Origin of the sequence: Arsukibacterium sp. (assembly GCF_033721375.1) — a bacterium.
Lineage (GTDB): Bacteria > Pseudomonadota > Gammaproteobacteria > Enterobacterales > Alteromonadaceae > Alishewanella.
Genome location: NZ_JAWWAP010000004.1, coordinates 57672 through 115342, shown reverse-complemented (window position 1 = coordinate 115342; position 57671 = coordinate 57672). Strand labels below are relative to the sequence as shown.

The window sequence follows — 57671 nt, the reverse complement described above, 5'->3', positions numbered from 1 at the left end:
TCGGTTACCACATCCGGCGTTATGCCGCGTTTAACCAAGTCGCTGAATACATCTGCGGCATTTGCCAGCAGACCAATTGACGTTGGCTTGCCTTCAGCTTTTGCCTGCTCCAGCATGGTTAAGGCTTCATCCAGCGAGTAGGCCTTCTTATCCAGGTAGCGGGTTTTCAGCCGGAAATCAATGCGGCTTTCATCCACCTCACAGGCAAGCATATGAAAGCCTGCCATAGTGGCAGCCAGCGGCTGCGCCCCGCCCATACCCCCTAAACCACCGGTCAGGATCCATTTATTAGTTGCATCACCATTAAAGTGTTGCTTCGCCATCGCGACAAAGGTTTCATAAGTTCCCTGGACAATGCCCTGGGTACCAATATAAATCCAGGAGCCAGCGGTCATCTGGCCGTACATCATCAGGCCCTTGCGGTCCAGCTCATTAAAATGCTGCCAGTTGGCCCAGGCCGGCACCAGATTAGAATTAGCAATTAGGACCCGCGGCGCGTCGGGGTGGGTCGGGAATACGCCCACCGGCTTGCCACTTTGCACCAGCAAAGTCTGGTTATCTTCCAGCCGGTCTAATACCTCAACAATTTTATCAAAGCACTGCCAGTTGCGGGCAGCCCGGCCGATACCCCCGTAAACCACCAGGGCTTGCGGGTGCTCGGCAACCTCCGGGTCGAGGTTGTTCATTAGCATCCGCTTGGCGGCTTCGGTTTGCCAGCTTTTGGCGCTGATGGTGGCACCGCGTGCTGCGCGCACGACCCGGCTGTTATCAATACGTGAGTCTGTCATCAGTTAGTCTCTATGCTATCGGTAATGAAAAATTCAGATGGCCGCCTAAGCGATAGCGGCTACCCGGTGATGTTAAATAAGCCAGGCTGACTGCGCCTTCCCGGCTGAATGTGCGGCGGGTCAGACGCAGACAGGGTTCGGCTTTTTTCAGCATTAAATGCCTGCAGGTAAAATCATCCGGCCAGATGGCCTCTACGGTGTGCTCGGCTTCCGTCAACGGTGCTATCAGGCTCAGGTACTGATGCGGTGTCTGGTAACTGAAATCCTGAGCGGTATAGTCGGGCACCTGTAACGGGCTGACGTAGCGCGCTTCCAGTTGCAGCGGCAGATTGTTTTCCAGATGAACAATTAATGAGAAAAAAACCGGATCGTTGCGTCTGAGGCCGAGTGCACTGGCAATAATGGTCGGGCAGGGCAATTCAGTCAGTTGCAACAAGCGGGCGCTGTAAGCATGCCCCCGGGCTTGTACTTCATCGGCAATATTACGGATTTCCAGCAGTGATGATTGCGATTTCAGCGCGGCAACAAAGCTGCCCACACCCTGGGTACGGTACAATATGCCCTGCTCAGTCAGTTCCTGTAATGCCCGGCGCGCGGTCATCCGGCTGACACTGAATTGCTCGGCCAGCTCATTTTCTGACGGTACCCGGCTATGCTCGGGCCAGGCGCCAATTTCAATCTGGCTTAGCATAAACTCTTTTATTTCGGCAAATTTGGCAACCGCCATAACCACTCCCATTCCCACTGCTGCTTAATAAAAAATACTGCAATTTGGTTGTATATACAAGTTGTTGGTGTAAAATTATTAAATAGTCGCCAACAGGAGAGCCCTATGCAGCAGTTTGATGCCATCTGGATTAATGCCAATATTGCCACCATGGCCGACAACGGTGAGCCTTATGGCGCCATTAAAAATGGCGTGTTGGCCATAAAAGATGGCCTGATAGCCTTTATTGGCAAGCGCGACGAGTTGCCCGGGTTTGACGCAATGGCCACCCCGTTACATGATATGCAGGGCCAGTGGATCCTGCCTGGTTTTATTGATTGTCATACTCATCTTATCTATGCCGGCAACCGGGCCAACGAGTTCGAAATGCGCTTAAACGGTGCCAGTTATCAGCAGATTGCTGCCAGTGGCGGCGGGATTAAAGCAACTGTAGCGGCAACCCGGGCAGCCAGTCATCAGCAACTGTTTGAACTGGCAAAAGACCGGCTCAATACCTTACTGGCCCAGGGGGTCAGTACCGTTGAAATTAAGTCTGGCTATGGTCTTGATTTAGCTACTGAGCAAAAAATACTGGAAGTTGCCGCCGAGCTTGATAAATATCATCCGGCAACAATAGTTAAAACGTTTCTGGGCGCTCATGCCCTGCCGGCTGAATATGCTGAGAATGCTGATGGTTACATTGATGCGGTCTGTCAGATGTTGCCCGGTTTGCATGCTGACAAACTGGTTGATGCGGTGGATGCATTCTGCGAGGGGCTGGGCTTCAGTGTCAGCCAGTGCCGTAAAGTTTTTGCCACTGCCCGGGCGTTAGGACTGCCGGTTAAGGCCCATGCTGAGCAGTTGTCGAATCTTGGCGGCAGCACTCTGGTTGCTGAATTTGCCGGCTTGTCGGCAGATCATATCGAGTTTCTGGATGAACCGGGCGTGGCGGCGATGGCCAAAGCCGGCACCGTTGCTGTGCTGTTGCCGGGCGCATACTATTTTCTGCGGGAAACCCAGTTGCCTCCTGTGGACCTGTTACGTCAGTACCGGGTACCTATGGCAGTGGCGACCGATTTAAATCCCGGTACTTCACCGCTGTGTTCATTGCCGCTAATGCTGAATATGGCCTGCACTCTGTTTCGGCTAACGCCGGAAGAAGCACTGCTGGGTGTAACCCGGCACGGTGCGGCGGCGCTGGGGCTGGCCGACCGTGGGGTGCTCAGGGAGGGAATGCGGGCAGATTTTGCCAGTTATGCCATCAGCCAGCCTGCTGAACTGTGCTATCAGTTTGGTGTTAATCAGCTTAAGCAGCTGATTATTAAAGGTAAACTTGTAAGGCTATAAAGTGTGCGACTTTACAACTGCTGAATTTGGGGTAAGCTGTCAGCAGAAAACATCATGGCAGTAACAAGGTGTGGTAGCGGTATGATTACTGGATTCAATCGTTTGCTGGCATTGGGGCTGCTCGCGGGTAGTGCGCCGGTCATGGCTGAACAGAGCGGCCCGGCGTTGCCGGCAACTTTGCTGTTGCTGCTGCTATTACTGCTGGCATTTATTTATATTGTTGCCTTAAAGCTACGGCTCAGAAAGGCGTTGCAACCTAAACCCGATATGCAGGGTTTTTATTCCTTACACGATGATATCAGCGGCTTTCCAAATAAATTTGCGTTGCAGCGTAAACTTGATGAGCTGCTGAAAAGTGCGCCTGATCAGCAATTTGCACTTATTCTGCTAAAAGTAGAGCAGTTCGACCAGATAAATCAGTTGCTGGGACACAGTAACAGTAATCTGATCCTGGCGCAGATTGCGCAGCGGATTAACGACAAACTTGCCGATGAAACTAAAATTCTGACATACGAATACCGTCAGCAACAGCCTGTGCGGGTATGTCATCTGGGCAGCGTTGATTTTGCAATCTGGCTGGATATTGGTAATCAGCCGGCACGGGCAGAATTTTTAGCCCGGCAATTACAGCAATCGGTACCACAGCCCATGCTGGTGCATGGTTGCGCTATTGATTATCGGTTAGGGGTGGGCATCTCACTTTATCCTGAGCACAGTTCTCAGTTTAACGAACTGCTGGAGCGGGCTTATCTGGCATTGCAGCATTTTCAGTGGCAACGTGGTGCCAGTCTGCTGTTTAGCCCGGAGATGATTAACTACACCACAGAAAAGCTGGCCCTGATGGCGGAATTACGCCAGGCGATTGATGACAATCAGCTGGTGTTGTTTGTGCAGCCGCAAATGGCGATGCGAAACCGTCAGGTGCTGGCGGGCGAAGTGCTTATCCGGTGGCGGCACCCCAAAAAAGGTTTACTGGCACCAGAGCAATTTCTGGCGCTGGCTGAAGAAATGGGTGTTATATATCCGCTTACATTGTGGGTGTTAGAGCAGGCAATCAAAACCATCGCCAGTTTAACAGAGCAGCAGTTAGTCAGCCGGATCGCCGTTAATATTTCCAGTAAGGATTTACTGCAGGATGAGCTGATCGAGGCACTGGAGCAGTTGTTTGCAAAATATCAGGTTAAACCAGAGTTACTAATGCTGGAAGTCAGTGAGAATGCGCTGATAGCTGAGCCGGAACGCACTATGGCAATGATGCAACGGTTGCACCGGCTTGGGGTTGAACTGGCGCTGGATGATTTTGGCACCGGCTTTTCCTCGCTGGCGTACTTGCGCCAGCTACCGGTGCAGCATGTCAAAGTAGACTGCAGTTTTATCAGCGAATTGCACAAAACTGAGGCACATATGGCGATTACCGGCGCTATAATTGATATGGCAAGAAACCTGGGACTCGGGGTTATTGCCGAAGGTGTGGAAGGCGCTGAAGTTGAAGATAAGCTGCTACGAATGGGTTGTTCCCGTGGCCAGGGTTTCTGGTACTCGCAGCCGTTTGAGCTCAGTGGCTTTCCTTCCTGGCTGCGGCAGTGGCAACAGCGCCATCCGGGCTAAATTTCCGGTGGTTGTTGTGTTTTACCGTCAATAAAAGCCAGCACCAGTGCTGCCAGCACCTGACCGCATTGACTGATACCGGCAGTCAGACCGGCCGGGTGACACGCCGGAGCGGCTTCAGCCAGATGCAGATAGCGGGCGCGGGGCAGCCGGGCCAGTTGAAACACAAACTGAGCCGCCTGTCCGGTACTGAATCCGCTGTAATTAATGGCACTGGCAGGCATCGCCTGAATACTGTCAGTATCAAGCTCTATCGCAATATCAGCCAAGCCATGACAACTTTGCTCAATGACCTGATCCAACGCCTGCTGATAGCTTAGTTGCTGGCGCACAACAATTTGCTGATAGCTGATGTAATCGGCTGCCGCTTGTTGCAGCATGGTTAAACTGGCCGCGGAATTTTTCTGCAGATCAAGCCCGAGCACCGTGTAATGGCCAAGACAACCTGCTGCACTGGCATAACTGAAACCATTGCCACTATGCCGTCCTTCCAACGGCCGGAAGTCAGCATGCGGGTCGAGGTTAGCGCAATTTACCGGCTGCCCGCTGACCTCAGCCAAAGCCTGCAGCAACGGATACGCATTATTATGGCCCCCACCGATGACGATCGGATATAAGCCTGCTGCAAAAATCGGAATTAACTGCTGCTTAACCCGCAGATCGAGCTCAGCACACAGCTGGCGTAACTGAGTAAGCTGCTCCGGGTTCTGATTGTCTAATGTTGATGCTTGCTGCTGGAGTTCAGCACAGTCAATTTGTCCGAGCAACAAAATGCGGCTTGTTGCCAGGTTATCGTTGTGTTGCAGATTCAAAAAACGCTGCAAAAACGCCTGCCAACCGAGTTCGGCGCCACCATGGCCCATATTTGCCCGTGGACCAATAGATTCTGCTATTCCAAGCAAAACAAATTGGCCACCGGCAGCTTTATGAGCAGCCAGCAGCTCAGGATAAGGCATGTTTGGATCCGGCAACCGCAACTGCTGGCCAATGCGGGTTTCGCCGCTCCGCCGGATACAATAATCTGTTAGTTCACTACTGCTAAAACGCTGTAACATAAAATAAGCTCAGTACGGCTATTCAATATCAAGCGGATCCGGTGACAGAATAATGCCGGTACTGTCAGCGTACAAATGGTCACCCGGTAAAAACGTTACTCCGCCAAAATTAACCGGTACTTCAGTCTCACCGAAGCCGTTGTCATCCGCTCCGATAGGAATTGCATTGACAGCCTGAATGCCAATTTCAAAATCTTCCAGTGCATCCAGATCGCGTACACTGCCATAGCAAACAATGCCTTCCCAGCCGTTGCTGGCTGCCAGACTGGCCAGTTCAGCATCAATCAGCGCCCGTCGGGCAGAACCGCCACCATCTACTAATAATACCTTGCCGACGCCGCTGTCAGCCAGAACCTGGCGCAGCAGGCCATTGTCCTCAAAGCATTTAACAGTATGAATTTGGCCGCCGAATGAACGTCTGCCACCGTAATTTGCAAAGATCGGTTCAACCACATCAACCTGATCCGCATAAAGATCGCACAGTTCTGAAGTATTGTATTCCATATAAGGCTCCGTAGGCAGCAACAGCTTTTGCACAGTATAGCGCTATGCCTTACAAGCTCAAGGGAATAATGTTGGCTGCCACTGCTTTTACGTTAAACAAAGTATTGCTGCAAAAGCATTTTGTTTGCTAAGGTGTAGTGGCCAAGCATAAAGAGAGAGCAATGTGCCAGCAGACTTATTCGCCAGAAATGCCCTTTATGTAACCCAAACCGGGTTGGCGTTGCTTATGGCGTTTTTACTGTGGTATTACCTGCGGGTTTACCGGCAAACCTATCTGAAAGTCTGGTTACTGGCTTTTCTGGCCTTTGCCGTTTATCAGCTTACTATTTTGTTGCTTTATGCCACCGATGCTGGCCAAAGCTGGGCGAATTTACCGCTGGCTGTTATTGTTCATTTTACCTGCTACAGCTTTGCTTTACTGATTTTAATGGGAAATCGGTTACAATTCCCCCATATTGCCAGCCAGACGTTAAGCTGGCCAGCCAGCCGCTACTTTGTCATTGTTTTAATATTGTCCTGCACTGGTGTTTTGCTGCCGTTAGTGTCGCCTGCGTTGCTAGCCTGGCAGTCATTACTGGAGACACATATTCGCCTTATACTCGCTGGCGTCTTGTTACTGATGGCGGGTACCGGATTATGGCAAAGCAATAGCAAGGGTCTCGGTCCAAAGCTGGCATCTGTTGTCCTTATTTTCTGGGGCATTCTGTATCTGGGAAATACCCTTAGCGCTATGCTGCAGTTAAGCAGTATGGCCAACTATAATCATATGTTTCTCTACAAAAGTATTGAACTGGCTTTACTGGTAACGCTGGGGTTTTCACTGGTAATCTGGCTGCAGGAAAATGAGCGTAGCACTAACCTGAAATTAACTGAAAAAACCCGCTATCTGGATCAGCATGATCAACTGACCGGTGCCCTGAACCGCGATGCTTTATTAGTTAAGCTGGACCAGTTAATCGCGAGCGCCGTTGTAAATAATTTACACCTGGTGATGCTGGGACTGGATAAATTTAAAAACGTTAATGAATCAGTGGGCCTGAAGCAGGGCGATCGGATTTTGCGCGAAGTTATCCGACGGTTTGAACAAAGTATTGTTAAACCAGTATTGATTGCCCGTACCGGTGGCGATATTTTTGCGTTGGTGCTGGCCGATGTCGTTAATGACAAGCAACTGCAGTATAGCCTGCAGCATGTGCAACAGCTGATAGAGAAACCGTTTTTACTCGATAGCGGGCCGGTAAAACTGACCACCAGTATAGGCCTTTCACACTATCCGGTGCATGCCCAAAGTGCTGAACAGTTATTACAGCAGGCAAATATTGCCTTTCATCAGGCCAAACGCCTGCAGGCCAGCTGGCTCAGTTATCAAACCGGTATGGAAGAAGAAACTGCCCGTTTGCTGGCCTGGGAAAGTGAATTACTACAAGCGATCAGTGAAAATCAATTTGTATTGTATTACCAGCCACAGCTTAGTTTGCGCAGTAACCAGCTTGAGGGTTTTGAAGTGTTGGTGCGCTGGCAGCATCCGCAACGTGGCCTGTTAATGCCGGGAGAATTTCTACCACTCTGCGAACAGCTTGGCCTGAGTCAGGTGCTGGATTTAGTGATATTGCGCAGTGCCATTGCCAGTATTCAGCGTTGGCAGCAACGGGGGGTGCATATTCCGCTGGCGATTAATATGTCACCGGTCCATTTCGAACAGGAAGGCTTAAAGCAGGAACTGAAGGGATTGTTGCAGCAATATGCGGTTTCACCGGAAATGGTTGAATTGGAAGTCACTGAAAATACTGCAATGCAGGACATGGAAAAGGGCTCAAATTTTGCGCTGGAGTTGCAGCAAATGGGCATTAAAGTATCAATTGACGATTTTGGTACCGGTTATTCCTCATTGGCTTATTTGCGTAAAATGCCGATTGAAAAAATTAAAATAGATCGCAGTTTTGTGATGGATATGACGTCAAATGACTCCGATATGATGATCGTCAAAACGATGATAAAGCTGGCGCATGGCCTGGGTAAACGTATTCTGGCCGAGGGCGTGGAAACGGTTGAGCAGCTTGACCTGCTTCGCACTTTATCCTGTGATGCCGTGCAGGGTTACTATATTGCCAAACCTTTACCAGAAACCGAAGCGCTGGCATTTTTTAAAAGCTATCCCCGCTAAATACTCTGTTGTTACTGTTAACATTTACTAAAGTAAACTAATCTTAAATTCAGTCTGAAATTGTGAGTATTATTTATGACGCTGTTACGTCGTTTAACCATTAAACAACGGCTGTTAGCCAATGCTCTGGCGCTTATTGTTGCCATGTTGCTGATGCTGGCCATTCTGTTTTTCCAAAGCAACCAATTAACCAGTTTAGCCAGTACCCAGCAGTTAGTGGAACAGCTTAACACCACGGTACTGATGCTGCGTCGACATGAAAAAGACTTCATGATGCGTAGCGATTTAAAATATCAGCAACGGTTAAACGATCGAATCGAGCAGTTAACTGACAAAGTCGTGACACTGCGACAGTACGCCCAAAGCCATGACATACCCACCGCGCCGCTGGACAGGTTCAGCCAGCTTACTGCTGAGTATCAGCAAGTATTTAATAAACTGGTCGCGCAGCAGCAGCAGTTAGGCTTAACACCAGCCGAAGGTTTGCAGGGGCGGCTGCGGGATAGTGCTCAAACCCTGGAGCAGCAACTCAACCAGACTGATGAAACCCAGTTACTTATGATGTTATTGCAGTTACGACGGCATGAAAAAGATTTCTTATTACGACTTGAACCACGGTATGCCGAAACCTTTAACAGTGAGTTTGCGACCTTTATCAGTTCATTGCAGCGTAGTTTTCCTGCTGGTACTGCGGCCGCAAACGCTTACCGTGATGGCTTTAACGGCTTGGTTGACGGCATGAAACAACTGGGGTTAGATGAAACGCAGGGCCTGACAGGGCAGATGCGCTCCGCTATTCAACAAACCGAGACCAGTCTGGAAACTTTATCGGCAGAAACCAGCGACGCTATTGCGGCTGCAGTGACCAGTACCAAGCAGCTGGCCGTTATTATTTTTGTGGTGGTTCTGCTGCTGATGCTGGCGCTGGTAGGCCTGACCAGCCGCAGTATTATCGGCCCGGTACTGGCAGTATGCCAAACCATTGGCCTTATCCGTAATGAGCACGATTTTCGCAAACGGGTAGATGAAAGTGGTCAGGACGAAATGAGCCAGTTAGCGCAGGACTTTAATGCCATGCTGGCCGATATTCAGCATTTAATCCGTACCGTCAATGAAGCCCTTGGCATGCTGGACCAGGCTACAGCTGAACTTGCGCAGTCAACGTCGGACACCAGTGAAGGGATGCAACGCCAGCAAGCAGAAACAGATATGGTTGCAACCGCTGTAACCGAGATGGGGGCAACTATCAATGAAATTGCCAGTAATACCGAAATGACCGCTGCCAAAGCCGACAGTACTAACCAAAATGCGGCCAGCGGCCGGCATGAAGTGGAGCAAACGGTTTCGCAGATCCAGCAGCTGTCAGGACGCTTACAGCAGGCTACCAGCATTGTTACCGAGCTGGAGCAGGATAGCCAGACTATCGGTTCAGTATTGGATGTGATTCGTGGTATTGCCGAACAGACCAACTTGCTGGCGCTGAATGCGGCTATTGAGGCGGCCAGGGCGGGTGATCAGGGTCGTGGTTTTGCGGTGGTTGCCGATGAAGTGCGGCATCTGGCACAACGTACCGCCCAGTCGACCGGACAAATTGAAGAAATTATTGCCGCTTTGCAAGGCCGTACCCGCCATATCGTTGAGGCAATGCAGCAATGCCGGCAGCAAGGTACCGACAGCGCAGAGCAGGCCAGCATTGCGATGACGTTGCTGGGGGAGATCACTGAAGATGTGACCAATATCATGGATATGACCACCCAGATAGCAGCTGCAATTGAACAGCAAAGCCACGTCGCGGCAGAAGTTAACAAAAACGTGGTGAAAATTCGTGATTTGTCGGATGATACCTTTGGCTATGCCCGGCAAAATGCCGCGATTAGTGAGGAAGTGGCGCAACAGGCTGCCAGTTTACGGCAAAGCGTTGAAATATTTAAAGCCTGAGCTGAAGTTAACTGACCGGCTAAATGGCTAGCTGAGCTGACGGGTACTGATCAGGCTTTCGCGACTGGCATTAGCGGCTTTAAGCTGTGCCAGGTAGCGCTGCCATAGTGTGTGCTGATCGTCGGCCAACTGACACAAATAGCGAAAGTGATACAAGCCGGTATCATGGCCATCATCAAAGGTCAGTTTAACCCCGTAGTGGCCTACGGGGCTAATCGTCTTTATTGCGACATCACGTTTATGGGCTACAAGCCTGGGTTTGCCATGACCACGCACCTCGGCTGATGGTGAATGGACGCGCAAAAATTCTGCTGACAGCACCTGTACCGTGCCGTCAGCAAATATCAGATCCAGCAGGCGCCGTTGCCGGTGATAGTGCAGGGTGCGTAATGTCATTGCTTGCAGACCCCCTTTGTTAAAGAATAAACCGACTTAAATCTTCATCCTGTACTAATGCGCCCAGATGCTGTTCGACATAATCGGCAGTAATCTCGATATGCTCACCAGCATGGTCGGCCGCATCATAAGATATTTCTTCCAGTAAGCGCTCCATCACCGTATAGAGGCGCCGGGCACCGATGTTCTCAGTGGTTTCATTTACCTGAAAGGCTGCTGCAGCAATTCGTTTAATACCCTCGTCGCTGAAACTGATTTTTACCCCTTCGGTGGCCAGCATCGCAATAGACTGTTCGGTCAGCGACGCTTTGGGTTCAGTTAAAATACGCTCAAAATCGGCAGCGGTCAGCGCTTCCAGCTCTACCCGGATAGGCAGACGTCCCTGCAGCTCGGGGACTAAGTCAGACGGCTTACTCATCTGAAAAGCACCAGAGGCAATAAACAGGATATGATCAGTTTTTACCATCCCATGCTTGGTATTAACGGTACAGCCTTCAATCAGTGGCAGTAAATCGCGTTGCACACCTTCGCGTGATACATCAGGACCACTGGTTTCGCCACGCTTACAAATTTTGTCAATTTCATCCAGAAAGACAATGCCATTTTGCTCGACCGCTTCCAGTGCCTCAGCTTTTAATTCTTCCGGATTAACCAGCCGGGCGGCTTCTTCGTCAATCAGTTGTTTAAAAGCGTCTTTAATTTTCAGTTTACGCTTTTTCTTTTTATCACTGCCCAGGCTCTGGAACATGCTTTGTAACTGCGAGGTCATTTCTTCCATGCCAGGCGGTGCCATAATTTCCACACCTACCGGGGTTTGCGCCAGTTCCAGTTCAATTTCCTTATCATCGAGCTGGCCTTCGCGTAACTTTTTGCGGAAAATCTGCCGGGTATTGTTATCGGTTGCTGGTTGATTATCAGCGTCGGCCCAGTTGTCGCGGGCTTTGGGTAATAAGGCATCTAAAATCCGCTCTTCAGCGGCTTCTTCAGCCCGAAAGCGATTTTTGGCAATCGCCTGTTCCCGCAGCATTTTCACGGCACTGTCGGTCAGGTCACGGATAATGCTCTCAACTTCTTTGCCCACATAACCTACCTCGGTAAATTTTGTGGCTTCAACCTTGATAAAAGGCGCATTGGCGAGTTTTGCCAAGCGCCGGGCAATTTCGGTTTTACCAACTCCGGTCGGGCCAATCATCAGAATGTTTTTCGGGGTAACTTCAGCGCGCAGGCCTGTTTCCAGCTGCATCCGGCGCCAGCGGTTGCGAAGGGCGATGGCCACAGCACGTTTGGCTTTACTCTGGCCAATAATATGCCGGTCCAGTTCGTGGACAATTTCTCTGGGTGTCATATCAGACATAATTAACCTGCTTAAAGTTGTTCAATAGTGTGTTGCTGATTGGTGTAAACACAAATATCACCAGCAATCGTTAAGCTTTTTTCAACAATATCCTGGGCACTCAGCTCGGTATTCTGCAACAAAGCGGTGGCAGCTGCCTGAGCGAAAGGGCCGCCACTACCGATAGCAATTAAATCATTCTCGGGCTGAATAACATCACCATTACCGGTAATAATCAGCGAGCAGTTTGCATCAGCAACCGCCAGCAGTGCTTCAAGCTTGCGTAGCATCCGATCGGTGCGCCAGTCTTTGGCAAGCTCTACCGCTGCGCGCATTAAATGGCCCTGATGCAGCTCCAGTTTAGCTTCAAAACGTTCAAATAAAGTAAAAGCATCGGCGGTACCGCCGGCAAAACCGGCCAGCACTTTGTTGTTATAAAGCCGGCGTACCTTGCGGGCATTACCTTTCATTACGGTATTACCCAGTGACACCTGGCCATCGCCGCCAATAGCAACGTGGCCATTACGGCGAACAGAAACGATAGTTGTCATGAATTTTTGCCCTATGGCGAATAAACCTAGGGCTTAAGTGTGGCTGGCAGCGCTGCTTTTCAAGTCCAGTTCCAGATCTGGCAGCCATTGATGTTCTGTTGTTGCAGCCGGTTGCGATCCGCTGTCGCCTGACGCTTGGAATCATAAGGACCCAGCACCACCCGGTACCAGATGCCGTTACTACCTTCAGTACGGCGCACGGCGGAGGCAAAGCCGGCAAAGGCGATCTGCGCCCGCATGGCTTCGGCTTGCTCAGCTTGCCGGAACGAGCCACATTGCATCTGAAACGGGCCCTTTGATTCCCTTTCGCTGGTGTCGACTTCTACCTGAACTTCTTTATTTTCCAGCTCTTTTATATATTGATAAGGCTCTGCAACCGGCTTGGCAGGGAGCTCATCAACCACTGGCTTGTTCTGACGTACTTCCGGCGGGTTGGCTGCAGAGTCGGATGGCTGCTGCTTTAAATACCACAGAAAAGCGGCAAAACCACTTAGCAGCAGGGTGGTGACTACCATCAGTAACCACGGCTTGCTGGACTTGCTGGCAGCCCGGCTGTTACCCCGCCGCGGATTGCTGGTTCTGGCTTTGGCCTTAGGCTTGGGGCGGGCGGTTTTCACGTAATCTTTTTGCGGCATATTGACAGCTTAACAACCTGACTTAAGAATTCACTGGCGCTATTCTACCTGCTTAGTCTGAAAAAGAAATAAGCAGGGCTAAGCCATTAACTCAGATCAATAGGATCAACATCCAGTTGCCACTTTAACTGCCTGCTGAGCGGCCAGCTTTGCAGTGCCGCCAGCAGCGTATTCAAGGCCTGATGCAGCAGCGGCCGCTGGCTGCTGTAAATCTGTAGTTGCCAGCGGTATTTACCGGCTCGTTTTTCCATCGGACAGCTAAGGGGACCGAGAAGCTCCAGCCCGGGCAGGGTTTTGGCCAGCGACGCCAGCTCGGTAAGCCACTGCTGACAAAGCGCACTTTGCAGCGCTTCTGCCCGGAACATCGCCAGATGCTGATAAGGCGGCAGTCTGGTGTGTTGCCGTTCCAGCAACGCACTGCGGGCAAACGAGGCATAGCCATTGTGAATAATATCCTGCAACAGCACATGCTCTGGATAATGCGTTTGCAATAATACGGTGCCGGGATTACTGCCCCGGCCGGCCCGGCCGGCTACCTGCGTCAGTAACTGGCCCAGTTGTTCTGGTGCTCTGAAGTCGCTGCTGTACAGGGCGCCGTCGACATCAACAATGACAACCAGAGTAACAAAAGGAAAGTGATGGCCTTTGGCCAGCATCTGTGTGCCCAGGATCAGCCGTGGACCGCTTTGATTGATACTGTCCAGCGCACTGGCCAGCGCGCCTTTACGCCGGGTGGTGTCACGATCCAGCCGGGTAATCGCAATATCAGGAAATAACTGCTGTAAATTTTCTTCCAGCTGTTCAGTCCCCTGGCCAACGGGCGCTAACCTTGCACTGCCACACTGCTTGCATTGGCGCGGCACTGCTTTAATTGCACCGCAATGGTGACATACCAGCTGCCTGCTTTGTTTATGGTAGGTGGTAAAAGTACTGCAGCGGTGGCATTCGGTCAGCCAGCCGCACTCCTGGCAACTAAGCGCCGGGGCAAAGCCGCGGCGGTTTAAAAACAACATGACCTGCATACCCTGCTGTAACTGCTGCTGCATAAACTGCAGAGTCTGACTGGCCAGGCCGAACTGCAGCACCTGCTGCTTTAAATCCACCAGTTGATAGCGGGGCATGGCCTGGCCCGCTGCCCGGGTATGCAGACTAAGATGAACAAAACGCTGTTGCTGACAGTTGTACAGGCTTTCCAGCGACGGGGTAGCCGAGCCAAGCACCACAGGGCAATGCTCCAGGGCTGCCCGCTTAATCGCCAGATCGCGGGCATGATACCGAAAACCATCCTGCTGCTTCAGTGACTGATCATGTTCTTCATCAATAATAATTAAGCCGAGGCGGGCAAAAGGTAAAAACAGCGCTGAGCGGGTACCAATGACAATAGCAGCACTACCTGCCTGTGTTTGCTGCCAGCAGCTCAGCCGCTCGGTATCGCTAAGATTAGAATGCCAGCACAGCACCGGTGCCTGAAAACGGCTTTGAAAACGGGAGAGTGTCTGTGGAGTAAGACCTATTTCCGGCACTATTACCAGCACCTGGCTGCCAGCATCAAGCAAGGGAGCAATCGCTTGCAGGTAAACCTCTGTTTTGCCTGAGCCGGTGACACCTTCGAGCAACAGGCTCTGAAAACGGCCGGCAGCCTGATTGATAGCAGTAACAGCCAGCGCCTGATCGGGCGTTAGTTGCAATGCCGGTTGTTTCAAACCGCGCTGGCTGAAAGGCCGCAACGGTAAAATATTTTTTTCTATCAGCCCTTTTTCTGCCAGTTGATTTAAAGTGGTGCGTGAATGGCTGGTTAGCAATTCTATGGCGGGTACGGCGCCATCCTGCAATGCCTGCCATAATGCCAGCTGCCGGGTCGACAGTTTAAAGTCGGCAGCACTGGCTGCAGCGCCGGCGGTAGTCAGCTGCCAGGCATATTGCTGGTAGTCTGCCAGATCTTTACCTTCGCGCAGCAGGGCAGGCAATGCAGCGGTCAGTACTTCGCCCAGCGGATGGTGATAGTATTCGGCGGCAAAGGTCAGCAACTGGCGCAGAGTATCGTTTAACACCGGCAGGTTATCGATAACGCTTAGCACGGGCTTTAACTGTGCTAACGGGTAATGATCGGCCGGATTAAGTTGCCAGGCAACACCAATTAATTCGCGTTTACCAAAAGGAACCCGCAGCCGGCAGCCAATTTGCACCTGCTGATCACTGCTAAGCAGATAATCAAAGTGTTGGCGTAATGGCAATGGCAGAGCAACGCGGATAACTGACAAAGTGAATATCCTTCAGATTAGACAGCAGATAGTGTAAGGTGCCCTCAGGCCGCTGCCAAGTAAAACAAAGTTGCAAATAAGCGGGCAGGACAGTTGCAACTTTGTTGGCTATCTATTAAGCTACGCGCCCTTAATTAACTGTAATTACGTATGGTGTCTGGCACATGATGACCAGATAGCGATACGGCCTAACGAGGTAACCCATGAAACCAGGTATCCACCCAGAATACAAAGAAATTACTGCAACCTGTACTTGCGGTAACAGCTTCAAAACCCATTCAGCCCTGTGTAAAGATATTCACTTGGACGTTTGTTCAAGCTGTCACCCTTTTTACACTGGTAAGCAAAAAGTATTAGACGTTGGCGGCCGGGTTGACCGCTTCAAAAAGCGTTTCGCGGTACTGGGCAATCGTTAATTTGCCAAAGTATGCTGCAAATAAAAAAAGCACCTTCGGGTGCTTTTTTTATAACTGCCAGTTGCAAAGTTAAGCCAGCCTGTTATTTACCACCGCTTAATACTTCGCTCAGTGAGCTGGCGCCTTTGCCCGGCTTAACCGAGGCACAAGCCGAGCCTGAGTTCTCACAGCTTACTCCGCTGATCCGGCTGCCAATTGAACGGCGATCATATTTACCGCTGGCATTCAGCCGCCTTACCAGGCCATCCAGCATAATATTGGCTTCCATTTTCTGGCCGCGTACTTCAATCACTTCGATATCGTCAACACTTTTAAATTCAGCTATCAGCTCTGTTTGCTGCTCGTCTGCGGCTAACTCATCAATCACCTGTTGCAGATAATCACGCGCTTGCGGATGCCGGGCCAACGTTAATGCTTTGTATAGTTCGCCTGCACCAGCTAAATCCTGCTCGGTAGCGGTGCCGGTCTGCTTTAAACGCGCCAGCAGGAACATGGCGTTCATCAGTTTATTTTCAGCAGCCTTTTCCAGCAAGCTGACCGCTTCGGTAACCTTGGCTTCCTCGTCGGTTTGTAAATGCAACAGAGCTTGTTGGTACATGGCCGGTGAATACTCACTCTTTACTGCCTGGGCCAGCAGTTTATCTGCCTGGCCAATATCCTGCTCCAGAACAAAACCATTACGATACCAGTCAGACATCAGATAAGTTGCCATTGGATTGCGGTGTCTTACCCCAAGCTTGATAAAACGCGCAGCTTCTTTGTGGTCTTGCTCCAGACCATCTCCGGACGCGTATGCCATGGCAACAAATGCAGCAGCATCACCACTGCCACTGCGGGCCAGCTTGATAAGCCGGCGCATCTCATTTTCGCACTGGCCAGCTGGACACACCTTTGTGTCAGCTGACGCCATGACGGGCAGGGTACTAACTCCTGCCAGAGTCAGGGTTAAACTCAGTGTCATCATACTTACAATCCGTGTTGCCCGCATCACGTTCCTCCAGGTTGTTTACAAAAAATTTATATTGTAATGATCGAACACTCACTCGTTCTGGTCAAGATAACAGGTACTGTAAACTGTAAACAAATGTATAAAGACCGTGAATTGGTAGAAGGAGACAAACGGGACTTACTGTTGGTTTTTTAAGCAAATAGTCAGTATTTATTAAAAAAATGGTTTAATTTCCATTGTTTAGCTGATTATGCAGTCGATTAAAAATTTTTAGATGGCTATACGCCTGAAATGCCGGCGTTTTAGCCGGAAACACCTGGCAACATTTTCCGATAGTTAGTCACTTTAATCGAAATATTAAGCGTCAGCTTCAACGTTGAACAGCCGGATCTGGCTCGAAAATACCTTATACAGGTAATTTCGGGTGTGCAGCTGGCTTGGCGAAAGCGACTGAAGTTGCTATAACAGGCTGTAATAAGACTAAAGTGGTATGGTCAGTATGGCGCAGTTGCGCTGGTAAGATCAGGCCATAGCGGTTGCACAATCATAAAAATCAGAAGTTACCCTCACTCATTAAAAGCAGGAAAACAAGATGTCAGATTTCAGAGAGCAGGCACTGCGGTACCATGCAGAGCCGACCCCGGGAAAAATCAGTATTGAAATCAGTAAGCCGGCAGAAACCGTAAAAGATTTAGCGCTGGCATACAGTCCGGGTGTGGCTGAACCGGTGCGGGAAATTGCCGCTGACGTCGACAATGTTTACAAATACACGGCCAAAGGCAACCTGGTGGCGGTGATCAGCAATGGCACAGCCATTCTGGGCTTAGGTAACTTAGGGCCGATGGCATCCAAACCTGTTATGGAAGGCAAAGCGCTGCTGTTTAAGCGCTTTGCTAATCTTGACTCTATTGATATCGAAGTCAGCCATCGTACCACCGAGGAGTTTATTAATACGGTGGCTAATATTGCTGATACCTTTGGTGGTATTAATCTGGAAGATATCAAAGCGCCAGAGTGTTTTGAGATTGAAAAAGAATTGATTAAGCGCTGTAAAATCCCGGTATTTCATGATGATCAGCACGGTACCGCTATTGTTACCGCTGCCGGTATGCTTAATGCGCTGGAAATTCAGGGCAAGGAAATCAGCAAGGCGATCATCGTCTGCATGGGCGCTGGTGCTGCAGCCATTGCCTGTATGGAGCTCCTGATTAAATGCGGCGCCCACCGTGAGCATATCTATATGCTGGATACCAAAGGCGTTATTCACACCAGGCGGGATGATTTAAATCAGTATAAGCTGTTATTTGCCAATAATACTGACAAGCGCACGCTGGAAGATGCCTTAAATGGGGCTGATGTGTTTGTTGGCGTATCGGGGCCCAATGTATTGCCAGCAGAAGCCTTAGAGCTGATGGCGCCCAATCCGATTATTTTTGCCTGCTCAAACCCCGACCCGGAAATTAAGCCCGAGCTGGCTCATGCTGCCCGTAAAGATTTAATTATGGCCACCGGCCGCTCTGATTATCCCAATCAGGTAAATAACGTGCTGTGCTTTCCGTTTATTTTTCGGGGCGCGCTCGATGTGCGGGCCAGTGTCATTAACGATGAAATGAAAATTGCCGCGGTAAATGCGATACGTGCCATCGCCAAAGAGCCGGTGCCGGAAACGGTGCTAAAAGCAGCGCAGGTTGATAAGCTGGAATTTGGCAAGGGCTATATTATTCCCAAACCTATGGACCCACGCTTGTTACCACTGGTCGCGCGTGCGGTTGCCGAAGCTGCTGTCGCCTCGGGTGTTGCCCGCATTGACCTGCCTGATAACTACTATCAGTAAAGCGCGTTTTCCGCGGTACGAGCAGTTAATCCCCGGTTGAAAGCGATATCAGCCGGGGAAACATCGTTGTTTTGTCAGGAAAATACCGCAACCCAGGTAATGGCATTGCCCAAACCGTGAACTACACCGGGCACAATTACGTTGCCGGTTCGTTCGCGAAGCCACTGGAAAAAGCTGCTGGCGGCGAAGTACACCGCAATCAGCAATAACACCGTTGTAATATGCCCGTTGCTGGACAATTCAACCAACCTGACTGAGTGTAACGGTGCCACGATAAAAAGCACTGTGGTGCTAAGCGCAGCGAGCTTGACAGGCATTAATCTGGCTAGTGACGTAAAGAGTAAGCCCCGATAGAGCAGTTCCTGACCAACACCGATACAAAAGCCGGTTAAAAACCACAGTAGCCATCGTGGTGCAGCAACATTGAAGCTTGCCTTAAGTTGGTCAAATTCTAAAAATCCGAACAGAACAATACTGCCGGCACTGCCCAGAACCAATAAAGCTAAATGCTTTCTCTCTAAAACTAACAGCTGCGGCAACGCCTGGCGGATCACCAGCAGCAGAACAGCAATCAGGCCTAGTTCCAGCAGAAATCGCAGTGGCTGAGTAAAGTACCAATGGTCCGGATTTAACAGCCAGGGGTCGGGCTGAACCAGCAGCCGCACCGGTATTTCCATAAGCAGGAAGATAACCAGACAGCACCAGAGCGTCGTTCTATGGCTCTTTTCTGCATTCATCATCACTTATCCCTTTTTCAACTGTCTTACGATGCGATGAAGCTCTCTGTCGTTGCTGGCCAGCGCTTTCTGTATGTGTTTTTCCATCAAAGCCGGGTTATTCAGCAGCTTGGCCAGTTGGGCCAGGCGCAGGTGTGCCCATTCTAACGGAGGCAAGTCAGCTGATGTTTTGCCTGTCCCGATAAACTGCTCTAATGCCGCTATGCCCTGTTCGATATTCATTTCACTGAAAACCGCATTTCGTCCTATCTGATACAGAGCATTCAGCGCAAAAATAAGCTCATTTTCTGTAATAAGGGTGGCCGCTTTTTCAAAGCTATGATGTGCTTCGGTGTACTGCTTCTGTTGTTGAAACTGTAAACCGAGTCGATAATGAAACTCTGCATTGTCCGGAAAATCAGTGACAGCTCGCTTTAACAGCAGTGTCAGCTCTCGGGCTTGTGCTAACTCTGCTAAATACAGTATTTCAGCTTTTATTCCTGCCAGTTCAGAGAGCTTATAGACTTCATCTACCTGTTCTTTTGCTAATTTTTTATCTCCGCCAGCAATACCCGGCGCCCCAAGGTAGAACCGGATTAACCCCATTTTATATTCAGGATTAGACGGCGAGAGTTCTACCGATTTTTTTAAACAATTGACGGATTTCCTGGCATAGCTTAATGCCGAAATAAACGAGTTTTCAGCTTGCTGGCCCATAATCCGGCCACATAAAAAATACAGCTTAGCGTTATCAGGTTCTGAATTTAACGCCCTGACTACCATCTCTTCTGCTTGATCGAGGTCGTGTTGTATTGCGTCAGTAATAGCGTCAATAGACGCCTGGTTAGCTTCATTGGCGGATAGGGTAAAAGCCAGCTGTAACAATGCGGCTGTTATCAGGGCGGATAATTTCATCTGAACTCTCTGGCAAATAAGTGATGTGCTTATTTTACGGAGTGTTCAAACTTATCTTTAGTGCCAAAAGTCACTATTCACAGAAACCTCAGGAGTTTCTACTTATTATCTGACCTGGCTTTTGCGGATTATTTTGTATAAAAGTTCTGGCGAAAGGCGTGATACCCAGGCGCCAAGCCGTTCTTTAATACCGCCAATAACAATGTAATTTTTGCCTTTAAGCAATGCCTTCAGCGCTTTTTCAGCAAATAGTGTCGCGCTCATCGCCTTAGCCTGAGCGGTATCCATTTCGCCCAGGGTTTTGCCATCACCGGTAAGGGCGTTTAATGACACTTCCGTTTTAACAAATCCCGGGAATATAGTGGCAACCGTCAGGCCCTGTTCAAACAGTTCAGCACGCAAACTATTGGCCCATAAATGCAATGCCGCTTTGGCCGCAGAATAGCTGCCGCGATACTGGGTACCGACTAAACCGGCGACGGAAGAGACAAACACCACTTTGCCGCCACCGTCGGCCAGCAGCAATGGCAGAGCCTGCCGGGTCAGGTTAATCTGGGAAAAATAATCCACCTCAAACAGTTTGCGTTCAGTCTCCAGGCTGGTGTCGATGATTAGCGCACGTTGGCTGATGCCGGCATTGTTAATCAACCAGTCGAGACCGCCAATTTTTTCAGCAATAGTCGCAACTGTGGCACTAATAGCCTGACTGTCGGTAATATCCAGCGGTAGGATCAGATGTGAGGTTGAATTGGCCAGGCTGGCACGCACCCGCTCCAGTTCTGCCTGGCGGCGGGCACTTAAAATCAGCCGGGCGCCAGCCGCAGCCAGTTCGCGGGCCAGTGCTTCACCAATGCCGCCCGAGGCACCGGTGATCCAGATAACTTTATTGGTAAGTGGGGTAAGTGTAACAGGCATAAATTCGGTGGTCCTGTGCGATTGCTGCACAGGACATTAAGCTAAGGCGCTGGCTATTGTAAAGCGCTGTTAGGCTTTACTTTGTATTTTCGTTTGTAGTAGCCGGTTAGTGTGGCAAGGATTATTAATCCAATTACCGGTGCGGCCAGCCAGCTGACCAGCTGCCATTCGCCCGGTAACCATTGCGAGAGCACCCGTCTGCCGCCGGCAGCAAAAAACGCAGTGTAAACAGCAATACCGGCTCCGACGATTGAACCGAAGTGCTCGATAATCCAGGCCCGGGGCGCAACCGTGGCACGATAGACATACAGTGAAATGGTGGTGGCAGTGAAAAAACTGACTGCAGCGAAAATGATCAGCAAAGGCATACCAATACTGACGCCCTGAAAGCCAACAAATACTGCAGAGGGAAACATCAGCAATACCGGACCCTGATAGCGCCAGCTGCGCAGCATACTGCGGTTGGCTTTAGCGCGCAGCACCCCGATGGCATGGCGAACTGTTACCCAGGTCAGCAAACTTAGCAGCAGCAGAAAATAAGTAAACGGAATGCGCCAGCGCATCATGCTGTCAATCTGTTCGCTGCTCAGTGGTTTGCTGTTTACGTAAATCCCGACCGGATCAGCTAAACCGATCAGGCTCATTATTATGCCTGAACCCGAAACAACCAGCATAATCAGGTAAAATGCTTTGCCGGCACTAATATGCAGCTTACCGCCTTTGCGGGCAATGATCGGCAACCAGAACAGCAACAGTGCGATTGCGCCAAGCGCAATGTGCAGGTACAACAACGTGGTGTGAATAACTAACATGGTCAGCCTCCTGGGTTAATGCTGCCAGTTTACGCCAGAGCCTGTGCCGGCACAGGTGCCAAAAGTCAGGATTTCAGGCTATGACTTCTGGCCTATTGCAGTAATGTTGACAGCACGCATAATGACGGTATGAAAACAAAAATTGATTTTGCCACTCTGGCAGGCTTATTAACCTGGCTGCTGGTCTATGGCATCAGCATCTATATTCTGGACAAATCCGCGCCGGCCCATCCTACTTTGGCTCTGCATGGGCTGTTTATTGTTTATGGCGGTCTGTTCTGGTTGCTGACCAGCAAGCAGGGGCCGTTTACCTTACAAGGCCGGTTTGGTCGTTATCTGTTGTTATTGCAGTTGCTGGTGGCTTTTGGTTTGCTTTGGCTGATACCAGCGCGTAATTTCGAATTTCTGGCTATCCTGACTATTATCTGGGCAGCAATGCTGCCCTTTGTGATGCGAACGGGCCCGGCCTTGCTGCTTACCGTCGCAGTCGTTGCGGCCTGGTTTGCCGTTATGGCCTGGCAAAGTGGCAAAGAATTCTGGATAACAGCGCTGCTGTATGGCTGTTTTCATTTGTTTGCGGTACTGGTGCAAACTGCCAGCCGGGACGCTGAAGCTGCTAAGGAAGAATTAGAGCAAAAGCATCAGCAGCTGCTGGCAACCCAGCAATTATTGCAGGCCGCTTCGCGCCAGAGCGAACGCACCCGGATTGCCCGTAATCTGCACGATCTGGTCGGCCACCATTTAACCGCCCTGACCATTCAGTTGCAGGTAGCAAGCCATTTAACCGACGGTGAGGCAAAACAGCAGGTTGATCAGTGTTATCAGCTGGCGAAGCTGTTGCTATCTGATGTGCGTGAGGCCGTTAGCACCATGCGCCAGTACGCTGATGTCAGCTTGCAAGATGCCGTTACTGCACTAAGCCGGATGTTGCCAGCCCAGCTTGCAGTAAAGCTGCAGATCCCGGCGGATATTATGCTCAACGATCTGAGCCAGGCCCAGCACCTGCTGTGTATTATTCAGGAAGCCTTGAGTAACAGTTTAAAACACAGCGGCGCGACAGAAGTTCATATTAAAGCCAGTGTCGCCGGGCAACAACTGCAGCTACAGATTTATGATAATGGCACCCTGACACCATACTGGCAGCCGGGCAACGGTATTACTGGTATGCAGGAGCGGTTGGCAGAATGCAATGGTAGTTTGCAGATAGCCAGTAGCAACCAGGCGATGCAACTGACGATTACTTTACCCTACGTAAGGGGGGATGATGCATAAAGTCCTGCTGGTTGATGATCAGAAGCTGATCCGTGATGGTATTAAAAGCCTGCTGGGTATTTCAGGTAAGGTTGCCGTCGTGGCAGAGTGTGCCGATGGCTCAGCTGTGGTGGACACCTGTCAGCAGCTGCAACCCGACGTGGTCTTGCTGGATTTATCGATGCCGGTGATGAATGGTGTGCAAACTCTGGCGGCATTAAAACAGGCTGGGATCAGCATTCCGGTACTTATTCTGACCACTTTTGATGAGCATGAACTGGTATTGAAGAGCATTTCACTTGGTGCCCGCGGCTTCTTATTAAAAGATGTATCACTGGACACGCTGGTGCAGGCCATCGCAACCCTGGCAGAGGGCGGCAGCTGGTTTGCTCCCAATATCACCGAGCGATTACTGGGAAGTGTCCGTGATAATACCACTGCTAATGCTGACTACAGTATGCCAGCAGTGCCGGAACCGCTCAGTGACAAAGAGCTGGAAATTCTGCAACTGATGGCCGCGGGCTACAGCAACAAAGAAATTGCGGCCGCTTTGTATAAATCTGAGGGAACAGTTAAAAACCAGTGCTCTGCCATCCTGGCCAAGCTGGGTGTGCGCGACCGCACCCGTGCTGTGTTGCTGGCGCTGGAGCTGGGTCTTATCAGCTGATAAAAAAACCGCCTGCAGGCGGTTTTTCAGCGAAAAGCTGTTACAAAAGGTATTACTCTTCGGTGGTATCGGCTTCAATAATTACCGGGATAGGCTTACCCATGCTGGTCAGGATCTGCCGTACTTCGGCCGGGATCTGGTGCGGATTATCTTTGCGTAAGTCTTCATCAGCCGGTAATGGCTGGCCGGTAAAGGCATGTAAAAAAGCTTCGCATAGCAATTCACTGTTAGTGGCATGGCGCAGGTTATTGACCTGGCGGCGGGTACGCTCGTCGGTTAATACTTTTAAAACATTCAGCGGAATAGAAACAGTAATTTTTTTAACTTGTTCTGATTTTTTACCATGTTCCGCGTAAGGATGGATGTATTCACCATTCCATTTAGCCATAAGGGTACCTTAGTTATTTTAATGGTTATTCGTATTTGCTCGCGCAGTTGCCAAATTCTAACTTTTTATCCTGCCATGTCCAATAGTGAGCAACAAATAATCATTATAGACGGCTAAATGGTTTGACATCCAATTTTTGATCGATATACTTTTAGACGTCTAAACATCCAAAAGTGAAAGTCAAAAGGTGTCGTTATGTCTCATTCAGCTGCTGCAACCATTACTGCCCGGGCCGGAATTGCTCAGGATACGGCGTTTGGCGCAGTTACCCCACCTTTATATTTAACGTCAACTTATGAACTACCGGCTTTTAAGCAACCGGGCCAGTACGATTATTCGCGCTCGAACAACCCAACCCGCGACACCCTGGCTGACGCCTTGTGTCAGTTAGAGCAGGGCGCGCGGGCGATTGTTACCGGCAGCGGTATGTCAGCCTGTTTGCTGGCGCTGCAGTTACTGGGGCCGGACGATACATTGCTGATCCCGCATGATTGCTATGGCGGCAGCTATCGTTTATTTACCAATCTGGCCACGCGCAAGCAGGCCTTTAAACTGCAAATTATTAATTTTCAGCAACGTGACTGGGCAGCAAAAGTTACTGCAGCAAAGCCAGCGATGATTTGGCTGGAAACGCCCAGTAATCCATTGCTGCAAATTACCGATGTGAAAGCAGTATGCCAGCTGGCCAAAAACTTAAACGCAAAGGTTGTGGTGGATAACACTTTCTTATCACCGGTACTGCAACAACCGTTGCTGTTAGGTGCCGATATCGTGGTGCACTCTACCACCAAGTACATTAATGGCCACAGCGACATTGTTGGCGGCGTGTTGGTGGCTAAAGATCCGGCTATTGGGGATGAGCTGAAATGGTGGGCCAATTGTTTAGGGGTTACCGGGCCGGCATTTGACAGCTATATGACCCTGCGCGGCTTACGCACCCTGGTGCCCCGGCTGCAGTTGCAGCAACAGAATACCGCCGAGCTGGTTAGTTTTTTACAACGCCAGCCGCTGGTCAGCAAATTATATTACCCGGGTTTAACCGACCATCCCGGACATAGCATTGCTAAAGCCCAGCAAAGCGGGTTTGGCGCTATGTGTAGTTTTGATTTGGCGGCACCTGCTGCAGCGTTGCCGGTGTTTTTTGCCAGTTTGCGGTTATTTACCCTGGCGCAATCGTTAGGTGGCATTGAAAGCCTGATTTGTCACCCGGGGAGCATGACCCATGCCTCCATGGATGCGGCTGCCCAGCAGACCGCCGGTATTGGTCCGACCTTAATCCGGTTGTCGGTGGGTATTGAAGCGCCGGCAGATTTAATTGCCGACCTGCAGGCCGGGTTCAATGCCGTGGCGAATTGGCTGAATAGTTCGCAATCCACTCAGCACACTGAACGGGCTGCCAGCGCCAACGCTGGTATAGATAAAGCCGATCGGCAATTGAGATTAAACCCCGCTTTAACTGCACTGTGGTAACTAACAATGAGTCAGCAATTAATAGCAGCTTCAACCCGACCGGTAGTCGGGGTTCATAAGTTTGGCGGCAGCAGCCTGGCCAGCGCAGCACGTTTTCACGCAGCAGCCAGCCTTATTGGGCAACAACAGGAGCAGCCCTGGGTTGTAGTGTCAGCGCCGGGGGACACCACCGATGCGTTGCTGGCGATTATCAGCAGTTATCAGCAGAGGGGAGACAGCGGCAGCCTGGCAGCGCAACTGCTGGCTCAGTTACAGCAATTAATCCGCGCTACCTTACCTGTGCCGGCTGCAGCCTTGGTACTGACATCAGTACAGCGCTGGTTTGAGCAAATTCCAGACTGGTTAGCTGAAAAGCAGCCTAACGAGGTGCTGGCGATCGGCGAGTTGTTATCGGCTACATTGCTGGCAGCTTTATTAACTGAACAGGGGCGGCCTGCAGCAGCGCTGGATGCCCGTGATTTTCTGATTTTTGCTGGCAGCGAACCTGACTGGCAACGCAGCTCAGCGTTGCTTGCTCAGATAAACAGCAATACGGGGGCCGGCCCGGCCCCGGCAAGCGTTATTTATGTTGTTACCGGCTATATTGGCCGCAATCAACAGGGTGACAGTATCACCCTGGGCCGCAATGGCAGTGATTACAGTGCGACCTTGCTGGCGGCACTACTGGCTGCTGACAGTGTCAGTATCTGGACTGACGTCAAAGCCATTTACAGTGCTGATCCGCGCAAATGCACCAGCGCCGTCCCTTATAACAAGGTGAATGTCCGCCAGGCATGTCAGCTGGCGGCACTGGGCAATCCGGTACTGCATGCCCGCACTCTGGCGCCGCTGGCTGGCGGCAATACCCGCTTGCTGGTGCGAAGTGCAATACACCCCGGCCAGAGCGCTTGTGAAGTGGTGGCCAATGCAGCGGTGCAGGATTTTTTAACCAGTTTAGCGCAGGTACGGCTGGTATCGCTACCCCGGTGTCCGCAGCTAAGTGCCGCTGCGCTGGCAGATCAATTGCAAAGCCCGGTGGTCGTGTTACCGCAGCAGGGTAAAAGTGCAGACGAAAGCGGCCAGCGCTGGCTTATTTCTGCTGCAGCCTGGCCGCAAGCCCTGAGTTTGCTGCAGCAGCAGGGCAGTCATCCACTGGCTGATACCTGCGAATATTATGCGCTGGTTTGGCTTAAGGCGGGTGCTCAGCAACAGGTTAAACCTGTTTTAGCTGACTTGTTACACCAATTTGAGGTTCAGCATCTATATGAAAATGATCAACTGGCTGTCTGGCTGTTTAAACGGGAGTTAACCGTGACTGAGTTAAATCAGGTTCACCGGCATTGTGTCGCGACAAAACCTTGTTTGCAATTACTGGTGGCCGGTACCGGCAATGTTGGTGCTGAGTTTTTGCAAATGTTACCGCAACAGCAGCAGGCGCTGGCAAGCGATATTCAGCTGCAACTGGCCGCGGTGTTTAATTCACGCCGGGCCTGGCTGGGCGACTCGCTGAACCCGGCGCAGTGGCAGAGCGAACTGGCCGCAGCTAACCCTTACTCAGCGACTGAATTGCTGAGCTATATCCGGCAACTGGCCGGTCCTAAAGTCCTGGTCGATATTACCCCCAGTCAGCAGTTTGCCAGGCAGTATCCGGAGTTTATTAAAGCCGGCTGTCATATTATCAGTGCCAATAAACAGGGCGTAACCTTACCCCTGTTGGAATATAACGCTATCCGGACAGAACTTAACCGCCATCAGTTGAGCTGGCGCAGCAATACCACCGTCGGTGCTGGCATCCCGGTACAACAGGTCATGCAGGCCCTGCGGCAAAGTGGCGATAGCATTACCAGAATAAGCGGTGTGTTCTCCGGCACCCTGTCCTGGTTGCTCTGTAAGTTTGACGGCAGTCAGCCTTTTTCCGGCTTACTGGCTGAAGCAACAGAACTGGGCTTCACTGAGCCTGATCCGCGGGACGATTTGTCCGGTAAGGATGTGCAGCGCAAATTATTGGTACTGGCTCGTGAACTGGGCCTGAGTCTGGAGCTGGAGCAAATCAGCCTGCAGCCGTTAATGCCTGAGCAGCTTGCTGCCGGCAGTTGGACTGACGCGTGGCAGCAACGCGCTGTGCTGGATAATATGCTGGAGCAAGCCCTGACCAGCGCCAACGCTAATGGCAAGGTATTACGCTACGCCGCCAGTTTAACCCTTGGCAGCGATGGGCCCACAGCTGAAGTCAGCCTGGTGCAGGTAGCACCTGAAGAGCCGCTGGCAGCGCTGGCACCCTGTGACAATATTTTTGTGATTGAAAGCCAGTGGTATTGTCAGAACCCCTTGGTACTGAAAGGCCCCGGCGCTGGCAGGCAGGTTACGGCCGGCGGTATTCATGCTGATGTGGCGCAGTTGTGTCAGCAGCTTATTTTAACCGGCGCAAGCCACTAAGTATGTTAGTTTAACGAGAATCATTATGGCCTTTGCTAACGCTCAATATCTGGATGCAATTAATCGCAATCTGCACGATGTGCAGGGGAAAGTTAATGTAAGCTTTGAATTTTTTCCGCCAAAAACCGCGCAGATGGAGCAAACACTGTGGCAGTCTATTGAACGGCTGGCGCCGCTGACACCGTCTTTTGTGTCGGTAACTTATGGTGCTAATTCGGGCGAGCGCGATCGCACCCATGATATTATTAAGTCAATTAAGCAACGTACCGGCTTAATTGCTGCGCCGCATTTAACCTGTGTTGATGCCACTAAGCAGCAGCTGATTGATATTGCCCGTGATTACTGGCAGAACGGCATCAGACACATAGTGGCGTTAAGGGGGGATTTGCCTGCCAACAGTACCGACGTGCCTGAACTTTATGCCGCCGATCTGGTTGAAATTTTACGCTCAGTAGCCGACTTTGATATTTCAGTAGCAGCGTATCCTGAAGTGCATCCGCAAGCACCCAATGCCCAGTTCGACTTACTAAATTTAAAACGTAAAGTTGATGCGGGCGCGTCACGGGCGATCACCCAGTTTTTCTTTGATCCGGAAAAGTTTCTGCGCTATCGCGATCGCTGTGCCGCAATCGGTATTGATGTCGATATTATCCCGGGCATTTTGCCGGTAACTAATTTTCAGCAATTACAGAAATTTGCCGGTCTGACCAATGTGGCTATTCCCGGCTGGATGAATAAGGCTTATCAGGGATTGGATAATGACCCGACTACCCGCAATCTGGTGGCGGCAAATATTGCGATGGAGATGGTAAAAGTGTTAAGCAGAGAGGGCGTTGATCAGTTTCACTTTTATACCCTGAACCGTAGCGAGCTGAGCTACGCGATTTGTCATTTACTCGGAGTGCGGCCAGTACTTTAGCAACTGCTGTTTGTTGAGGCTTCCCAAGTAGCAGTAAAAGCGGTAATCTTGCTGGCTCAAGTTATGTTTTCTTGAAACAGGAATTGGCGATGCCGTTGTTATCTGTTTGCCGGTGCAGTGTTTACAGCCTGCTGTGGTTGTTAAGTGGAATGCTGGTTGCGCCTGCCATTGCAACAGATAATGATATTGTCAGTATTGGTAACTACTTCAGTGAAAGCTGGAGCACTGTTGATGGTTTGCCTCACAACACCGTAAATGCGATTGCCCAGACCCCTGATGGCTACTTATGGTTCGCTACCTGGGAGGGTGTTGCCCGCTTTAATGGCCGTCGTTTCGATATCTTTGAGCGTAGCGCTGAAACCGGTCTGCCAGATTCCGGTATTCGTACCTTGCATGTCGCCGCCAATGGCGATTTGCTGGTTGCCGGTTCACGTGGCGGCATCGCCCGGGTTAGCGGCAGCCAGTGGCGAAGCTATCCTCCCCTTGGCGTATTGATTAACAAAGCAATAGTCGACAGCCAGCAGAGGCTTTGGCTGGCGACGGAAGGCGAAGGCGTTGTTATGCAAACGCCGGACGGCCAGCGCCGCCAGTTTACTAAAGATAACGGCTTACCAGCCAATGCCGCCCATAGTGTATTTGAAGACAAAAACGGCCAGATTTGGGTAGGCACGATGGAAGGGCTGGCGTTAATTGACCACGAACTGGCAGTTAGCCGGCCATTTGCCAAGCAACTGACGACCCCGGTATTTGCGCTGGCTGCCAATAATCAACAGCAGCTGCTGATAGGCACTGAAAGGGGCCTGTTTCAACTTAATGAGCAGCAGCAACTAACTGAATTACTGGCCGGTGTCCCTGTTGCTACCTTATTGCCGGAAGCATCCGGCGTAATATGGATAGGCACTGTTGATCGCGGCTTACTCAGGCTGTATGACAATAAGCTGGAACAGCTGAGCATTGAGCAGGGCTTGCCCAATAACCGGGTGCTGGCGCTGTGGCGTGATACAGAGCGTAGTTTGTGGGTGGGGACCAATGGTGGTGTTTTCCGGTTACGCGACGCCCCTTTTACCACTTACACCAGTGAACAGGGCTTAGCGGACAATTATGTCCGCACCGTGATGTCTGACCAGGCTGGCTGTGTCTATGTTGGCAGCAGCAGAGGCCTCGATCAGGTTTGTGACGGCAATATCCGCAATATCGATCTGTCCAGTCATGCCAAAGGGCAATCAGTACTTAGTCTGGCAATGGGGCAGCAGCAAAGCTTATGGATTGGTACCTATACCGACGGTCTGCTGCACTATGCCAATGGTAAGGTCATTGCGCACTACACCAGTGAACAGGGGCTGGCCGCCAATGAAGTACGGGCTATTTTACCCAGAGCGGATGGCTCGGTATTGGTAGGAACGGCGCAGGGACTGAGTTTAATTACAAACGGCCAGCTTACTACGCCGGTTGCCCCGGCAGCATTGCCTTCTCCTTTTATCATGGCGTTACACCAGACCCGGGATGGCAGGGTATTTATTGGCAGTGGTGCCGGCGTTTCGATATGGCATGATGAGCAGGTTCGCCAGCTGGATTTCAGTGTGTTGGATCAGGCTGAGTATGCGTTTGGTTTTGCCGAAGACCCCGAAGCCGGCATTCTGTGGATGACAACGGATCGGGGCCTGGTAGCATTTAATCTGGCCAGTGGCCAGCTGGCGTTGATCGGACGTAGCCACGGTATGCCGTTTGATAAACTGTTTCAGCTGGTTATTGATAAGCAGCAGCATTTCTGGATTTCCACTAACCGTGGCGTCTTGCGGCTGGGCAGGCAACAGGCACTTGATGTGGTATATGGCCGGCGGGATCAGATTAACTACGAATTGTTCGGTGAGAGTGACGGTATGGCCAGCGCTCAGGCCAATGGTGGTTCGTCACCGGCGGCCAGCCTGCATAGTGATGGCTCGGTATGGGTCGCAACATCCGTGGGAGTAAGTAAGGTTCAACCGGCCAGATTAAGCAGATTCTCTGCAGTGATCCCACCGGTTGTGCTGGAAAAGCTGGTGGCAGACGGTAAACAATTCCTGCCACAGCAAGCTGGTAACCTGGCCGCAGGTACCAGCCGGATAGAACTGGAATATGCCGGTCTGGGCTATATTATGCCGCAGCGTATTCAGTACCGAACCATGCTTGAGGGGTTTGAGCAGGACTGGGTAGCGCGGGGCACTCAGACTAATGTGCAATATACTAACCTGGCACCGGGAAACTATACTTTTAATGTTAGCGCCTCATATCCCGATGGCGGCTGGAGCCCGGTTGCAGCCTCAGTATCCTTCAGCATTGCGCCGCATCTGTGGCAACGCCCGCTGTTTCAGCTGCTGGTCGTCTTATTGTTAACCGCATTGGTAATCACCATGGTTCGCTGGCGTCTGGCCAGTTTAAAACGTAGTGAGCTAAAGCTGAAGCTGCAGGTAGCTGAAAAAACGGCTGAACTTGCTGCGTTGGCCCGGCTGGACTCATTAACCGGTCTGGCCAACCGCCGGGCATTTGACGAAGCAATGCAGCATGAACTGAAGCGGGCAAAGCGCCAGAAGGAGCCATTGTGTCTGGCGCTGCTGGATATTGATTATTTCAAACAGGTTAATGACAACTGGTCCCACACGGTTGGTGATGAAGTGTTAAAAAAGGTGGCCGCAACCTTGCAGAAACATTGTCGTGATACTGATTCGCTGGCACGCTGGGGCGGGGAGGAGTTTGTTATTCTGTTGCCTGACACCTCACTACCTACAGCAAAGGAAGTATGCGACCGGCTGCGACAGCGTATCGCCACGACCTGTTTTACTGATATCGTGCCGGATTTAACCATTACCCTGAGTATTGGTCTGGCGACGCTTGACCATAATGATGATGGTAAGCAATTACTTATCGACGCTGACCGGGCACTTTACCAGGCCAAGGAACAAGGGCGCAACAGAGTAATCAGCCATCCCGACACTGACATTGCCTCACCCATATAAAATAGATAAAAATTCACAAAAACAGCATAATTATTGTTGATTCTGCATGTTTGCCGTTCTACACTAGCAACCGTTTTATGCTATAACTTTTAGCTGGTTTTGCAATTGAGTAGGGTAAACATGTCTTTAGTATCTTCTTCTGATCAAAAAATTCGCAGCGCCGTGTTAGGTGCTGCCGGCTACAGTGGTGCCGAATTATGTGCATTACTGGTGGCTAACCCTTATTTCTCTCTGGATTATGCATTTGCTTCTGCCGGACGCACTGCCGAGCCTCTCAGTAATTTGTACCCGCGTTTTACCAATGCTATTGATATCGTCGTTGAGCCCTGGCAGGACGAACGGATAAGTTCTTTGCAGATTGACGTGGCTTTTCTGGCATTGCCGCATGAGGCGAGTGAAGCAGTTACTCCTTTGCTACTGGCTGCCGGCATCGTGGTTGTGGATTTATCCGGTGCTTTTCGCTTAAAGCAGGCTGATTTGTATCCAAAATATTATGGCTATCAGCATCAGCATCCCGAACTGTTGCAGCAAGCGGTGTATTGTCTGATGGAATGGTTAAATGATGCCCCCGGCGATTTAATCTCAGTACCCGGTTGTTACCCGACAGCCTGCTCGCTGGCGTTGCTACCGTTAATTAATAATGAATTACTGGCAGAACAATGTATTCCGGTGATAAATGCCACCAGCGGGGTGTCGGGCGCCGGTCGCAAAGCAGCGCTCAGCACCTCATTCTGTGAGGTGGGCCTTAATGCCTATGGTTTTTTCGGCCATCGTCACCGGCCGGAAATTGAGCAGAATCTGCGCCGCAAAGTGGTATTTACCCCGCATTTAGGTAATTTTAAACGCGGCATACTGGCAACCAGCGTTGTCACATTGAAATCAGGGGTAAGTCCGGAACAGGTAAAACAGGCATTCACCGAGGCGTATCAGCATAAACCGCTGGTACGGTTGCTCAGGCAGTCTCCTAATGTCGCCGATGTTGCAGGCACGCCATACTGCGATATTTACTGGCAGCAGGATGGTGAGCAGCTGGTGATCGTCTCTGCTATTGATAACTTACTTAAAGGTGCTGCTGCACAGGCAATGCAGGCAGCCAATGTCCGGTTTAAAAAACCGGAAACAGCCGGTTTATTCAGCGGGGTGGTAGTGTGAAAACCTTACCGCTGGTGATAAAAATGGGCGGTCGCTTATTACAGGAGCGCCCGGCGCTGGATGCATTACTGTCAGTTTGCAGTCAGCTTAAACAACAGCGCCCTGTGGTGCTGGTGCATGGTGGTGGCGATCAGGTTGACCAGTGGCTGGCAAAATTTGGCTTTACCACTGAAAAAATTGATGGACAGCGGGTATCACCCGCAGAGCAAATGCCTGTTATTACCGGTGCTTTAGACGGCGCGGTGAATGCTGAGCTGGTTAGCCGGGCAATGTTGCAGGGGTTAAATCCGGTCGGTCTGAATTTGTCTGCAGGCAGCAGTTTGCAGTTTACCGTTAATAGTAGACTGGGGGCAGTAGGTTTTGCCAAAGCGAATGATGCCACGTTGCTCAAACTTTTACTTGAGCAAGGTTTTACCCCGATATTCAGTTCCGTAGGCATTGGCAGTGAAGGACAGTTACTGAATGTTAATGCTGATTTAGCTGCCGCCGCTATTTGTCAGCTGGTGCAGGGCGAGCTGGTGTTGCTGACAGACGTACCCGGTATTCTGGATAGTCAGATGCAGCTGATTGCAGAGCTGACCCCTGCTGCTGCTGCTGAACTGGTTGCCAGCGGCGTGATTAAGGGCGGTATGAAAGTGAAGCTGGATGCGGCGCTTGAAACCGGCCTGGCGTTGCAACGCAATATCATTGTTGCTGGCTGGCAGCAGCCTGAGAATCTATTAAAACTGATGCAGGACGAGCCGGTAGGCACCTGTATTTTATATTAAACCGGCCGCAGTGTTTTAATACACTGCAGGCATAACCTGGGAAACCGCCTGGCGGATTACAGCGTGTTTTATGAGTAAATTAAGCCAGCTATTGTGCTTAACCGATCTGAGCCAGAACCAACTGAGTGATATTCTGACCCTAGCCCTGGAGATTAAGGGCAATCCGGCACAATTTTGCTCGGCGCTGGCCGGCAAAAGTATTGCTCTGTTATTTGAAAAGCCTTCTTTGCGAACCCGGGTCAGTTTTGACGTCGGCATTAATAAGCTCGGTGGTCATAGCGTCTATCTGGATTTGCAAAATGGTGCCATGGGCGTAAGGGAATCAGTGCAGGATTTCGGCAGCAACCTGGCCTGCTGGACCGACGCGATAGTGGCCAGGGTTTTCTCCCAGAAAACGCTGCTAGAGCTGGCCCAGAGTAGTAAAAAACCGGTTATTAATGCCCTGAGTGATTTATATCATCCCTGTCAGGCTCTGGCAGATTTACTGACGCTGCATGAGCAGTTTGGTGAACTGAATAAGGTGCATCTGGCGTTTGTCGGCGATGGCAATAATGTTTGTCATTCATTAATGCTTGGCGCAGCCATTATGGGCATGGATTTGACTGTTATTACCCCACCAGGCTTTGGTCCTGATGCCCACGTGTTATTAAAAGCCCAGCAACTGGCAGCGAAAAGTGGCGCTAAACTGGTGCTGAGTCAGCATTTATCGTCTGCGGCAGGTGTTGATGCCATCTATACCGATACCTGGTTGTCGATGGGAGCGAAAGCGGATCCGAAGCAGGTTGGTCAGTTGTTTGCCGATTATCAGATCAATACCGCTGCGATGCAGCGCCTGGCAGTAAAACATTTTATGCATTGTTTGCCGGCGCATCGGGGCCAGGAAGTAACCAGTGAAGTACTGGACAGTGATTATTCGTTGGTATTGCAGCAGGCCGAGAACCGGATGCATGCGCAGAATGCCGTTTTAGTCAGTTTATTTAGTTGAGGTAATAATGAGCGTTAAAAAAGTCGTATTGGCTTATTCAGGTGGTTTGGATACATCGGCTATCGTGCCATGGTTAAAAGATAATTATAACTGTGAAGTTATTGCCTTCGTTGCCAATGTTGGTCAGGGCGATGAAGAACTGGCAGGGGTAGAACAAAAAGCCATAAACTCGGGCGCCAGCAGTTGCTATGTGGTTGATTTACGCCAGGAGCTGGTAAATGAAGTGATATTTCCAACCTTAAAAACCGGCGCTGTCTATGAAGGACAGTACCTGCTGGGTACCTCAATGGCCCGGCCGGTGATTGCCCGGGCCCAGGTTAAACTGGCGTTAGAGCTCGGTGCCGATGCGTTATGTCATGGTTGTACTGGTAAAGGTAATGATCAGGTCCGGTTTGAAAGTTGTTTCGCGGCATTGGCCCCACAGCTGAAAGTGATAGCGCCCTGGCGGGAATGGCAGTTTAATTCACGTCAGTCATTACTGGATTATCTGGCAGAGAAAAAGGTGCCAACCACAGCGTCTGCTACTAAGATTTACAGCCGCGATGCTAACCTATGGCATATTTCTCATGAAGGCGGCGAGCTGGAAGACCCGTGGTGCGAGCCGTCGGAGCAGGTGTGGATGTGGACCAAATCGCCAGAGCAGGCACCTGATCACCCGGCCTATGTCGAGCTGAGCTTTGAGCAGGGTCAGTTAACCCGTATCAACGGCCAGCAACTTGACGGTGTGGCGGCGATTGAGCTGCTAAATGAACTGGGGTCAGAGCATGGTGTTGGCCGGATTGATATTGTTGAAAACCGTTTAGTGGGGATGAAATCCCGCGGCTGTTACGAGACACCCGGCGGTACCATTCTGTTGGCCGGGTTAAAGGGGCTGGAAGCGCTGGTTTATGACCGCAGCTCATTGAAGTATCGCGAGGAAATTGGTCTGGAGTTTGCCCAGCTGGTGTATGACGGTCGCTGGTTTACCCCGCTTAAAGATGCCTTACTGGCGGCAGCAACCTCGCTGGCGACTCAGTTAACCGGTGATGTGGTGATCAAGTTGTATAAAGGTAATGTCAGTGTGGCTAAACGTCGTTCGGTTAATACCCTTTATTCCGAAGCGTTTGCGACCTTTGAAGGTGATGAAGTATACGACCAGAAAGACGCTGCTGGGTTTATCCGGCTGTATAGCCTGGCCAGCCGGATCCGGGCAATGCATCAACAAAAGGATTAAGCGTAATGGCGATGTGGGGAGGACGTTTTACCGAAGCTACTTTAAGCGAATTTCGTGATTTTAACGATTCACTTAGTTTTGATTACTTGCTGGCGCAGCAGGATATCGCTGCGTCAAGAGCCTGGACCCAAGGCCTGTTGCAAGCGGGGATTATTACTGAAGCTGAAGCATTGCAACTGGATCAGGGGCTGGCAGATCTCGCCATTGCGATTGAAGCGGATCCGCGTCTGCCGCTGCAAACGCAGGAAGAGGATATTCATAGCTGGGTCGAAAGTCAGCTGACCGCCAAACTTGGTAGTGTGGCTAAAAAACTGCACACCGGCCGCAGCAGAAATGACCTGGTAGCAACTGACTTGAGGTTATGGACCCGGCTGCAGGCCGGCACCGTGCGTAAGTCATTGCTGGCGGCTATTGCAGCTTTACTTGAATTTGCTGATAAAGCTCAACAGGCCGTGATGCCGGGCTTTACTCACCTGCAGCGGGCACAGCCAGTGTTGGTAGCCCATTGGGCCCTGGCTTATCTGGAAATGTTTAAGCGTGATTTAGGCCGGCTGGATGATGCGGTAGCCAGAATGGACAGCTGTCCATTGGGTTGTGGTGCGCTGGCCGGTTCAGGCGTAAATATAGACCGCGAGGTACTGGCGACAGCGCTTGGCTTTAGTCAGGCTGCACTTAACAGTCTTGATGCCGTATCCGATCGTGATTATCTGGTGGAACTGTCTGCAACCGCCAGTTTATGTATGACTCATTTATCGCGCTTGTCGGAAGATGTCATTTTCTTTTGCTCCGGTGAAGCCGGCTTTTTTAAGCTGGGCGATGCGATAAGCTCTGGCTCATCATTGATGCCACAGAAGAAAAACCCGGATGTGTTTGAGTTACTGCGTGGCAAGACGGGCAGGGTGCTGGGCCATCTGGTGGCTATTCTACATGTATTAAAGGGATTACCGCTGGCCTACAACAAGGATATGCAGGAAGACAAACAGGGCTTTTTTGACTTAATGCATAGCTGGCAACAATCGCTGCTGGTACTGGCAACGGTACTGCCTCATCTGAGTGTTAACCGTGAGCAATGTCGCAAAGCCGCCGAGCTTGGTTACAGCAATGCTACCGATTTGGCGGATTATCTGGTCAGTAAGGGTATGCCGTTTCGGGATGCCCATGAATGTGCCGGTGAGCTGGTGCTGGTTGCGTCAAAACAGCAATTGCCGCTGGAGGCACTTAGCCTGAGCCAGTTGCAGCAGGTAAGTGAGTTAATTACCGATGACGTTTATCCGGCATTGACGCTGGAAGCCGGAATGGCAAGGCGTTGTGCCTTAGGTGGCACCGCGCCTGAGCAGGTAATGCAGGCACTGAGCACTGCCAAAAACTGGTTTGATAAGGTCGTCGCAGGCTGAGCAGCGATTACCCTTTAATGTCAGTAATAAATAAGGCCAGCGTGAAGCTGGCCTTGTTATATAGGGCTAAGAACTCTGACTGATAGTGGAATACCGCAATGGCCAGTAACGTCAGCAGTTAAAACAATTCAGACTCATCAGGCTCAGCTTTTTTATCATTATCAAAGTAAATCTGCTGCACGCTGCTCTGGCTGTACTGGGTCGGCTCAGTACCTATTTTAAAGTACTCGAAACTGCTGGTGTGGTCAGTACTGCGGCTCAGTAAACCACTGGCCAGGTCAATTCTGACCGATGACAGCCCGGTAGGGGGTTGTAGCTTTTGCTCGTCGTAGTGGGGGAGGACCTCTGTCATATAATCCAACCAGGCTGGCAACGCTGTGCGGGCACCGGACTCGGTACCTGCACTCTGATCCTGGCCCATATTGGCATGCCATTGGGCCCGGCCCAGACTGCGGTTAGCGTCATCAAAGCCGACCCAGGTGGTCACTGCCGTTGCTGCAGTAAAACCAGAAAACCAGGTATCTTTGGAATCGTTAGTGGTACCTGTTTTCGCTGAAATATCCCGTCGTTTTAAACGTTGCACCCGCCAGGCCGTGCCATTCCAGCCGGTGCCCTTGCGCCAGTCTCCGCCGCCCCAGACACTGCTGGTCAGCGCATCGGCAATTAAAAATGCATTCTGGCTACTGATAACCTGTTCTGCAATTAATGGTTCTGTCGGTTCTGTCGGTTCTGTCGTTTCAGGCTCTGCAGCCGTTTCCTGCTGCATGGTATTAAATAGTTCATATAGCTGCTGCTCACTGTCAGTGTCCTCTGCTGGCTTATCGGCGGCGGCCGCCAGTTCGTCAGTTGCAGCATCCTGCGCCTGGCAGTCTGAACAGGCAATTTGTGGCAGATGCTGATAAATCACTTCATCCTGTTCGTCCAGTACCTTGTCAACCACAAAAGGTGTCACCAGGTAACCACCATTAGCAAACACTGCATAGCCTGTTACCAGCTCTAATGGTGTTAAAGACGCAGAGCCCAGAGACAGGGTTTCGTTTCGTGGCAGATCACTGGCAGTAAAACCGAAACGCTGCAGATGACGAATACTTTCATCTATACCAACACCACGCAACAACCTTACTGACACCACGTTTTTAGACTTGGCCAGCGCTTCCCGGATCCGGATTGGTCCGTCATATACCGGTGGCGAATTGCGTGGCCGCCAGGCGATACCGGCATTGTCATCCCATTGATGGATCGGGGCATCGTTCATAATCGAGGCCAGAGTATAATCCTGCTCTAATGCCGCCGAGTAAATAAATGGCTTAATATTGGAGCCTACCTGGCGCTTCGCCTGAGTCACCCGGTTGAACTGGCTTTGACTGAAACTGTAGCCACCGACCAACGCCTGAACAGCACCATTTTTCGGGTTTATTGCTACCAGAGCACTGCTGGCGGCAGGCACCTGACTAAGTTGCCATTGCTCGTCCTGCTGTCGCACCAGTATATGCATGCCGGGCGCCAGCACAGCCGCAGCACTTTTTGGTGCGACACCCTGGCGCTCATCAGTGATAAAGGCTCTGGCCCACTTTAAACCATTCCATTGCAGGGTAATAATCTGGTCACTGGCCAGCAATACTTCGGCACTGTTGTTAAAAACGGTCAACACCACAGCAGGCATCAGGTCTTCAATACCCTGTTGCTTATTTAAATAGGCAATAATATCAGCGTGCTCCGGACGGTCTGTTTCAATAAATACCGGCTGCTGCTCTGCCGTAGCGTCTGCGCTTTGGACACTGGTATCGAGCTCAGCCTGCCACAGTCGTGCCACTGGCCCGCGATAACCATGACGTTCATCATAGTTGTATAAATTCTGCTGCAGAGCTTGTTTAGCGGCTTGCTGATGCTGACTTTGCACCGTGGTGTAAACTTTGTAGCCTTCTGAGTAAGCCGCTTCTTCACCAAATTGCTCTATCATTTGCTGGCGCACCATTTCAGCAACATAAGGTGCTGACGCTGTAATCTGCGCACCATGTAATTTGCTGGTGATAGGAGCGGCTAACGCATCGCGATAGTCCTGCTCATTGATAACATCGATAGCGCGCATTCTGGTCAGCACTATATCGCGACGGTTTCTGGCATTGGCCGGCGAACGGATAGGATTAAGGATAGACGGAGCTTTCGGTAAGCCCGCTATAATAGCAATTTCGTCCAGGGTCAGTTCATTGACCGTTTTACCAAAATAAACCTGTGCTGCGGCACCAACACCAAATGAGCGGTGGCCCAGTTCAATTTTATTAAGGTACAGCTCGAGAATTTCATCTTTTTCCAGCAGTTGTTCAATTCTGATCGCCAGAAATACTTCTTTAATTTTACGCATGATCTTTTTTTCCCGGCTGAGGAAAAAATTTCGTGCCAGTTGCTGGGTGATCGTGCTGGCACCCTGACTAAAATCACCAGACGATGCAACTACGGTAACCGCACGCATTATGCCGATAATATCTACACCGGGATGATCATAAAACCTTGTATCTTCAATAGCTAAGAATGCCTGAATAAGTAAAGGTGGCATTTCGTCGAGTTTTAACGGGATCCGCCGTTTTTCACCAAATTGGGAAATAAGCTGACCATCAGCGGTATAAACCTGCATCGGGGTTTGCAGCTTTACTTCCTTTAATGTAGCAACGTCAGGCAGATCATTCCGGACATAAAAATACATCGCAACGATCGTCAGGATCCCAGCGAAAAAACCAACCAGACAGACTATTAAAAGTTTTTTAACCCAAGACACTGAATAACCCCAATTTTTACTCCCAATTCCTTTACAACGCTGCTAGTATATATTTATTGGCTGTCGATGAAACGCTTTTTCTTGCTAAAAAATAGCGTCTGAGCTAAGAATACGACAATAAGAATCATAACTATAAAATGGCCACAGGAAGCTATGATAAAAAGCCTGTTCAGTAAACAAACACCTATGATGGTCGGCATTGATATCGGTGCTCACTCCGTCAAGGCTGTGCTGTTAAGCCAGCATGGTAGCCAGTACAAGGTGGAAGCCTTTGCTGTCGAGCCGATGATCAAAGGCGCGATGTCTGATCGTGAGATCCAGGATATCGAAGCCGTTGGTAATGTGATCGGCAAGATCCGCAAGAAGATCCCCAGGTCGGTCAAGTTTGCCGCTGCTGCGGTATCCGGATCCACCGTGATCAGTAAAGTCATCTTCATGGATGTGTCATTAACCGATGCTGAACTGGAAAGTCAGATAGAAGTTGAGGCTGATACATTAATTCCTTATCCGCTGAACGAGGTTAGTCTTGATTTCGAGAAACTGGATGTCAACGAGTCAGACCCGTCCAAAGTAAACGTGTTGCTTAGTGCGGCCCGCACCGAAAGTGTTGAAGCGCGGGTGGCTGCGCTGGACAATGGTGGTTTCAGTGCCAAACTGGTTGATGTGGAAAGTTATGCTCTGAGCCGTGCTGCCGAATTGTGTTTGAAACAATTACCGGATGACGCTGCCGGTAAAGTCGTGGCTCTGGTAGATATCGGCGCTACGATGACGTTACTCAGCATTGTCGAAAAAGGCAAAACCCTCTACACCCGCGATCAGGCGTTTGGTGGCGAGCAATATACCCGCAGTATTTTGTCGTATTACAACAAAAGCTACGATGAAGCTGAACTGGCGAAAGTCAGTGGTGATTTGCCGCCTAACTATACTTTCGAAGTGCTGGCACCGTTTCAGACAATGCTACTGCAACAAATTCGCCGCGGTATCCAGATGTATTTAACCAGCAGTGGCCGTGATGCAGTTGATTATTTAATTGTCTCAGGTGGCACGGCGTTAATTGAAGGGATTGATAAGCTGTTAATTGATGAACTTGGCATTCACACCGTTGTTGCCAACCCCTTTAAAACCATCGATGTTGCCACCTCAGTTGATCGTGAGCAATTAAATAAAAGTGCCCCGCAACTGATGGTTGCCAGTGGCCTTGCCTTACGGAGTTTTTCATCATGGCATATATAAATTTACTGCCCTGGCGTGAAGCTGCGCGCAAAGAAAAACAAAAACAGTATGTGACGATACTGGCGATGACCGCGGTTTTCAGTTTTTTAGTGTTCTTTCTTATTAACATGGTTTACAGCAGTATGATTGATGGTCAGTACCAGCGAAACCGGTACCTGGAGAACGAAATTAAGGTTCTGGACCAGAAAATTGCTGAAATCCGTGACCTGAACGAAACAAAACGCAGTTTGCAGCAACGAATGAGCCTGATAGAGCAATTGCAGGGTAGCCGAAACCTGGGTACTGAAATAATGTCAGAAATTGCCCGGGTGGTGCCAACAGGGATTTATCTGACTCAGTTAGAGAAAAAAGGCTCAAATTTATTGTTGATTGGCCGAAGTGAATCTAATAACCGGCTGTCGACAATGCTGCGGGATGCAGAACAATCGGAATTACTGGATAGTCCGTTACTGGAGTTTATTGAAGCCGGCAAAGATGAATCTCGGTTACTGAGTAACTTTAAAATGCATCTTACGGTGAAAGGCTATGAAGCAGTTCAGGAAAGTCAGCCTGTTACACCCAGTGCGAGAGGTGGTGCACGATGAGCATGAATTTCAATTTGTCTGAAATTGATATTAATGATCTTGATATCGAAAATATGGGCTCCTGGCCTGTTGCGGCTAAAGTCATTTTCGCCATTATTTTGGCGGCGCTGGTTGCAACCCTTAGTTACTTTTTGTTAATTGACAGCAAAATTGACGAATTAAACAGTGCTAAGCAAAAAGAAACAGAGTTACGTCAGGTTTACCGCACCCGTTATGCGTCGGCAGTAAACCTGGACCTTTACAAACAACAGATGGTTGAAATGGAAAATACCTTTTCATTTTTGCTGAAACAGCTCCCTACCACCCACGAAACACCGGGTTTGCTCGATGATATCACCTATGTAGGTACCACCAGCGGTCTGACTTTTCTGCGGATAAACTGGGAGCCGGAAATAGAAAAAGAGTTTTATACCGAGTTACCGATTAAAATAGACGTTGTGGGTGACTACCATCAATTTGGTAATTTTGTCAGTGAAGTGGCAAAACTGCCACGGATAGTCAGTCTGCACGACTTCTCTATTCAAACTGCCGAAAACGACCGCTTACGTTTTAATGTTACGGCTAAGACTTACCGCTATAAGGAGACTGCGCAATGAGAAAACTCATCATAGCTGTCTCTGTCGCGACCTTACTCTCTGGTTGCTTTGATGATTTAAGTGACGTGCAGGCACATATGGATTCAGTTAAGGCCAGTACTCAGCCCAGAGTTGAGCCGCTGCCAGAGGTTAAAGAATTCGAACATATTGCTTACGTGTCGCAAAATAGCCGTAGTCCGTTTTCAGAGCCACGGCCTGAGGCAGTACAGGATCGATTCTTGCAAGTACAGGATTGTCTACATCCGGACCCAAGGCGGCGCAAAGAACCTCTGGAGAAATATGCGCTGGATAACCTGACAATGCGCGGTACGCTGGGTGATACGGGTAATATCTGGGCGTTGATTGAAGCGTCAGATAAAACCTTGCACCGGATTACATTAAATAATTATGTTGGTTTATTTCATGGACGGGTTATCACTGTAGAGCCTACCCATGTTGAATTGTTAGAGTTGATCCCAGACGGGGCAGGTTGCTGGAAAGAACGGACTACCATGATCCAAATGGTCGAAAATGCAGCAATGGCGAGTAATTGATAGGTGTGCGAGTATATCATGGATAAAATAATCAAAAGAATTTCACGAGGAATCACCGGCACCCGGCTATGTCTGGCAGCGTTACTGTTGCTAGCTCTGCCAGCAGCAGCAGTCCCATTGCTGTACGATGTCAGGTATAACCCCTTGCTCACCGGCGAAACAGAGATCGAGTTTATTTTCGATGAAGATCTGTACACCGATCCCAGTATTCAGGTATTTAACGAGCCCGCGCGGATTGAGTTATATTTTGATAATTCAGATTATGAAGAAAAACTGGAAGAAGTGCTAATCGATAAAGCCGGCGTGAAAAGAATCAAATCCGAATTTCTCGGTGAAGGTTTCAAGTCGACTATCTATCTTGATTACCTGAAGATTTACCGGACCCGGGTGCGTGGCAATGTGTTTTACATGCATATTTCTGACAACCCGACTGCCGAGCAGGTAGGCCAGGCTGCCGATGTAATCCCAACTTATATCAACCGGCTGCAGGCAATCGACTTCCGTCGTGGCGAGAAAGGCGAAGGCCGCGTTCTGGTGTTCCTGCGCGAAAACACGGCGGCAGTTGATGTTACTGAACGCGCAGGTAAGTTAATCGTCGAATTCCATAATACTGATATTCTGGATGAGTTGCTGTATCAGTTAGACGTAATGGACTTTGGCACTATCGTTACCGGTATCGAAACATTCAAAGACGGCGCCTCTGCCCGGCTGGAAATTTCTACCAGTGATGCTTTCACTTATACCTATCAGCAAATTGATAATATTTTCACCCTGAACATTGAACGTGACACCTCTAATCGTAGTATTTTAGGCGGTGGCCGTGAATATAAAGGGCGGGCAATTTCGTTAAACTTCCAGGATATTCCAATCCGCACAGTTTTGCAGATTATTGCTGACTATAACGGTTTTAACCTGGTCACCAGTGACTCCGTTACCGGTAATATCACACTTCGGTTAGATGGCACGCCGTGGGATCAGGCGCTGGATATCGTACTAAGGGTTAAAGGTCTGGATAAGCGGATGGATGGTAATATCCTGATGGTCGCGCCAACTGAAGAGTTGTCAGCGCGGGAAGCGCGCGAACTGGAAGCGAAGCAACAGGTGGAGCAGCTTGAACCTTTGTATTCAGATTACTTAACCATTAACTATGCTAAAGCGGCTGATTTGGCCGGTTTACTGGCGAATAAAGACGCGACATTATTATCAAGTCGGGGCAGCGTGGTAGTTGATGAACGTACCAATACCATTTTAATCAAAGATACCGCTAAAAATATTGAAAGCGTACGCAAACTGATTGAGCGGCTGGATGTGCCGGTTCGGCAGGTGCTTATTGAGTCTAGAATGGTGACAGTGCGCGACAGTGTTACCGATGAACTGGGTATTCGCTGGGGTTTCAGTGACCAGCAAAGCACCAGTGGCGGCAACCGCGGCGTATCAGGTAATGCTACTGGCTCGAATGCTATCTCTACCGGACAATTCCCGGCGCTGGACGACCGCTGGAATGTTAATTTACCGATTCAGAATCCGGCTGGCAGTATTGCTTTCCATGTGGCGAGGTTAGCCGATGGCACCTTGCTTGACCTTGAATTGTCAGCGCTGGAGCAGGAAAATAAAGGTGAAATTATTGCCAGTCCGCGGATAACCACCTCGAACCAGAAAGAAGCCCGGATTGAGCAAGGTGTGGAAATACCTTATGTTCAGGCAGCTTCCAGCGGCGCTACTACGGTGGAATTTAAGAAAGCGGTGTTGAGTCTGACTGTCACTCCGCAAATTACGCCGGATAACAAGATTATTCTGGATTTAGTAATTACTCAGAATACCCGCGGTGAGACGGTGCAAACGCCGACCGGACCAGCAACGGCGATAGATACCCAGCAAATCCAGACTCAGGTCCTGGTTGATAATGGCGAAACTATTGTGCTGGGTGGTATTTATCAGCAGCAAATTTTGTCAACGGTATCTAAGGTGCCGATGTTCGGAGATATCCCCTATGTTGGTGCCTTATTCCGGTCAAAACGTGATGTAAATGAGAAAAATGAACTGCTTATTTTCGTGACTCCGAAAATCCTGACCGAAGGCCAGTAACTGATAACTGATGCGGGAGCTATGCACTGGCTCCCGCATTAAGTCAGATTTAACTTGCCAACGAAAGGCCATTCCTGACATAATTCAGCGCTTCAAATTTTCGCGGGAGCCTTTTGGTCCTTGAATTCAACTTTTCATTGAGTAAGCTGATTTAGCACTACGACATATGGCAGAAAAACGTAATATCTTCCTTGTTGGCCCGATGGGCGCAGGCAAAAGCACCATCGGACGTCATTTAGCAGACATGCTTCATCTTGACTTTTACGATTCAGATCAGGAAATTGAGCGCCGTACTGGTGCAGATATTGCCTGGGTATTTGATTTGGAAGGTGAAGACGGTTTCAGGGTGCGCGAAGAAACAGTAATTTCAGATTTAACCGAATTACAAGGTATCGTTTTGGCGACAGGTGGTGGCTCGGTTATCAGCAAAGAAACCCGCAACCGTTTATCTGCGCGTGGAATTGTGGTTTATCTGGAAACACCAATTGAGAAACAAGTAGCCCGCACCCAACGCGATAAACGCCGGCCTTTGCTGCAAACAGAGGAAGCGCCGCGCGAAGTGTTAGAACGTCTGGCGGCCGAACGGAATCCGCTTTACGAAGAAATTGCCGATTTCACCGTGCGGACAGACGAACAAAGTGCCCGCGCCGTCGCAAACCAGATAATTGATCAGTTGGGTTTTTAACGTATAAGGGAGCTGCAAATGCAAAGAGTTGAAGTCCAACTTGGCCAGCGCAGCTACCCGATAGATATAGATACTGGCTTTGCTGCGCTGCCAGCGTCACTGGCAAGCGCCAGGCAAGTTGTTATCATTTCTAACCCAACTGTAGCTCCGCTTTATTTAGACCAGGTCAGCGCCTTATTCAGTGCCCCTCCATTGCATATTCTGATTAACGACGGTGAAGCTTTTAAAACACTGGCGTCGTTTGAAACCATTCTGTCGTTTTTGCTTGAGAATAGCATGTCACGGGATGTGGTGCTGGTGGCGCTTGGCGGCGGGGTTATTGGTGATCTTACCGGTTTTGTTGCTGCCTGTTATCAGCGCGGCGTTAGATTTCTGCAAATACCCACCACTTTACTTTCTCAGGTTGACTCGTCAGTCGGTGGCAAAACAGCTGTTAATCATCCACTTGGCAAAAATATGATAGGTGCTTTTAAACAGCCTGAGCAGGTTATTATCAGCACGGCTACCCTGACAACCCTGCCATCCCGGGAGTTTGCTGCTGGCATGGCAGAAGTGGTCAAGTACGCCTTGCTCGGCGATGCAGCCTTTTTAGACTGGCTGCTTAAGCATAGTGAGCAGATTTGTCAGCAGCAACCAGAGACTCTGGCCCAGATGATCCGGCACTGCTGTCAGATGAAAGCTGATATTGTCAGTCGGGATGAAACTGAACAAGGTGAGCGGGCGTTACTGAATTTGGGCCATACCTTTGGTCATGCTATTGAAGCTTTTATGGGCTATGGTAATTGGTTACATGGCGAAGCGGTAGCCGTTGGGATGGTCATGGCAGCGGAATTATCTGCACATCGTGGTTGGCTGAGTAAACAAGATGTTGCTTCAGTCCGTCGTATACTGCAGTCGTTCGGATTGCCGGTAGCGGTACCCGATCAGATGCAGATTGCAAATTTTATGCCTTTTATGAAAACTGATAAAAAGGTCAAAGACGGTCAGATGCGGTTCGTATTGCTGTCCGCCATTGGCCAGGCCAGCCTGGTTGCCGATGTTACTGAGGCTGAATTGTTACAGGTTTTTGGCTGATGGATACCACTGTTTTACAGCAAAAACTGGCAGAGCAGCGACATTTGCTGCCATCACAACACGAATTGCTGAACAGACTGCTATTTCAACTGGCGTTTAATGATTTTCAGAACATTGGTCTGGTAGGTGCTGAGGGTAGTGGTAAATCCACCCTGGCATTAGCGTTGGCAGAGCTGTTTTCAGAGCAGGCAAATGTTGCGCTGCTTAATGGCGCCTCGCCCGAAGCCGAACTGGAAGCGCAATTGCTGCAGCACTGGTTTGGCCGGCGCCAGAGCGAACCGTCACTGGCGCAAATGATGGCTCAGCCAGAATCCGGTGCATTACCGTTACTGTTAATCGTCGACAATTTCAACCTGTTAAGCAGCAGCGCATGCAAAAAGCTGTTGCAGCTCGATTGTCTCGGGTTCTTTATGCTCAGAGAGCCATCAGCTGATATGGCGCTGAATTTAAGTATTAATATTCCAACCTTACAGGACGCCAGCCAGGTACTTCGCGATAAACAACTGGAACCGCTTGCTGTCGCTGAGCGTTTCGCCGCCAGCCGAGGTAATATGCACTTGCTGCACAGTGCTATTGTTAAACCGGAAGAACGCAGAACCCATAGCGCAGCGGTATGGCTATTACCCACGGCTATTATGTTGCTAATTCTGGCAGCAGGCATAAATTGGTTGTTACCCGGCAGCAATGAGCAGCAACAACAGCCTATTGCCAATCAAAATGAACTGCCACAAAGCAGCATTGAGCCCACAGAAAGCATTAAGCCGGCCGGCGACCCTGAGCGTGAGAAAAGCCCTGAGCGTGAAGAGAGCCCTGAGGGCGCAACAAGCGCTGAGCTGGCAAATAAGCCTGAACTGGACCAACCCCTGCAAGCAGCCGACAACGTTCAGCAGAATAACAGCCCTGAGCAGGAGAACAGCCCAGAGCCTGAAACAATAAGCCCTGAGCCTGAAGCAATCGGCTCTGAGACTAAAACGATCAGCCCTGAGTCAGCGACCGCCGGTCTGCAACAATACATAAGCCCGGAGCAGTCAGCCGCTACTGAACCAACCAGCAGCAATACCAGCCTGTCTGAGTCAGCTGATACCCCGATTAGTGACAGTATCAGTGAGCAGCCTGCTGCGGCAACTGAGCCGCTGTATCAGGAGCCGTTGTTGCTGACACTGCCAGCCGACGCCAGAGTATTACAGTTGGCAGTTTTGTCATCTGAAACCGCGTTGCAACGATTTATCCAGACTTACCCGGATACCAGAATAATGATTTATCAGCGCAGCTGGCAGGGACAGTTGCAATGGATTATTCTGTCAGATCAGCATTATTCAGATGTCAGTAGTGCCAGATTAGCCAGAGCATCGTTACCAGAGCGTCTTCGCGAGGCCGGCCCCTTTATTAAACCCGTTGTTCAGGTACAACAAGAAATTAAAGCCTTGGCACGCGTGCGTGCTGAAGCTCAAATGCAGGAATAAGCGGGTGGATGTCAAACGTAACCGGGCTTTTCTGAAGTGGGCCGGTGGAAAATACAGCCTGGTGCCAGAGCTGATTAAGCATTTGCCAGAAGGCCCGGAGTTAGTCGAGCCCTTTGTCGGTGCCGGCTCAGTCTTTCTGAATACTGATTTTCCGCGCTATGTGCTGAATGACATTAACGCAGATTTGATTCAGTTGTATCAGATTGTGCAGCACCAGGTTGATACCTTTGTTGCCGACGCCAGCAGCTTGTTTTGTGCCACTGCTAATCTGCGTAGCAGTTATCTCGCCTTTCGGCAGCAATTTAACAGCTGTAGCGATCCCTATCAGCGTGCATTATTATTTCTGTACCTGAACCGACATGGTTATAACGGGCTTTGTCGGTATAATCTTTCAGGCAAGTTTAATGTGCCGTTTGGTAGTTACAAAAAGCCCTACTTTCCGGAAGCCGAGCTGTATTATTTTGCAGAAAAAGCCCAAAAAGCCCGCTTTAGCTGCCAAAGTTATCAGCAGGTATTTGCTCAGCTGCAACCTGACGCAGTGGTATATTGCGACCCACCCTATGTACCACTAAGCAAAACAGCCAGTTTTACCAGTTATGCGCGCCAGGGGTTTAATCTGGATGATCAGGCCCAGCTGGCCAATTTAGCTGAGCAGGCGCAGCAAAAAGGCCATAATGTACTAATAAGCAACCATGACACGACCTGGACCCGCAAAATTTACCAGCAGGCGGCACTTCATAGTATTCAGGTTGGACGATCGATAAGTCAGAATGGCGCGGGCAGGGGCAAGGTGGCTGAACTTTTTGCGTTATATCCTGCGGTTAAGCAAGTACCAGCGACACCGTTACCAGCAGGCTTGCCACAAACAGCAGAGCAGCAATAATCCCGACAATGATGTAAGGCACAATACTTTTAGTTTGAAAATCGAGCTGACGTTGTTTTTCTGATTGTACCCCGACGAACGCGCCAAGCACTGCTTTAATCACTTGCCAGGTACTGGCCTTTGGTTCAGCCATTAATTTGCTTTATTGCTCGCGGGCGTTAATCGGTTTAACAATTCAAGGAAGTCTACAAAATGAAACTGGGTGGAACGGCTGTCGCCTTTAATCCAGCTTATCCAGTTCTGTTGCACATTATGACATAATTCGTTAGACGTTTGGCTGATACCGTCCTGGCACAGCGGGCTGGTTTTAAAGAAGCCAATGGCTGCAACCGCCATTACTAAAGCTGCTCCAACCACTAACGCTTTACTATTAAAGGTAATTTTCATGTTAAATCCAGTTAACGCTTTAATCACTAATCGCAGAGTGTAATTGATCTGCATTTCGGATACAAGTTGCTTATTTAGTATACGCTGCAGTCGTTAACCGGATCAGTTGCTCAGCAAAGCTGAGCAACATTATTTGCTGGCTGCCAGTGACACTCAGAAACCCTTAGACACACTGAATATCACCCGGCTGTCACACAGGTTGCAATCATCAATATCGGTATCGACATAAGCCAGGCTTAACCCTGCGCCGAGAACTTCGGTGCTAACGCCAATGCTCCAGTCCAGGTAGCTGGCGGAACTGTCATCATATTCATTCTGGCCAACATGTAAGTCCAGCGTCAGATTGTCAGTCAGGGCGTAGCTGTATCCGCCATACAGATAAAAATAAGTGCCGGCATTTGCATAATAATCATCACTATAAGCCAGGCCAAAAGTAAAAGCCTGATATGAGAGTGAGCCATAGAGTTCATAGAAATTGGAGCCGGCAAATTCAGTATTCGGATAGCCGTAGCGCATTACGCCCACATCTACCGACCATTCTTCATTAATGGCGCCGCTCCAGCCCAGCATCACGTCAAATTCCAGGGTGCCTTCACCGCCGAAATCAACGCTCGAGCCCCATACTGACAAATAAAAACCTGACTCGTCACTAAGGGACAGACCGCCCTGAATCGCCGGAGCTTCATCGGTTTGCGAAATACCACGAAACGCATAGTCAGAGGTAAAGGTAATATCACCGCTAAGCTCAACAGCCTGGGTTGGGGTACTGGTGCTGGCCAGGCCGATAATGAAGCTGGCGGTGACTAAGCTGGAAAGAGATGTTGTCATTTTCATTGGTATTGCCCTTATGTTTATTCCCTGACTAAATCATTCCAATAAGTATGCCAAGTGAAATTATATATAAAATACAACTACATAAGTGTTGGTGGGGCATCTTAAAATCGTAAGTTGCGCTTAACTGGTGCGCTGCTGCCTGTTTTTTGTGCAACTTGCAATGCGTGCTTTTTGGCAGCCAATTCAGTAAAGTCAGTTTTTCAAATTTGTGGAGCATAACTATGCAGCCTTATTTAATTGCCCCTTCAATTTTATCTGCTGATTTTGCCAGGCTTGGCAGCGACGTCGAAAATGTGCTGGCCGCCGGAGCTGATGTGGTGCATTTTGATGTCATGGATAATCACTTTGTACCCAACCTGACGATAGGCCCGATGGTGTGCAAGGCTCTACGTGATTACGGCATTACCGCACCTATCGATGTACACCTGATGGTCGAACCGGTTGACAGTCTGGTACCGCAGTTTGCGAAAGCCGGTGCCAGCATTATTACCTTTCATCCGGAAGCATCGCGCCATATTGATCGCACTCTGCAACTGATTAAGGATAGTGGCTGTCAGACAGGTTTAGTCTTTAACCCGGCCACACCGCTAAGTTATCTGGATTATGTGCTGGATAAACTGGATGTTATTTTGCTGATGTCAGTCAACCCCGGCTTTGGTGGTCAGAAGTTTATTCCTGCTACCCTGGATAAACTGACTCAGGTCCGAAAACTGATTGATGGCAGTGGTTTGCCCATCAGGCTGGAAGTGGATGGCGGTGTGACGGTAGATAATATTGCTGACATTGCCGCAGCAGGCGCCGATATGTTTGTGGCCGGCTCCGCTATTTTTAACAGCGACGATTATCAGCAGACGATAAATAGTATGCGCCAGCAACTGTTAAATGTGCATGGCAAATAATTTACTGCGGTCAGCGGCCGCATCCGGCTATAATGCCACTCTTTTTCTATGCTTTAACCGAGGACAGTGAACCCATCATGAGTAGCAAACCAATTGTATTAAGTGGCGCCCAACCTTCAGGACAACTCACCATTGGTAACTATCTGGGCGCACTGCGGCAATGGGATCAGATGCAGGATGACTATGACTGTCTGTATTGTATTGTAGATTTGCATGCGATAACGGTGCGCCAGGACCCGGCAGCGCTGCGCAGTGCGTCACTTGATAGTTTGGCTTTATATTTAGCCTGTGGCATCGACCCGAAACGTTCAGCGGTGTTTATGCAATCCCATGTGCCGGAACACAGCCAGTTGGCCTGGGTGCTGAATTGCTATACCCAGTTTGGTGAACTAAACCGGATGACCCAGTTTAAAGATAAATCTGAGCGTCATAATAATAACGTTAACGCCGGCTTATTTACTTATCCTGTGTTAATGGCCGCAGATATTCTGCTGTATCAGGCCAATCAGATCCCGGTAGGCCACGACCAGAAGCAGCATTTAGAATTAGCCCGCGATGTGGCTATGCGCTTTAATGCTGCGCACGGTGACATATTTACCGTACCGGAACCGTATATTCCGCCAGTTGCTGCTAGGGTAATGAGTTTGCAGGACCCGACGAAAAAAATGTCGAAATCAGACGAGAATCCATGGAATTTTGTCGGTTTGCTGGAAGACCCGAAAATGATCAGCAAAAAATTTAAAAAAGCCATGACCGACTCGGAAGATCCGCCACGGGTACGGTTTGATATTGATGCCAAGCCTGGCGTGGCAAATCTGCTGAGTATTTTAAGCGGTGTTACCGGCAAAGCTGTGCAGACACTGGAAGCCGAGTATGAAGGTAAAATGTATGGCCATTTAAAAGGTGATGTCGCCGATGCGGTCATTGCCCTGCTGGAACCGGTGCAAAAATCTTTTATCGAGCTGCGTGCCGATTTACCTGTTCTGCAAAGCGTTATGCGGGCCGGAGCTGAGAAAGCCCGCAGCCGGGCTGCGGCTACGTTGGCAAAAGTAAATGATGCGGTAGGTTTTGTTGCCCCCTAGCGACGGAAAACAGCCGTTTTTGCGGAGTCCGCTATGCTGTTGATGATCGACAATTACGATTCTTTTACCTGGAATCTGGTGCAGTATTTCGCCGAACTTGGCCAGCAGGTTGTGGTAAAACGCAACGACGAAATTAATGTGACGCAAATGGCTGCACTGGCACCTGATTACCTGGTGATATCACCAGGCCCGGGTACGCCGGAACAGGCCGGCATAAGCCTGGCGGCAATTGAGCATTTTGCCGGAAAAATACCGCTGCTGGGGGTTTGTCTTGGCCATCAGGCAATTGCCCGGGTGTTTGGTGGCAAGGTTTGCCGGGCGGCGAAAGTTATGCATGGTAAAAACTCCGACATCTATCATCAGGGCCTGTCAGTGTTTGCCGGTTTGCCCAGCCCGCTGCCGGTAACCCGTTATCATTCATTGCTGGTCGACACCGCCAGTCTTCCGGCAGAGCTGACCGCAACGGCATGGACCGGCTCGTCTGCTCAAACGGGTGAAATAATGGGCGTAATGCATCAGCATTGGGCAATACATGGCGTACAATTTCATCCTGAAGCCATTTTAAGTACTGCGGGTAAAGCAATGTTGAGTAACTTTCTGCACACGGCCACTGACATATCACAACATAAAGCGGTTAATCAGCGATGAGTTCTCTGAATACGCCTTTGCACCAGCTGTTCTGGGACGACTTTATCGGTGTCAATCCTGCAGCTAACCGCCTGCAGTATCAGGTAAAAACCGGCTTGCCCACTACCCGTAAATTGCTGGCAGTCGATGCGCAGGCAATGCAGCAACGGTTGGCAGGGCAGCAGGCGCGCCAGCAGTTCGTCGAATTTGCCCAGGCACATATGCATGATCAGGTTGCCGATCAGCTGTTTCAGCGGCTGGGCAACATCTCACTGGTCAGTGCCTCGATTTTTGATTTGGGAGAAAATTATCATCTGGTGCTGGATAAACTGGCCCACAAGGCTGTTACCACAAACCAGCTCGACCCGTTAATCAGCCAGGTTGACTGGCTGACAGAAGATTTACTGAAACTGGTGAATCAGCCACAGTATCGTAACCGGACCGCTTCAGGTGCGCTGGTTAAAGATGTCAAAACCGCATTGCGTTTTCTCGGGGTGGAAAGCCTGCAGCTAATTATACCGGTTTACGGTATGCGGCGTTGTTTACCGCATGCAACCGATCCTTTTGTTGGCTTTAAAACCCGTTTATGGGATTACACCCTGGCCTGTGCCATCGCCGCACGCCGGTTGGCGGAAGACAGCGCAGAGCTGCCCTATGCGGCGTTTTGCGTCGGCCTGTTTCACCCACTTGGCCATATAGTGGTCACCCGTAATTACCTGCGTACTTACCAGCAAATTAAGCAGGAAGAATTATTGAAGGCGCGCGATGAACGCAATAACGAATTAACCGATGCGCTGGACTCTCTGGAACCGGACGCCAGCTTCTTAAGCAACAGTTTACTGGAGTTTGCCGAAATCTTAAGTGCTGATATCAGCTCTCGCTGGTCTTTGCAGCACTTACCACTTTGTCAAACGTTGGATCAGCTGGCTGAAGGTATCGGCTTTAATGGTATCAGCCCGTTAGGACGACTAGTGCAACAGGCTCAGGTCTATGTGCAATGGCAGCAGTTAAAGGCTGCCGGTAAAGCCAGCACCGCGGATGCTGAAAACTGGTTTGCGGCCGTCAACTTAACGGAGGAGCAGCTGAATACTCTTGCCCGGACCAATTTAAAACGATTAAGCATCGATTTATAACAAATTTTTTAGCCATATTCATGCAGCCCGCAAATTGTGACTGTGCTGGGTTTTATCGCCAGCTGCACCTTTAACGGGGGTAGCAGCCCGACTAAAGCGGCAAAACAGGCGGTGCTTAGTTATTCATATCAACTGCAAATCTATCTGCAGCCCTTGATTTTTCAGGCTTTAGCCATTTTTCCTGACGAGACAACTGTCCGGAAACCTGCAATAATGCTGCGATAATAACCGGCAGTGGCAGCGTAATTCTGACCAAAAAACCGACCCCGCTTAAGAAAGAGGAAAGGAACATGACGACAAATTTTGCAGTAAACCGAGCCTTATTTGATGAAGTGATGGTGCCAAATTATGCCCCGGCTCAGGTGATACCGGTGCGGGGTGAGGGCTCACGGGTCTGGGATCAGGATGAGCGCGAATACATCGATTTTGCCGGTGGCATAGCCGTTAGCAGTCTGGGCCATTGTCATCCGGCGCTGATTACTGCGCTGAAGCAGCAAGCTGACAGATTGTGGCATCTGAGCAATGTGTTAACCAACGAGCCGGCATTGCGTCTGGCTAAAAAGCTGGTTGATGCGACTTTTGCAGAAAAAGTGTATTTTGCCAATTCAGGAGCTGAAGCCAACGAAGCCGCATTTAAACTCGCCCGGCGTTGGGCACTGGATAAATTTGGTGAACAGAAACAGCAAATTATCTCTTTTGGTAAAGGTTTTCATGGCCGCACTTTCTTTACCGTAACGGTAGGTGGTCAGTCATCATATTCTGACGGTTTCGGCCCGAAGCCCGGCGCAGTAGTGCATGCAGAATTTAACAATCTGGACAGCGTAAAAGCACTGATCTCAGATAACACCTGTGCCATCGTTGTGGAGCCGATTCAGGGCGAGGGCGGCATTATTCCAGCGGAACCGGCTTTTTTGCAGGGCCTGCGTGATTTATGTGACCAGCACAACGCGTTACTGGTATTTGATGAAGTACAAACCGGGGTAGGCCGCACCGGTAAACTATACGCATATATGCATTACGGTGTTACACCGGATATTTTAACGACAGCCAAATCACTGGGTGGTGGTTTCCCGATTGGTGCTATGCTAACGACCACCGAGATTGCCAGTCATTTAAAAGTCGGCACCCATGGCAGCACCTATGGCGGTAATCCGCTGGCCTGTGCCGTTGCTGAAGCCGTTATTGATACTATTAATCAACCGGAAGTCATGCGGAATGTGCTGCATAATGAGCAGATATTCCGCGAGTGTCTGCAGCAGGTAAACAGTCAGTATCAGGTATTTACCGAGGTGCGTGGCCAGGGCATGTTACTTGGTGCTGTGCTGAGTGAAAAATACCGTGGCCGGGCGCGCGATTTCTTTTTAGCGGCCGCAGATCATGGCTTAATGGCCTTAGTTGCCGGACCGGATGTTATCCGGTTTGCCCCCTCACTGGTCATTACCGAGCAGGATATTCGCGAAGGTATGCAGCGGTTTGCTGCAGCAGTAAAGCAGGTAGTCGGCTCTTAAACTGAGTCTGTGACATCTTTAAAAAAACGGCATTAAGACCGTAATATGAAGCATTGCGGGGCAACGCAGGTTTCCCCGCCAGGTTATAAAGCAAAAATGGAGTAAGCGACGATGATGGTGATTCGCCCAATCCGAGCGGATGATTACCCGGCGCTCTATCAGATGGCAGTTGAATCGGGGCATGGGTTTACCTCGCTGCCGGTTAATGATGAGCTGCTGATGCGCAAGATCAGTCGCTCTGAGCAATCGTTACAGAAAACAGTCAGTAGCCCTGGCGATGAAGGCTATTTATTTGTGCTGGAAGACACCAGCAGCGGTGACGTCTGCGGCACCAGTGCTCTGGAAGCCGCAGTCGGCCTGGATGATGCATTTTATCACTATCACCTGGGTAAGGTCGTACACAGTTCACGATCGCTTGGCGTTTACAAAACGGTCGATATTCTGACCCTGTGTAACGATTACACCGGGGTAAGCGAGCTTTGTACCTTATTTCTTCGCGAAAACCGCCGCGAGAAAAACAATGGCCGTTTATTATCAAAAGCCCGCTTTCTGTTTATGGCAGAATTTGCTGAGCGCTTTGCTGACCGGGTGATTGCCGAGATGCGTGGGGTATCAGATCAGAATGGCCATTCCCCGTTCTGGCGCTGGTTACAGGAACATTTTTTTTCTGTCGACTTCCCGACAGCTGACTATCTGACCGGTATAGGCCAGAAAGTCTTTATCGCCGAGCTGATGCCGAAATATCCGATTTATGTCAGTCTGTTAAGTAAAGAAGCGCAACAGGTGATAGGCAAAGTGCATGATAAAACCCGGCCTGCGCTGGCACTGTTGCAGACAGAGGGTTTTTCTAACCGGGGCTATGTTGATATTTTTGACGCCGGGCCAACGGTAGAAGCAAGGGTAGAGCATATCCGCTCAATTCGGTATAGTCGCAAATTACAGGTGCAGATTGGCACGCCAGGGCCGGACAGCCAGCCCTATTTAATCTGTAATACTAACATCGAAAATTTTCGTGCTACCTGGTTACCGCTAACCGTAACGGAACAAAGCGATCAGGTTGTACTGCCACAGGCCTGCGCCGATGCTTTGGGAGTAAAAGCCGGTGACCAGGTCAGATTAACCAGAATTTAAGCAGGGGAAAGACATGAGCCACGCAGTGCAATTTATTAATGGCCAATGGCTGGCAGGAGAGGGTAAGGCATTTACATCGCTTGACCCGGCCAAAAATCAGCAGGTCTGGCAGGGTGAAGCTGCCAGCGCAGAGCAGGTAGATGCAGCAATTAATGCTGCCCGCGCTGCGCAGTACAGCTGGGGTGACTTAAGTTTCGACAGCCGGGTGGAAGTCGTAAAACGTTTTGCTGAACAACTGGCCGCTAATAAAGAAGCGCTGGCACTGTGCATTGCCCGGGATACCGGTAAAGCCCTGTGGGAGAGCCGCACTGAAGTGGCGGCGATGATTGGCAAGGTCGATATTTCGGTACGGGCATACGAAGAGCGTACCGGTACCAAAGAGAACCCGATGCCGCAGGGCCGGGCTTTTGTCAGACATAAGCCGCATGGTGTAGTAGCGGTATTTGGCCCCTATAATTTCCCGGGACATTTACCGAATGGCCACATTGTTCCTGCATTATTAGCCGGCAACACCGTGGTGTTTAAGCCTTCTGAATTAACGCCTATGGTAGCCGAACATACGGTAAAGCTGTGGGAGAAAGCCGGCCTGCCTGCAGGCGTGTTAAACCTGTTGCAGGGCGAAGTTGACACCGGTAAAGCGATTGCCAGCCATGATGGCATTGACGGTTTGTTTTTCACCGGTAGTTCGCGCACGGGCCATTATT

General features: G+C 50.1%; 52 protein-coding genes (2 of these 52 cut by a window edge). 33 read left to right on the top strand and 19 right to left on the bottom strand.

The genetic code is table 11. The annotated features are described in order from the left end of the window. Nucleotides 1–788, bottom strand: the beginning of a protein-coding gene (hutU, locus tag R3187_RS07380) for a urocanate hydratase (RefSeq protein WP_318966042.1). 886 nt of this gene lie to the left of the window's left edge; 788 of the gene's 1674 nt are visible here — the first part of the coding sequence; its start codon is at nt 786–788; its stop codon lies off the left edge, out of view. A 10-nt stretch (nt 789–798) separates the two neighbouring features. Then, a complete protein-coding gene (hutC, locus tag R3187_RS07375; RefSeq protein ID WP_318966041.1) occupies nt 799–1515 on the bottom strand; it encodes a histidine utilization repressor in 717 nt (238 codons plus the stop codon). A gap of 105 nt (nt 1516–1620) precedes the next feature. Between hutC and hutI the strand changes: the two genes are divergently transcribed. Both hutI and R3187_RS07365 read left to right on the top strand, forming a co-directional pair. Continuing rightward, nucleotides 1621–2841: an imidazolonepropionase gene (gene hutI / locus R3187_RS07370; protein ID WP_318966040.1), complete on the top strand. Its 1221-nt coding sequence runs from the start codon at nt 1621–1623 to the stop codon at nt 2839–2841. Nucleotides 2842–2922: 81 nt separating this feature from the next. After that, complete coding sequence (locus R3187_RS07365; RefSeq protein WP_318966039.1) at nt 2923–4449, top strand: bifunctional diguanylate cyclase/phosphodiesterase; 1527 nt, start codon at nt 2923–2925, stop codon at nt 4447–4449. On the opposite strand, the gene R3187_RS07360 is transcribed toward R3187_RS07365, so the two are convergent. Together R3187_RS07360 and rraA are read right to left on the bottom strand one after the other, a co-directional pair. Beyond that, on the bottom strand, nt 4446–5504 hold the full coding sequence (locus R3187_RS07360; RefSeq protein ID WP_318966038.1) for a formimidoylglutamase: 1059 nt from the start codon (nt 5502–5504) through the stop codon (nt 4446–4448). The genes R3187_RS07365 and R3187_RS07360 overlap by 4 nt on opposite strands. A gap of 18 nt (nt 5505–5522) precedes the next feature. Continuing rightward, nucleotides 5523–6008 (bottom strand): ribonuclease E activity regulator RraA, encoded by a 486-nt coding sequence (gene rraA / locus R3187_RS07355; protein ID WP_318966037.1) that lies wholly within the window; start codon nt 6006–6008, stop codon nt 5523–5525. Between the two features lie 163 nt (nt 6009–6171). Here rraA and R3187_RS07350 point away from each other — a divergent pair, with 163 nt between their 5' ends. Both R3187_RS07350 and R3187_RS07345 read left to right on the top strand, forming a co-directional pair. Beyond that, nucleotides 6172–8172 (top strand): putative bifunctional diguanylate cyclase/phosphodiesterase, encoded by a 2001-nt coding sequence (locus tag R3187_RS07350; protein WP_318966036.1) that lies wholly within the window; start codon nt 6172–6174, stop codon nt 8170–8172. 75 nt (nt 8173–8247) lie between these two features. After that, entirely contained in the window at nt 8248–10110 is a 1863-nt protein-coding gene (locus R3187_RS07345; protein ID WP_318966035.1) for a methyl-accepting chemotaxis protein, read from the top strand. A 27-nt stretch (nt 10111–10137) separates the two neighbouring features. Here R3187_RS07345 and R3187_RS07340 read toward each other — a convergent pair whose 3' ends face one another. From R3187_RS07340 to priA, 5 genes are all read right to left on the bottom strand, one after another. Then, nucleotides 10138–10506 (bottom strand): gamma-butyrobetaine hydroxylase-like domain-containing protein, encoded by a 369-nt coding sequence (locus R3187_RS07340; protein WP_318966034.1) that lies wholly within the window; start codon nt 10504–10506, stop codon nt 10138–10140. A 19-nt stretch (nt 10507–10525) separates the two neighbouring features. Beyond that, a complete protein-coding gene (gene hslU, locus R3187_RS07335) occupies nt 10526–11860 on the bottom strand; it encodes an HslU--HslV peptidase ATPase subunit (protein ID WP_318966033.1) in 1335 nt (444 codons plus the stop codon). An 11-nt stretch (nt 11861–11871) separates the two neighbouring features. Continuing rightward, on the bottom strand, nt 11872–12390 hold the full coding sequence (gene hslV / locus R3187_RS07330) for an ATP-dependent protease subunit HslV (protein WP_318966032.1): 519 nt from the start codon (nt 12388–12390) through the stop codon (nt 11872–11874). Between the two features lie 59 nt (nt 12391–12449). Further along, complete coding sequence (locus R3187_RS07325) at nt 12450–13025, bottom strand: SPOR domain-containing protein (RefSeq protein WP_318966031.1); 576 nt, start codon at nt 13023–13025, stop codon at nt 12450–12452. Nucleotides 13026–13111: 86 nt separating this feature from the next. Then, nucleotides 13112–15286, bottom strand: coding sequence for a primosomal protein N' (priA, locus tag R3187_RS07320; protein WP_318966030.1), 2175 nt, complete (start codon nt 15284–15286; stop codon nt 13112–13114). Between the two features lie 203 nt (nt 15287–15489). Here priA and rpmE point away from each other — a divergent pair, with 203 nt between their 5' ends. Continuing rightward, entirely contained in the window at nt 15490–15702 is a 213-nt protein-coding gene (gene rpmE / locus R3187_RS07315; RefSeq protein ID WP_019675731.1) for a 50S ribosomal protein L31, read from the top strand. 82 nt (nt 15703–15784) lie between these two features. Here the strand turns inward: rpmE and R3187_RS07310 are convergent, their stop codons facing one another. Then, nucleotides 15785–16666 (bottom strand): tetratricopeptide repeat protein, encoded by an 882-nt coding sequence (locus R3187_RS07310; RefSeq protein ID WP_318966029.1) that lies wholly within the window; start codon nt 16664–16666, stop codon nt 15785–15787. A gap of 577 nt (nt 16667–17243) precedes the next feature. On the opposite strand from R3187_RS07310, the gene R3187_RS07305 reads away from it, so the two are divergent. Next, on the top strand, nt 17244–18485 hold the full coding sequence (locus R3187_RS07305; protein ID WP_318966028.1) for a malic enzyme-like NAD(P)-binding protein: 1242 nt from the start codon (nt 17244–17246) through the stop codon (nt 18483–18485). Nucleotides 18486–18559: 74 nt separating this feature from the next. Here the strand turns inward: R3187_RS07305 and R3187_RS07300 are convergent, their stop codons facing one another. The 4 genes from R3187_RS07300 to R3187_RS07285 form a co-directional block, all read right to left on the bottom strand. Continuing rightward, a complete protein-coding gene (locus R3187_RS07300; protein ID WP_318966027.1) occupies nt 18560–19225 on the bottom strand; it encodes a CPBP family intramembrane glutamic endopeptidase in 666 nt (221 codons plus the stop codon). A 3-nt stretch (nt 19226–19228) separates the two neighbouring features. Continuing rightward, complete coding sequence (locus tag R3187_RS07295; RefSeq protein ID WP_318966026.1) at nt 19229–20116, bottom strand: hypothetical protein; 888 nt, start codon at nt 20114–20116, stop codon at nt 19229–19231. A gap of 105 nt (nt 20117–20221) precedes the next feature. Then, the gene (locus R3187_RS07290; RefSeq protein ID WP_318966025.1) at nt 20222–21031 is read right to left on the bottom strand and encodes an SDR family oxidoreductase; all 810 of its coding nucleotides are present in this window, start codon (nt 21029–21031) and stop codon (nt 20222–20224) included. A gap of 53 nt (nt 21032–21084) precedes the next feature. After that, on the bottom strand, nt 21085–21843 hold the full coding sequence (locus tag R3187_RS07285) for a hypothetical protein (protein WP_318966024.1): 759 nt from the start codon (nt 21841–21843) through the stop codon (nt 21085–21087). 129 nt (nt 21844–21972) lie between these two features. Between R3187_RS07285 and R3187_RS07280 the strand changes: the two genes are divergently transcribed. Beyond that, nucleotides 21973–23115, top strand: coding sequence for a sensor histidine kinase (locus R3187_RS07280; protein ID WP_318966023.1), 1143 nt, complete (start codon nt 21973–21975; stop codon nt 23113–23115). Beyond that, nucleotides 23108–23761: a response regulator transcription factor gene (locus R3187_RS07275; RefSeq protein WP_318966022.1), complete on the top strand. Its 654-nt coding sequence runs from the start codon at nt 23108–23110 to the stop codon at nt 23759–23761. The genes R3187_RS07280 and R3187_RS07275 overlap by 8 nt, the downstream gene beginning before the upstream one ends. A gap of 52 nt (nt 23762–23813) precedes the next feature. Here R3187_RS07275 and metJ read toward each other — a convergent pair whose 3' ends face one another. Beyond that, nucleotides 23814–24149 carry a met regulon transcriptional regulator MetJ gene (gene metJ / locus R3187_RS07270; protein WP_019675723.1) on the bottom strand — a complete coding sequence of 112 codons (336 nt, stop codon included), beginning with the start codon at nt 24147–24149 and terminating at the stop codon, nt 23814–23816. Between the two features lie 195 nt (nt 24150–24344). Between metJ and metB the strand changes: the two genes are divergently transcribed. The 9 genes from metB (at nt 24345) to argH (ending at nt 37457) form a co-directional block, all read left to right on the top strand. Further along, complete coding sequence (metB, locus tag R3187_RS07265; RefSeq protein WP_318966021.1) at nt 24345–25619, top strand: cystathionine gamma-synthase; 1275 nt, start codon at nt 24345–24347, stop codon at nt 25617–25619. Between the two features lie 6 nt (nt 25620–25625). After that, entirely contained in the window at nt 25626–28034 is a 2409-nt protein-coding gene (gene metL / locus R3187_RS07260; RefSeq protein WP_318966020.1) for a bifunctional aspartate kinase/homoserine dehydrogenase II, read from the top strand. 25 nt (nt 28035–28059) lie between these two features. Beyond that, complete coding sequence (metF, locus tag R3187_RS07255; protein WP_318966019.1) at nt 28060–28953, top strand: methylenetetrahydrofolate reductase; 894 nt, start codon at nt 28060–28062, stop codon at nt 28951–28953. 89 nt (nt 28954–29042) lie between these two features. Then, a complete protein-coding gene (locus R3187_RS07250; RefSeq protein WP_318966018.1) occupies nt 29043–31946 on the top strand; it encodes a diguanylate cyclase in 2904 nt (967 codons plus the stop codon). A gap of 120 nt (nt 31947–32066) precedes the next feature. Next, nucleotides 32067–33098 carry an N-acetyl-gamma-glutamyl-phosphate reductase gene (argC, locus tag R3187_RS07245; RefSeq protein ID WP_318966017.1) on the top strand — a complete coding sequence of 344 codons (1032 nt, stop codon included), beginning with the start codon at nt 32067–32069 and terminating at the stop codon, nt 33096–33098. Next, a complete protein-coding gene (gene argB / locus R3187_RS07240) occupies nt 33095–33865 on the top strand; it encodes an acetylglutamate kinase (protein WP_318966016.1) in 771 nt (256 codons plus the stop codon). The genes argC and argB overlap by 4 nt, the downstream gene beginning before the upstream one ends. 70 nt (nt 33866–33935) lie before the next feature. Continuing rightward, on the top strand, nt 33936–34850 hold the full coding sequence (locus R3187_RS07235) for an ornithine carbamoyltransferase (protein WP_318966015.1): 915 nt from the start codon (nt 33936–33938) through the stop codon (nt 34848–34850). 7 nt (nt 34851–34857) lie between these two features. Further along, entirely contained in the window at nt 34858–36063 is a 1206-nt protein-coding gene (locus tag R3187_RS07230; protein ID WP_318966014.1) for an argininosuccinate synthase, read from the top strand. 5 nt (nt 36064–36068) lie between these two features. Next, a complete protein-coding gene (gene argH, locus R3187_RS07225) occupies nt 36069–37457 on the top strand; it encodes an argininosuccinate lyase (protein ID WP_318966013.1) in 1389 nt (462 codons plus the stop codon). A 118-nt stretch (nt 37458–37575) separates the two neighbouring features. On the opposite strand, the gene R3187_RS07220 is transcribed toward argH, so the two are convergent. Beyond that, nucleotides 37576–40230, bottom strand: coding sequence for a PBP1A family penicillin-binding protein (locus R3187_RS07220; protein ID WP_318966012.1), 2655 nt, complete (start codon nt 40228–40230; stop codon nt 37576–37578). Between the two features lie 153 nt (nt 40231–40383). On the opposite strand from R3187_RS07220, the gene R3187_RS07215 reads away from it, so the two are divergent. From R3187_RS07215 to R3187_RS07175, 9 genes are all read left to right on the top strand, one after another. After that, a complete protein-coding gene (locus R3187_RS07215) occupies nt 40384–41463 on the top strand; it encodes a pilus assembly protein PilM (RefSeq protein WP_213996319.1) in 1080 nt (359 codons plus the stop codon). Next, a complete protein-coding gene (locus R3187_RS07210; RefSeq protein ID WP_318966011.1) occupies nt 41451–42047 on the top strand; it encodes a PilN domain-containing protein in 597 nt (198 codons plus the stop codon). The genes R3187_RS07215 and R3187_RS07210 overlap by 13 nt, the downstream gene beginning before the upstream one ends. Beyond that, nucleotides 42044–42643, top strand: a complete 600-nt coding sequence (locus R3187_RS07205) for a type 4a pilus biogenesis protein PilO (protein ID WP_318966010.1) — start codon at nt 42044–42046, stop codon at nt 42641–42643. The genes R3187_RS07210 and R3187_RS07205 overlap by 4 nt, the downstream gene beginning before the upstream one ends. Continuing rightward, nucleotides 42640–43176, top strand: coding sequence for a pilus assembly protein PilP (locus R3187_RS07200; RefSeq protein WP_318966009.1), 537 nt, complete (start codon nt 42640–42642; stop codon nt 43174–43176). Before R3187_RS07205 ends, R3187_RS07200 begins: the two co-directional genes overlap by 4 nt. A gap of 18 nt (nt 43177–43194) precedes the next feature. Then, complete coding sequence (locus R3187_RS07195) at nt 43195–45261, top strand: type IV pilus secretin PilQ family protein (RefSeq protein WP_318966008.1); 2067 nt, start codon at nt 43195–43197, stop codon at nt 45259–45261. Between the two features lie 166 nt (nt 45262–45427). Beyond that, nucleotides 45428–45946: a shikimate kinase AroK gene (gene aroK, locus R3187_RS07190; protein WP_097112490.1), complete on the top strand. Its 519-nt coding sequence runs from the start codon at nt 45428–45430 to the stop codon at nt 45944–45946. A gap of 18 nt (nt 45947–45964) precedes the next feature. Continuing rightward, complete coding sequence (gene aroB, locus R3187_RS07185) at nt 45965–47020, top strand: 3-dehydroquinate synthase (RefSeq protein ID WP_318966007.1); 1056 nt, start codon at nt 45965–45967, stop codon at nt 47018–47020. Then, nucleotides 47020–48483 carry a hypothetical protein gene (locus R3187_RS07180; RefSeq protein ID WP_318966006.1) on the top strand — a complete coding sequence of 488 codons (1464 nt, stop codon included), beginning with the start codon at nt 47020–47022 and terminating at the stop codon, nt 48481–48483. The genes aroB and R3187_RS07180 overlap by 1 nt, the downstream gene beginning before the upstream one ends. A gap of 4 nt (nt 48484–48487) precedes the next feature. Next, the gene (locus R3187_RS07175; RefSeq protein WP_318966005.1) at nt 48488–49366 is read left to right on the top strand and encodes a Dam family site-specific DNA-(adenine-N6)-methyltransferase; all 879 of its coding nucleotides are present in this window, start codon (nt 48488–48490) and stop codon (nt 49364–49366) included. On the opposite strand, the gene R3187_RS07170 is transcribed toward R3187_RS07175, so the two are convergent. The 3 genes from R3187_RS07170 to R3187_RS07160 form a co-directional block, all read right to left on the bottom strand. Next, nucleotides 49305–49499 carry a DUF2970 domain-containing protein gene (locus R3187_RS07170; RefSeq protein WP_318966004.1) on the bottom strand — a complete coding sequence of 65 codons (195 nt, stop codon included), beginning with the start codon at nt 49497–49499 and terminating at the stop codon, nt 49305–49307. The genes R3187_RS07175 and R3187_RS07170 overlap by 62 nt on opposite strands. Next, nucleotides 49499–49753, bottom strand: a complete 255-nt coding sequence (locus tag R3187_RS07165) for a hypothetical protein (protein ID WP_318966003.1) — start codon at nt 49751–49753, stop codon at nt 49499–49501. The genes R3187_RS07170 and R3187_RS07165 overlap by 1 nt, the downstream gene beginning before the upstream one ends. Before the next feature lie 153 nt (nt 49754–49906). Continuing rightward, nucleotides 49907–50587, bottom strand: a complete 681-nt coding sequence (locus R3187_RS07160) for a TorF family putative porin (protein WP_318966002.1) — start codon at nt 50585–50587, stop codon at nt 49907–49909. A 221-nt stretch (nt 50588–50808) separates the two neighbouring features. Here R3187_RS07160 and rpe point away from each other — a divergent pair, with 221 nt between their 5' ends. The 7 genes from rpe to astD form a co-directional block, all read left to right on the top strand. Beyond that, on the top strand, nt 50809–51486 hold the full coding sequence (rpe, locus tag R3187_RS07155; RefSeq protein ID WP_318966001.1) for a ribulose-phosphate 3-epimerase: 678 nt from the start codon (nt 50809–50811) through the stop codon (nt 51484–51486). A gap of 77 nt (nt 51487–51563) precedes the next feature. After that, a complete protein-coding gene (gene trpS / locus R3187_RS07150; protein WP_318966000.1) occupies nt 51564–52568 on the top strand; it encodes a tryptophan--tRNA ligase in 1005 nt (334 codons plus the stop codon). 33 nt (nt 52569–52601) lie between these two features. Continuing rightward, nucleotides 52602–53216: an aminodeoxychorismate/anthranilate synthase component II gene (locus tag R3187_RS07145; RefSeq protein ID WP_318965999.1), complete on the top strand. Its 615-nt coding sequence runs from the start codon at nt 52602–52604 to the stop codon at nt 53214–53216. Continuing rightward, complete coding sequence (locus R3187_RS07140; protein ID WP_318965998.1) at nt 53213–54328, top strand: HDOD domain-containing protein; 1116 nt, start codon at nt 53213–53215, stop codon at nt 54326–54328. Before R3187_RS07145 ends, R3187_RS07140 begins: the two co-directional genes overlap by 4 nt. A gap of 290 nt (nt 54329–54618) precedes the next feature. Further along, the gene (locus R3187_RS07135; protein WP_318965997.1) at nt 54619–55836 is read left to right on the top strand and encodes an aspartate aminotransferase family protein; all 1218 of its coding nucleotides are present in this window, start codon (nt 54619–54621) and stop codon (nt 55834–55836) included. 111 nt (nt 55837–55947) lie between these two features. Further along, nucleotides 55948–56967 (top strand): arginine N-succinyltransferase, encoded by a 1020-nt coding sequence (astA, locus tag R3187_RS07130; protein WP_318965996.1) that lies wholly within the window; start codon nt 55948–55950, stop codon nt 56965–56967. Nucleotides 56968–56980: 13 nt separating this feature from the next. After that, nucleotides 56981–57671 carry the 5' portion of a succinylglutamate-semialdehyde dehydrogenase gene (gene astD, locus R3187_RS07125; RefSeq protein WP_318965995.1) on the top strand. It continues 779 nt past the right edge of the window, so 691 of the gene's 1470 nt are visible here — the first part of the coding sequence; its start codon is at nt 56981–56983; its stop codon lies off the right edge, out of view.

Bases quoted from the DNA above. Each gene is read 5' to 3' on its own strand.
- R3187_RS07230 (WP_318966014.1), top strand. From the start codon at position 34,858: ATGAGCGTTAAAAAAGTCGTATTGGCTTATTCAGGTGGTTTGGATACA.
- R3187_RS07295 (WP_318966026.1), bottom strand. From the start codon at position 20,116: ATGAAATTATCCGCCCTGATAACAGCCGCATTGTTACAGCTGGCTTTT.
- R3187_RS07215 (WP_213996319.1), top strand. From the start codon at position 40,384: ATGATAAAAAGCCTGTTCAGTAAACAAACACCTATGATGGTCGGCATT.
- hutI (WP_318966040.1), top strand. From the start codon at position 1,621: ATGCAGCAGTTTGATGCCATCTGGATTAATGCCAATATTGCCACCATG.
- R3187_RS07340 (WP_318966034.1), bottom strand. From the start codon at position 10,506: ATGACATTACGCACCCTGCACTATCACCGGCAACGGCGCCTGCTGGAT.
- argH (WP_318966013.1), top strand. From the start codon at position 36,069: ATGGCGATGTGGGGAGGACGTTTTACCGAAGCTACTTTAAGCGAATTT.
- R3187_RS07305 (WP_318966028.1), top strand. From the start codon at position 17,244: ATGTCAGATTTCAGAGAGCAGGCACTGCGGTACCATGCAGAGCCGACC.
- argC (WP_318966017.1), top strand. From the start codon at position 32,067: ATGTCTTTAGTATCTTCTTCTGATCAAAAAATTCGCAGCGCCGTGTTA.
- R3187_RS07290 (WP_318966025.1), bottom strand. From the start codon at position 21,031: ATGCCTGTTACACTTACCCCACTTACCAATAAAGTTATCTGGATCACC.
- R3187_RS07325 (WP_318966031.1), bottom strand. From the start codon at position 13,025: ATGCCGCAAAAAGATTACGTGAAAACCGCCCGCCCCAAGCCTAAGGCC.
- R3187_RS07165 (WP_318966003.1), bottom strand. From the start codon at position 49,753: ATGAAAATTACCTTTAATAGTAAAGCGTTAGTGGTTGGAGCAGCTTTA.
- R3187_RS07145 (WP_318965999.1), top strand. From the start codon at position 52,602: ATGCTGTTGATGATCGACAATTACGATTCTTTTACCTGGAATCTGGTG.
- R3187_RS07275 (WP_318966022.1), top strand. From the start codon at position 23,108: ATGCATAAAGTCCTGCTGGTTGATGATCAGAAGCTGATCCGTGATGGT.
- metJ (WP_019675723.1), bottom strand. From the start codon at position 24,149: ATGGCTAAATGGAATGGTGAATACATCCATCCTTACGCGGAACATGGT.
- R3187_RS07310 (WP_318966029.1), bottom strand. From the start codon at position 16,666: ATGATGACACTGAGTTTAACCCTGACTCTGGCAGGAGTTAGTACCCTG.
- R3187_RS07360 (WP_318966038.1), bottom strand. From the start codon at position 5,504: ATGTTACAGCGTTTTAGCAGTAGTGAACTAACAGATTATTGTATCCGG.
- rpe (WP_318966001.1), top strand. From the start codon at position 50,809: ATGCAGCCTTATTTAATTGCCCCTTCAATTTTATCTGCTGATTTTGCC.
- metF (WP_318966019.1), top strand. From the start codon at position 28,060: ATGGCCTTTGCTAACGCTCAATATCTGGATGCAATTAATCGCAATCTG.
- rraA (WP_318966037.1), bottom strand. From the start codon at position 6,008: ATGGAATACAATACTTCAGAACTGTGCGATCTTTATGCGGATCAGGTT.
- hslV (WP_318966032.1), bottom strand. From the start codon at position 12,390: ATGACAACTATCGTTTCTGTTCGCCGTAATGGCCACGTTGCTATTGGC.
- R3187_RS07235 (WP_318966015.1), top strand. From the start codon at position 33,936: ATGAGTAAATTAAGCCAGCTATTGTGCTTAACCGATCTGAGCCAGAAC.
- metL (WP_318966020.1), top strand. From the start codon at position 25,626: ATGAGTCAGCAATTAATAGCAGCTTCAACCCGACCGGTAGTCGGGGTT.
- R3187_RS07300 (WP_318966027.1), bottom strand. From the start codon at position 19,225: ATGATGAATGCAGAAAAGAGCCATAGAACGACGCTCTGGTGCTGTCTG.
- rpmE (WP_019675731.1), top strand. From the start codon at position 15,490: ATGAAACCAGGTATCCACCCAGAATACAAAGAAATTACTGCAACCTGT.
- R3187_RS07205 (WP_318966010.1), top strand. From the start codon at position 42,044: ATGAGCATGAATTTCAATTTGTCTGAAATTGATATTAATGATCTTGAT.
- R3187_RS07135 (WP_318965997.1), top strand. From the start codon at position 54,619: ATGACGACAAATTTTGCAGTAAACCGAGCCTTATTTGATGAAGTGATG.
- R3187_RS07170 (WP_318966004.1), bottom strand. From the start codon at position 49,499: ATGGCTGAACCAAAGGCCAGTACCTGGCAAGTGATTAAAGCAGTGCTT.
- astA (WP_318965996.1), top strand. From the start codon at position 55,948: ATGATGGTGATTCGCCCAATCCGAGCGGATGATTACCCGGCGCTCTAT.
- R3187_RS07285 (WP_318966024.1), bottom strand. From the start codon at position 21,843: ATGTTAGTTATTCACACCACGTTGTTGTACCTGCACATTGCGCTTGGC.
- R3187_RS07160 (WP_318966002.1), bottom strand. From the start codon at position 50,587: ATGAAAATGACAACATCTCTTTCCAGCTTAGTCACCGCCAGCTTCATT.
- R3187_RS07200 (WP_318966009.1), top strand. From the start codon at position 42,640: ATGAGAAAACTCATCATAGCTGTCTCTGTCGCGACCTTACTCTCTGGT.
- R3187_RS07250 (WP_318966018.1), top strand. From the start codon at position 29,043: ATGCCGTTGTTATCTGTTTGCCGGTGCAGTGTTTACAGCCTGCTGTGG.
- hslU (WP_318966033.1), bottom strand. From the start codon at position 11,860: ATGTCTGATATGACACCCAGAGAAATTGTCCACGAACTGGACCGGCAT.
- R3187_RS07140 (WP_318965998.1), top strand. From the start codon at position 53,213: ATGAGTTCTCTGAATACGCCTTTGCACCAGCTGTTCTGGGACGACTTT.
- aroB (WP_318966007.1), top strand. From the start codon at position 45,965: ATGCAAAGAGTTGAAGTCCAACTTGGCCAGCGCAGCTACCCGATAGAT.
- hutC (WP_318966041.1), bottom strand. From the start codon at position 1,515: ATGGCGGTTGCCAAATTTGCCGAAATAAAAGAGTTTATGCTAAGCCAG.
- R3187_RS07210 (WP_318966011.1), top strand. From the start codon at position 41,451: ATGGCATATATAAATTTACTGCCCTGGCGTGAAGCTGCGCGCAAAGAA.
- R3187_RS07280 (WP_318966023.1), top strand. From the start codon at position 21,973: ATGAAAACAAAAATTGATTTTGCCACTCTGGCAGGCTTATTAACCTGG.
- aroK (WP_097112490.1), top strand. From the start codon at position 45,428: ATGGCAGAAAAACGTAATATCTTCCTTGTTGGCCCGATGGGCGCAGGC.
- R3187_RS07345 (WP_318966035.1), top strand. From the start codon at position 8,248: ATGACGCTGTTACGTCGTTTAACCATTAAACAACGGCTGTTAGCCAAT.
- metB (WP_318966021.1), top strand. From the start codon at position 24,345: ATGTCTCATTCAGCTGCTGCAACCATTACTGCCCGGGCCGGAATTGCT.
- R3187_RS07195 (WP_318966008.1), top strand. From the start codon at position 43,195: ATGGATAAAATAATCAAAAGAATTTCACGAGGAATCACCGGCACCCGG.
- R3187_RS07180 (WP_318966006.1), top strand. From the start codon at position 47,020: ATGGATACCACTGTTTTACAGCAAAAACTGGCAGAGCAGCGACATTTG.
- trpS (WP_318966000.1), top strand. From the start codon at position 51,564: ATGAGTAGCAAACCAATTGTATTAAGTGGCGCCCAACCTTCAGGACAA.
- R3187_RS07365 (WP_318966039.1), top strand. From the start codon at position 2,923: ATGATTACTGGATTCAATCGTTTGCTGGCATTGGGGCTGCTCGCGGGT.